At 51.2% G+C, this 57382-nt stretch carries 58 protein-coding genes and 1 tRNA gene (1 of these 59 cut by a window edge); 23 read left to right on the top strand and 36 right to left on the bottom strand.

Annotated features, from left to right (window positions below; translation table 11 throughout):
* Together QLH52_RS17835 and QLH52_RS17830 are read right to left on the bottom strand one after the other, a co-directional pair.
* Positions 1-769, bottom strand: the 5' portion of a protein-coding gene (locus QLH52_RS17835; protein ID WP_319962441.1) for a PA0069 family radical SAM protein. The gene continues 308 nt to the left of window position 1, outside the view; only the first 769 of its 1077 coding nucleotides appear in the window; its start codon is at positions 767-769; its stop codon lies beyond the left edge, outside the window.
* A 451-nt stretch (positions 770-1220) separates the two neighbouring features.
* Positions 1221-1628 carry a flagellar basal body-associated FliL family protein gene (locus QLH52_RS17830; protein WP_033156742.1) on the bottom strand — a complete coding sequence of 136 codons (408 nt, stop codon included), beginning with the start codon at positions 1626-1628 and terminating at the stop codon, positions 1221-1223.
* 62 nt (positions 1629-1690) lie between these two features.
* Here QLH52_RS17830 and nagZ point away from each other — a divergent pair, with 62 nt between their 5' ends.
* From nagZ to QLH52_RS17815, 3 genes are read left to right on the top strand one after another with little or no spacing between them, the layout of a single operon-like run.
* A complete protein-coding gene (gene nagZ, locus QLH52_RS17825; RefSeq protein ID WP_319962439.1) occupies positions 1691-2707 on the top strand; it encodes a beta-N-acetylhexosaminidase in 1017 nt (338 codons plus the stop codon).
* Positions 2700-3245 carry a hypoxanthine-guanine phosphoribosyltransferase gene (locus QLH52_RS17820; RefSeq protein ID WP_319962479.1) on the top strand — a complete coding sequence of 182 codons (546 nt, stop codon included), beginning with the start codon at positions 2700-2702 and terminating at the stop codon, positions 3243-3245. Before nagZ ends, QLH52_RS17820 begins: the two co-directional genes overlap by 8 nt.
* The gene (locus tag QLH52_RS17815; protein WP_319962438.1) at positions 3242-3982 is read left to right on the top strand and encodes an S-methyl-5'-thioinosine phosphorylase; all 741 of its coding nucleotides are present in this window, start codon (positions 3242-3244) and stop codon (positions 3980-3982) included. Before QLH52_RS17820 ends, QLH52_RS17815 begins: the two co-directional genes overlap by 4 nt.
* A 97-nt stretch (positions 3983-4079) precedes the next feature.
* Here the strand turns inward: QLH52_RS17815 and QLH52_RS17810 are convergent, their stop codons facing one another.
* Complete coding sequence (locus tag QLH52_RS17810) at positions 4080-4274, bottom strand: hypothetical protein (RefSeq protein WP_033156590.1); 195 nt, start codon at positions 4272-4274, stop codon at positions 4080-4082.
* 122 nt (positions 4275-4396) lie between these two features.
* Between QLH52_RS17810 and QLH52_RS17805 the strand changes: the two genes are divergently transcribed.
* Together QLH52_RS17805 and soxZ are read left to right on the top strand one after the other, a co-directional pair.
* Entirely contained in the window at positions 4397-4855 is a 459-nt protein-coding gene (locus QLH52_RS17805; protein WP_129871379.1) for a thiosulfate oxidation carrier protein SoxY, read from the top strand.
* Position 4856: 1 nt separating this feature from the next.
* The gene (soxZ, locus tag QLH52_RS17800; protein WP_033156591.1) at positions 4857-5168 is read left to right on the top strand and encodes a thiosulfate oxidation carrier complex protein SoxZ; all 312 of its coding nucleotides are present in this window, start codon (positions 4857-4859) and stop codon (positions 5166-5168) included.
* A gap of 8 nt (positions 5169-5176) precedes the next feature.
* On the opposite strand, the gene QLH52_RS17795 is transcribed toward soxZ, so the two are convergent.
* Genes QLH52_RS17795 through QLH52_RS17780 form a run of 4 tightly spaced genes read right to left on the bottom strand, consistent with a single transcriptional unit; the run spans position 5177 to position 8702 of the window.
* Positions 5177-6115 carry a beta-ribofuranosylaminobenzene 5'-phosphate synthase family protein gene (locus QLH52_RS17795; RefSeq protein ID WP_256438972.1) on the bottom strand — a complete coding sequence of 313 codons (939 nt, stop codon included), beginning with the start codon at positions 6113-6115 and terminating at the stop codon, positions 5177-5179.
* Positions 6116-6170: 55 nt separating this feature from the next.
* The gene (locus QLH52_RS17790; protein ID WP_033156593.1) at positions 6171-6848 is read right to left on the bottom strand and encodes an HAD family hydrolase; all 678 of its coding nucleotides are present in this window, start codon (positions 6846-6848) and stop codon (positions 6171-6173) included.
* On the bottom strand, positions 6845-7771 hold the full coding sequence (locus tag QLH52_RS17785; RefSeq protein WP_033156594.1) for a hypothetical protein: 927 nt from the start codon (positions 7769-7771) through the stop codon (positions 6845-6847). Before QLH52_RS17785 ends, QLH52_RS17790 begins: the two co-directional genes overlap by 4 nt.
* Positions 7772-7775: 4 nt before the next feature.
* Positions 7776-8702: a GGDEF domain-containing response regulator gene (locus QLH52_RS17780; RefSeq protein WP_319962437.1), complete on the bottom strand. Its 927-nt coding sequence runs from the start codon at positions 8700-8702 to the stop codon at positions 7776-7778.
* 158 nt (positions 8703-8860) lie between these two features.
* Here QLH52_RS17780 and QLH52_RS17775 point away from each other — a divergent pair, with 158 nt between their 5' ends.
* A complete protein-coding gene (locus QLH52_RS17775) occupies positions 8861-10417 on the top strand; it encodes a Re/Si-specific NAD(P)(+) transhydrogenase subunit alpha (RefSeq protein ID WP_319962436.1) in 1557 nt (518 codons plus the stop codon).
* A 10-nt stretch (positions 10418-10427) separates the two neighbouring features.
* Positions 10428-11816: a Re/Si-specific NAD(P)(+) transhydrogenase subunit beta gene (gene pntB / locus QLH52_RS17770; protein WP_319962435.1), complete on the top strand. Its 1389-nt coding sequence runs from the start codon at positions 10428-10430 to the stop codon at positions 11814-11816.
* A gap of 81 nt (positions 11817-11897) precedes the next feature.
* Here the strand turns inward: pntB and QLH52_RS17765 are convergent, their stop codons facing one another.
* Complete coding sequence (locus QLH52_RS17765; RefSeq protein ID WP_033156598.1) at positions 11898-12521, bottom strand: hypothetical protein; 624 nt, start codon at positions 12519-12521, stop codon at positions 11898-11900.
* Between the two features lie 176 nt (positions 12522-12697).
* Here QLH52_RS17765 and QLH52_RS17760 point away from each other — a divergent pair, with 176 nt between their 5' ends.
* Both QLH52_RS17760 and QLH52_RS17755 read left to right on the top strand, forming a co-directional pair.
* Positions 12698-13003 carry a hypothetical protein gene (locus tag QLH52_RS17760; RefSeq protein ID WP_033156744.1) on the top strand — a complete coding sequence of 102 codons (306 nt, stop codon included), beginning with the start codon at positions 12698-12700 and terminating at the stop codon, positions 13001-13003.
* Positions 13004-13012: 9 nt separating this feature from the next.
* Complete coding sequence (locus tag QLH52_RS17755) at positions 13013-13435, top strand: hypothetical protein (RefSeq protein WP_319962434.1); 423 nt, start codon at positions 13013-13015, stop codon at positions 13433-13435.
* Positions 13436-13658: 223 nt separating this feature from the next.
* Here QLH52_RS17755 and QLH52_RS17750 read toward each other — a convergent pair whose 3' ends face one another.
* The 11 genes from QLH52_RS17750 to rpoE all read right to left on the bottom strand — a co-directional run bounded on the left by QLH52_RS17750 (position 13659) and on the right by rpoE (position 24661).
* Positions 13659-15311: an ATP-binding protein gene (locus QLH52_RS17750; RefSeq protein WP_319962433.1), complete on the bottom strand. Its 1653-nt coding sequence runs from the start codon at positions 15309-15311 to the stop codon at positions 13659-13661.
* Positions 15308-16579, bottom strand: a complete 1272-nt coding sequence (locus tag QLH52_RS17745) for a cyclic di-GMP phosphodiesterase (RefSeq protein ID WP_319962432.1) — start codon at positions 16577-16579, stop codon at positions 15308-15310. The genes QLH52_RS17750 and QLH52_RS17745 overlap by 4 nt, the downstream gene beginning before the upstream one ends.
* Before the next feature lie 359 nt (positions 16580-16938).
* Positions 16939-17466, bottom strand: a complete 528-nt coding sequence (locus tag QLH52_RS17740; RefSeq protein WP_240617966.1) for a hypothetical protein — start codon at positions 17464-17466, stop codon at positions 16939-16941.
* Between the two features lie 186 nt (positions 17467-17652).
* Complete coding sequence (locus QLH52_RS17735) at positions 17653-18387, bottom strand: hypothetical protein (RefSeq protein WP_319962431.1); 735 nt, start codon at positions 18385-18387, stop codon at positions 17653-17655.
* Complete coding sequence (locus QLH52_RS17730; RefSeq protein ID WP_319962430.1) at positions 18374-19438, bottom strand: hypothetical protein; 1065 nt, start codon at positions 19436-19438, stop codon at positions 18374-18376. Before QLH52_RS17730 ends, QLH52_RS17735 begins: the two co-directional genes overlap by 14 nt.
* Positions 19431-20687 (bottom strand): hypothetical protein, encoded by a 1257-nt coding sequence (locus tag QLH52_RS17725; RefSeq protein ID WP_319962429.1) that lies wholly within the window; start codon positions 20685-20687, stop codon positions 19431-19433. Before QLH52_RS17725 ends, QLH52_RS17730 begins: the two co-directional genes overlap by 8 nt.
* A 316-nt stretch (positions 20688-21003) precedes the next feature.
* Entirely contained in the window at positions 21004-21141 is a 138-nt protein-coding gene (locus tag QLH52_RS17720) for a hypothetical protein (protein ID WP_165385947.1), read from the bottom strand.
* Positions 21142-21154: 13 nt separating this feature from the next.
* Positions 21155-22561, bottom strand: coding sequence for a DegQ family serine endoprotease (locus QLH52_RS17715; RefSeq protein WP_319962428.1), 1407 nt, complete (start codon positions 22559-22561; stop codon positions 21155-21157).
* 43 nt (positions 22562-22604) lie between these two features.
* On the bottom strand, positions 22605-23549 hold the full coding sequence (locus tag QLH52_RS17710; RefSeq protein ID WP_319962427.1) for a MucB/RseB C-terminal domain-containing protein: 945 nt from the start codon (positions 23547-23549) through the stop codon (positions 22605-22607).
* A gap of 4 nt (positions 23550-23553) precedes the next feature.
* A complete protein-coding gene (locus QLH52_RS17705) occupies positions 23554-24060 on the bottom strand; it encodes a sigma-E factor negative regulatory protein (RefSeq protein WP_319962426.1) in 507 nt (168 codons plus the stop codon).
* Positions 24061-24070: 10 nt separating this feature from the next.
* Entirely contained in the window at positions 24071-24661 is a 591-nt protein-coding gene (rpoE, locus tag QLH52_RS17700; protein ID WP_192395959.1) for an RNA polymerase sigma factor RpoE, read from the bottom strand.
* 127 nt (positions 24662-24788) lie between these two features.
* Here rpoE and nadB point away from each other — a divergent pair, with 127 nt between their 5' ends.
* The 4 genes from nadB (at position 24789) to QLH52_RS17680 (ending at position 30142) form a co-directional block, all read left to right on the top strand.
* The gene (gene nadB, locus QLH52_RS17695; RefSeq protein ID WP_319962425.1) at positions 24789-26444 is read left to right on the top strand and encodes an L-aspartate oxidase; all 1656 of its coding nucleotides are present in this window, start codon (positions 24789-24791) and stop codon (positions 26442-26444) included.
* A 179-nt stretch (positions 26445-26623) separates the two neighbouring features.
* The gene (gene olsF / locus QLH52_RS17690) at positions 26624-28345 is read left to right on the top strand and encodes a bifunctional ornithine lipid synthase OlsF (RefSeq protein WP_205450457.1); all 1722 of its coding nucleotides are present in this window, start codon (positions 26624-26626) and stop codon (positions 28343-28345) included.
* A gap of 14 nt (positions 28346-28359) precedes the next feature.
* A complete protein-coding gene (locus tag QLH52_RS17685; RefSeq protein ID WP_319962424.1) occupies positions 28360-29376 on the top strand; it encodes a M14 family zinc carboxypeptidase in 1017 nt (338 codons plus the stop codon).
* Positions 29369-30142: an alpha/beta fold hydrolase gene (locus QLH52_RS17680; protein ID WP_319962423.1), complete on the top strand. Its 774-nt coding sequence runs from the start codon at positions 29369-29371 to the stop codon at positions 30140-30142. Before QLH52_RS17685 ends, QLH52_RS17680 begins: the two co-directional genes overlap by 8 nt.
* A 9-nt stretch (positions 30143-30151) precedes the next feature.
* Here the strand turns inward: QLH52_RS17680 and QLH52_RS17675 are convergent, their stop codons facing one another.
* A complete protein-coding gene (locus QLH52_RS17675; RefSeq protein ID WP_033156614.1) occupies positions 30152-30469 on the bottom strand; it encodes an H-NS histone family protein in 318 nt (105 codons plus the stop codon).
* A 62-nt stretch (positions 30470-30531) separates the two neighbouring features.
* On the bottom strand, positions 30532-31227 hold the full coding sequence (locus tag QLH52_RS17670) for a DUF2914 domain-containing protein (RefSeq protein ID WP_205450460.1): 696 nt from the start codon (positions 31225-31227) through the stop codon (positions 30532-30534).
* 139 nt (positions 31228-31366) lie between these two features.
* Here QLH52_RS17670 and QLH52_RS17665 point away from each other — a divergent pair, with 139 nt between their 5' ends.
* Genes QLH52_RS17665 through QLH52_RS17655 form a run of 3 tightly spaced genes read left to right on the top strand, consistent with a single transcriptional unit; the run spans position 31367 to position 36088 of the window.
* Positions 31367-34210: a 2-oxoglutarate dehydrogenase E1 component gene (locus QLH52_RS17665; protein WP_205450461.1), complete on the top strand. Its 2844-nt coding sequence runs from the start codon at positions 31367-31369 to the stop codon at positions 34208-34210.
* Complete coding sequence (gene odhB, locus QLH52_RS17660) at positions 34200-35390, top strand: 2-oxoglutarate dehydrogenase complex dihydrolipoyllysine-residue succinyltransferase (protein ID WP_319962422.1); 1191 nt, start codon at positions 34200-34202, stop codon at positions 35388-35390. The genes QLH52_RS17665 and odhB overlap by 11 nt, the downstream gene beginning before the upstream one ends.
* A gap of 59 nt (positions 35391-35449) precedes the next feature.
* Positions 35450-36088: an MBL fold metallo-hydrolase gene (locus tag QLH52_RS17655; protein WP_033156618.1), complete on the top strand. Its 639-nt coding sequence runs from the start codon at positions 35450-35452 to the stop codon at positions 36086-36088.
* Between the two features lie 182 nt (positions 36089-36270).
* On the opposite strand, the gene QLH52_RS17650 is transcribed toward QLH52_RS17655, so the two are convergent.
* Positions 36271-36717 (bottom strand): Rrf2 family transcriptional regulator, encoded by a 447-nt coding sequence (locus QLH52_RS17650; protein WP_319962421.1) that lies wholly within the window; start codon positions 36715-36717, stop codon positions 36271-36273.
* Between the two features lie 111 nt (positions 36718-36828).
* On the opposite strand from QLH52_RS17650, the gene QLH52_RS17645 reads away from it, so the two are divergent.
* The 3 genes from QLH52_RS17645 to QLH52_RS17635 are packed head-to-tail and all read left to right on the top strand — an operon-like array spanning position 36829 to position 39271.
* On the top strand, positions 36829-37167 hold the full coding sequence (locus QLH52_RS17645; RefSeq protein ID WP_051669963.1) for a hypothetical protein: 339 nt from the start codon (positions 36829-36831) through the stop codon (positions 37165-37167).
* Entirely contained in the window at positions 37160-37765 is a 606-nt protein-coding gene (locus QLH52_RS17640) for a c-type cytochrome (RefSeq protein ID WP_319962420.1), read from the top strand. Before QLH52_RS17645 ends, QLH52_RS17640 begins: the two co-directional genes overlap by 8 nt.
* Positions 37766-39271 carry a cbb3-type cytochrome c oxidase subunit I gene (locus tag QLH52_RS17635; RefSeq protein ID WP_319962419.1) on the top strand — a complete coding sequence of 502 codons (1506 nt, stop codon included), beginning with the start codon at positions 37766-37768 and terminating at the stop codon, positions 39269-39271. It begins immediately after the preceding gene.
* Positions 39272-39362: 91 nt separating this feature from the next.
* Here the strand turns inward: QLH52_RS17635 and QLH52_RS17630 are convergent, their stop codons facing one another.
* The gene (locus QLH52_RS17630; protein WP_033156621.1) at positions 39363-39557 is read right to left on the bottom strand and encodes a hypothetical protein; all 195 of its coding nucleotides are present in this window, start codon (positions 39555-39557) and stop codon (positions 39363-39365) included.
* A 445-nt stretch (positions 39558-40002) separates the two neighbouring features.
* On the opposite strand from QLH52_RS17630, the gene QLH52_RS17625 reads away from it, so the two are divergent.
* The gene (locus QLH52_RS17625; RefSeq protein ID WP_205450467.1) at positions 40003-41619 is read left to right on the top strand and encodes a methyl-accepting chemotaxis protein; all 1617 of its coding nucleotides are present in this window, start codon (positions 40003-40005) and stop codon (positions 41617-41619) included.
* Positions 41620-41731: 112 nt separating this feature from the next.
* Here the strand turns inward: QLH52_RS17625 and QLH52_RS17620 are convergent, their stop codons facing one another.
* Positions 41732-43315, bottom strand: coding sequence for a GTPase domain-containing protein (locus QLH52_RS17620; RefSeq protein WP_319962418.1), 1584 nt, complete (start codon positions 43313-43315; stop codon positions 41732-41734).
* Positions 43296-45035 carry a GTPase gene (locus tag QLH52_RS17615; RefSeq protein ID WP_033158118.1) on the bottom strand — a complete coding sequence of 580 codons (1740 nt, stop codon included), beginning with the start codon at positions 45033-45035 and terminating at the stop codon, positions 43296-43298. Before QLH52_RS17615 ends, QLH52_RS17620 begins: the two co-directional genes overlap by 20 nt.
* 115 nt (positions 45036-45150) lie before the next feature.
* Here QLH52_RS17615 and QLH52_RS17610 point away from each other — a divergent pair, with 115 nt between their 5' ends.
* On the top strand, positions 45151-45585 hold the full coding sequence (locus tag QLH52_RS17610) for a DUF6694 family lipoprotein (protein ID WP_033158119.1): 435 nt from the start codon (positions 45151-45153) through the stop codon (positions 45583-45585).
* Position 45586: 1 nt separating this feature from the next.
* Here the strand turns inward: QLH52_RS17610 and QLH52_RS17605 are convergent, their stop codons facing one another.
* The 5 genes from QLH52_RS17605 to QLH52_RS17585 form a co-directional block, all read right to left on the bottom strand.
* A complete protein-coding gene (locus tag QLH52_RS17605; RefSeq protein WP_033158120.1) occupies positions 45587-46246 on the bottom strand; it encodes a DUF2959 domain-containing protein in 660 nt (219 codons plus the stop codon).
* On the bottom strand, positions 46239-46805 hold the full coding sequence (locus QLH52_RS17600; RefSeq protein ID WP_033158121.1) for an amino acid kinase family protein: 567 nt from the start codon (positions 46803-46805) through the stop codon (positions 46239-46241). Before QLH52_RS17600 ends, QLH52_RS17605 begins: the two co-directional genes overlap by 8 nt.
* Positions 46802-48175: an aminodeoxychorismate synthase component I gene (gene pabB / locus QLH52_RS17595; RefSeq protein WP_319962417.1), complete on the bottom strand. Its 1374-nt coding sequence runs from the start codon at positions 48173-48175 to the stop codon at positions 46802-46804. The genes QLH52_RS17600 and pabB overlap by 4 nt, the downstream gene beginning before the upstream one ends.
* A 79-nt stretch (positions 48176-48254) precedes the next feature.
* The gene (locus tag QLH52_RS17590) at positions 48255-49301 is read right to left on the bottom strand and encodes a hydantoinase/oxoprolinase family protein (RefSeq protein ID WP_319962416.1); all 1047 of its coding nucleotides are present in this window, start codon (positions 49299-49301) and stop codon (positions 48255-48257) included.
* Positions 49302-49310: 9 nt separating this feature from the next.
* Complete coding sequence (locus QLH52_RS17585) at positions 49311-50306, bottom strand: ATP-grasp domain-containing protein (RefSeq protein WP_319962415.1); 996 nt, start codon at positions 50304-50306, stop codon at positions 49311-49313.
* Between the two features lie 20 nt (positions 50307-50326).
* Between QLH52_RS17585 and QLH52_RS17580 the strand changes: the two genes are divergently transcribed.
* On the top strand, positions 50327-51010 hold the full coding sequence (locus tag QLH52_RS17580) for a HisA/HisF-related TIM barrel protein (protein ID WP_319962414.1): 684 nt from the start codon (positions 50327-50329) through the stop codon (positions 51008-51010).
* Positions 51011-51066: 56 nt separating this feature from the next.
* Here the strand turns inward: QLH52_RS17580 and fae are convergent, their stop codons facing one another.
* The 5 genes from fae to QLH52_RS17555 all read right to left on the bottom strand — a co-directional run bounded on the left by fae (position 51067) and on the right by QLH52_RS17555 (position 55607).
* Entirely contained in the window at positions 51067-51582 is a 516-nt protein-coding gene (gene fae, locus QLH52_RS17575) for a formaldehyde-activating enzyme (RefSeq protein ID WP_033158126.1), read from the bottom strand.
* Positions 51583-51667: 85 nt separating this feature from the next.
* Positions 51668-52534, bottom strand: coding sequence for a triphosphoribosyl-dephospho-CoA synthase (locus QLH52_RS17570; protein WP_319962413.1), 867 nt, complete (start codon positions 52532-52534; stop codon positions 51668-51670).
* Positions 52528-53430 carry an ATP-grasp domain-containing protein gene (locus QLH52_RS17565; RefSeq protein WP_319962412.1) on the bottom strand — a complete coding sequence of 301 codons (903 nt, stop codon included), beginning with the start codon at positions 53428-53430 and terminating at the stop codon, positions 52528-52530. The genes QLH52_RS17570 and QLH52_RS17565 overlap by 7 nt, the downstream gene beginning before the upstream one ends.
* An 87-nt stretch (positions 53431-53517) precedes the next feature.
* Complete coding sequence (gene mch, locus QLH52_RS17560; protein WP_319962411.1) at positions 53518-54501, bottom strand: methenyltetrahydromethanopterin cyclohydrolase; 984 nt, start codon at positions 54499-54501, stop codon at positions 53518-53520.
* A 5-nt stretch (positions 54502-54506) separates the two neighbouring features.
* A complete protein-coding gene (locus QLH52_RS17555; RefSeq protein WP_319962410.1) occupies positions 54507-55607 on the bottom strand; it encodes an ATP-grasp domain-containing protein in 1101 nt (366 codons plus the stop codon).
* 75 nt (positions 55608-55682) lie between these two features.
* Here QLH52_RS17555 and QLH52_RS17550 point away from each other — a divergent pair.
* Positions 55683-55772 (top strand) — tRNA-Ser (locus tag QLH52_RS17550).
* A gap of 120 nt (positions 55773-55892) precedes the next feature.
* Here QLH52_RS17550 and QLH52_RS17545 read toward each other — a convergent pair.
* On the bottom strand, positions 55893-56399 hold the full coding sequence (locus QLH52_RS17545) for a DUF4410 domain-containing protein (RefSeq protein ID WP_033155179.1): 507 nt from the start codon (positions 56397-56399) through the stop codon (positions 55893-55895).
* Positions 56400-57382 lie beyond the last annotated feature (983 nt).

The following is a 57382-nucleotide window of genomic DNA, read 5'->3' as shown; positions in this document are numbered from 1 at the left end:
CGCTTTGCGCGCCGGCTTGATGAGCCGCGCTGACGATGCTTTCCAGTTCGTAATCGGTGAGAACAGGGATTAAAGGCGCCAGCATCACGCCAACCGGAATCCCGGCTTCTCGTAAGCGCGCTACTGCCTCCAAACGGCGCTGCGGCGCGGCGGCTCGCGGCTCCAGCGTCCTGGCAAGCGTTCTGTCCAGCGTCGTAATCGAAAGATAAACCGAGACCAAACCTTGCCCCGCCATCGGCGCTAAAAGATCGATGTCGCGTTCGATCAAGGCCGATTTGGTGACGATACTGACTGGATGCCGGGTCTCTGATAGCACTTCCAAAATCTGCCGCATGATGCGCTGCTGCCGTTCCAGCGGTTGGTAAGGATCGGTGTTGGTTCCCAAGGCCAGCGGCGCGCAGCGATAATTGCGTTTGGCCAGCTCTTCGCGCAACAACCGGGCCGCGTCGGGTTTAACCAGAATTTTGCTCTCGAAATCCAACCCGGCGGAATAGCCCAAGTAGGCATGGGTTGGACGGGCAAAGCAATAAATACAGGCGTGTTCGCAACCGCGATACGGGTTTATCGACCGATCAAACGGAATATCCGGTGAATCGTTATAGGTAATCACCGATTTGCTGCTATCGATAATGACTTCGGTGGGCAACGGCGGCAACGCTGCATCCAAACTGCCCCAGCCGTCGTCTACAGCCTGCCTGTTCAATTTTTCAAACCGACCGGCTGCATTACTGATACTGGCGCGACCTTTGTAAATTAATGGCTTAGGCATAGCATCATCTTCAAGCAATTGATAACTGGGCAAAGGGATTATACCCAGCACGCGCCAATCTCCAGATAGTCGCACAGATTTTGCCACCCGACATTGGCTTTACCAGTTCAGCGTCTAATCTTACATCCGCTCTTGAACACTCACCAGACGAGGGCCAGACAAACGACGAAAAAGCCGCTAACCAAATATACCACCGGGTTTAATTCAAGTTATCTGCTGCCAAATCGACAGTAACGTCGGTTGCTATCAAAACGCCCTCACTAGCACACTCATTCTGGCAGGGAGCTAACTATTGAAAGGGGAGCACCGACCGCGAGAAAAATCCAAGCTTCATAACCGTCAAGAACGTAAAGGCGAACGGTATTTAAACAACGGGAAAATCACAGCGCAAAAAAAAAGCTCGCATCGCTGCAAGCCTTAGTTTTGTTTGGGACAATAATGACCGCGGCGTCTAGTTAATTAAAAACTCCGAGAAAAACACATCGCGAAAACCGTCGCTATTTTGAATTTTGCTCAACAGATCAGTTATCACTTGTTTGGTTTTCAAGCGTAAGGCTTCGCGCTGTTCCATACTTTGCAGGTCGGCACTTTTCATGCCGCTGAGCATCATTATCATTTCATGGCGCAGAACCGGCATATGCTTTTTAATGACTTCCAAATGATCGGCACCTTCCACCAGTAACTGCACGTTCAACATCAGGTATTTTTTGGGCTCGGCCAGATTGACGGTAAACTTGGGTTTCATCTCCAGATACTCAATGACCGGCCCGGCGCTTTCGTCGGCTTTTTTCTCGCCGGAGTTAGCCCAGGTCATCGCCGGCAACAGCATCAAACTGATCAACAAAATAAATGTTCGCACGGATTCCTCATATAATGTAGTGACTACACCAAAAGTATATTCCAATTTCGCCATTTGACACCATGAAACCACAAGCTATCGGCCCGGTCATGATCGACATCGAGGCCCACAGCCTCAGTGCGCTGGACAAAGAAAAAATCGCTCATCCCAATACCGGCGCCTTAATCCTATTTTCCCGAAACTACGACAATCCTCGACAAGTCGCTGACTTAATCAAACAGATCCGCGCTGCACGCAACGGTGACATCCTGATCGCGGTCGATCAGGAAGGTGGCCGCGTGCAACGCTTTCAAAATGGCTTTACCCGCCTGCCGGCGGCGGCTTTTTACGCCGAACAACCTGAGTTGGCAGAAGCTGCCGGCTGGCTGATGGCCAGCGAACTGCTGGCCGTGGATGTGGATTTCAGCTTCGCGCCGGTATTGGATGTGGATTGCGGGGTTAGCGAGATCATCGGTAACCGCTCGTTTTCCCAAGACGCAAAATTAGCCGCAGAACTGGCCGGCGCATTTCGGCAAGGCATGCGCAGCGCCGGCATGGCTGCCACCGGCAAACACTTCCCTGGTCACGGCGCGGTGGCACTGGATTCGCATTTGACGCTACCCGTCGACGAACGCGATCTGGAAACCATCCGCCAACAAGATTTACTGCCGTTCAAACAATTGATAGCGCAAGGCCTGGAGGCCATCATGCCGGCTCATGTGGTTTATCCGCAAGTAGACCGTTACCCGGCCGGCTTTTCCAGCTTCTGGTTACAGACCATTCTGCGCGGCGAACTGGGTTTCGATGGCGCCATATTCAGCGACGATCTGAGTATGGAAGGCGCGGCCAGCATAGGCGATTTCACCGAACGCGCCGGCTTGGCCCAACAGGCCGGCTGCGATATGCTGCTGGTTTGCAATAATTCGACAGCGGCGGAGCAAGTGCTGGATAAACTGCCCATCAGCCAAAACAGCAAACGCGAACAACGCCTGCAAGCGATGCGCGGCAAATGCCAGCTAGACAAAGATGCCTTAGCAAAAAGTGACAAATGGCAAACCATTTCCAAACAAATCAAGGAGTTTTATGAAGCCCATGCTTGAAGAAATCGGCATTGTTAAACAGCAAGCACTGCTGCTCCACAGCGCCGAGGAAGTCGAAGCGGCATTGGATAGCATGGCGGCGGCGATCACCGACAAACTGCAAGACAGTAATCCCTTGGTGTTGTGCGTCATCAACGGCGGCATCATCGCTACCGGCAAGTTACTGCCGCGCCTGGACTTTCCGTTGAATCTGGACAGCGTCCACGCCAGCCGTTACCGCAACGCCACCTCGGGCAGCGACATACATTGGCTGTTCAAACCGACCACGCCATTGGCCGGCCGCACGGTATTGGTAGTGGACGATATTCTCGACGAAGGCCATACCTTACAAGCGATAGTCGAATATTGCCAAGAGCAAGGCGCCAGCGCCGTTTATACCGCCGCACTGTTCGACAAAGACCTGCAAATCACCAAACCTATCAAGCCTGACTTTATCGGCCTCACTGTCGCCAATCATTACTTGTTCGGTTACGGTATGGATTACAAGGGTTATCTTAGAAATGCACCAGGCGTTTATGCCTGCAAGGAAGTGTTATGACATTGGCAATCATCGGCGGCACCGGCCTCACCCAAATCGAAGCACTCACCATCACCGGTGAGGAACGCCTGACCACACCTTTCGGCGAGCCATCCGCGCCTTATTTGCTTGGCGAGCTAAACGGCAAAAAATTGGTGTTCCTGGCCAGACACGGCAATCCGCATCGAATCCCGCCGCACAAGATCAACTACCGAGCTAATATCTGGGGTTTAAAACAACTAGGCGTTACTGAGATAATCGGTGTAGCGGCAGTCGGCGGTATCGGCGCGAAAATGGCGCCGGCCGTTCTTGCCATTCCTGATCAATTGATAGACTACAGCTACGGCCGCGAGCATACGTTTTTTGCCGAAGATCTGGAGCATGTCACGCATATCGATTTCACCGAGCCCTATACGCCTTCATTACGCGCCAGAATTATTCAAGCCGCGCAACAGGCAAACATTTCCCTCACCCCATCAGGCACTTACGGCTGCACCCAAGGGCCAAGGCTGGAAACGGTTGCCGAAATTAAACGCATGGCTAACGACGGTTGCGATTTGGTGGGCATGACCGGCATGCCGGAAGCCGCGTTGGCACGCGAATTGGGTTTGGCTTATGCCAACATCTCGGTGGTTGCAAATTGGGCGGCCGGCGTGGTCGAGGGCGAAATCACCATGGCCGAGATCGAGAAAAACTTGGAAGTTGGCATGACCAATGCCATCGCCTTGCTGAAAGCAACGGTATTGTTCAACGACTAGCAGAAACAGAAACGGATTTTGACGAGGCCCGGATGCCCCGCCAAAATCCGCGAATTTGGGAAACGCAGATTACATTTCCCGAACCTTTGCAAAGCGCTTATCTTTTCGTGCCACCGCTGTGAAGTACATCATTGCGGTAAGCTGAGTTGGCGGAGTCTTCGGCGATATTTTTTGCCGCAGTAGCATATTTATCATGCTCGGCATTTTTTACCATCAGTACGGCGCCAGCCGCCAGTACGACAGCAATGACGATATAGAGCCAGAAATTATCTTTTTCTTGTACTTCACTCATTTTGTACCTTCCTTTTGTTGTTTGTGATGGTGGTGCTGAAAAAATTTCAACGGGGCAAAAGATAACAAACGGAAGCTTATATTTTTTGATATACATCAAACTTTTTATGGTTGTTGAATTTTATGCCTAGTCGCCGCCTATTTCTAAAGCATTCCGGTATTTTGCTGACCGCGGCTTTATTGACCGGCAAATTCGCAAACGTCCTTGCCGAGAGGTTGGCAACGCATTTTGCCGCCGACGACTTCATCACCCTTTACACGCAACTTATCGATAAGCGAACGGTGACAAGCAGCAACCAACTCAATTTGATCCTGCCCGAGATTGCTGAAGATGGCGCGGTGGTACCGGTCAGCATTACCAGCGAGCTGGAAGGCATCGAGAAACTGTATCTATTCGCCGATAAAAATCCCACGCCGCTGCTGGCGGAATTCGAACTCACACCACTCATCGCACCCCAGCTCACGGCGCGGATTAAATTAGCGGAATCTTGCAACGTGATTTTGCTTGCGGAACACAACGGAGCGCTACTGCGCACCAGCCGCTGGGTTAATGTGATGCGCGGCGGCTGCGGAACAGGTTGATATGACCAACAGTATAAAAATCAGAAGCCAACGGCGCGACGGCTATACGGAAGTTAAATTGCTGATCACGCACCCAATGGAAAACGGCCGCAATCGCGACGCCAACGGCGAATTGATTCCGGCGCATTTTATCGAGCGGTTACTGGTTAAATTAAACGATCAACTAATCCTAACCACCAATATGGCCGGCAGCCTATCCAAAAATCCGTTTTTTACGTTTAGATTAAAAGCAGGAAATAGCGGCGATAGACTCAGTGCCGAATGGACTGACAATAGACAAAACCAAGATCACGCCGAGCACGTGCTCGACTGAAGCATAGGCTAGTTAAGAATAATTTCGGCGGTCTGATTTCGGGCGCTAGCCACCAGAAAACTCAACGGCGATGCAGCAAATTGCCGTTCCAACTGCGCCAGCAGTTCCTCAGCCCGTTGCGGGTTGGCAACCGCGCAAAATCCGGTCGGCCCCCACGAAGTTTGACCTATCGCCACCGCGCCGTGCTCAGCCAGACTAGCCATCGCTGCCGCAACATCCGGACTGGTAAACACCCCACCCTGCACCGGCGCGAAGTGTTCGCCCACCGCCTGCTGCAACGCAGTAATCACTTCGCCGAATTTATTAAGATTGCCTTCAGCCAACGCCGGCAAACCCTGCATCAATAGTAAGTAACACAAGCGCTCGGCCTGAGCTTGCGGAAACGGCGGTAATTGCTGAAAAGCATTGACCTCCTGTTCGCCATGCAAACCTTGGCCGCGTTGATCAAACACCAAAATAAATCGCCAGTCCTCCGGCACCGCTATTTGCGCGATCATGGGCGGGGTTTTTGTGTCCGGTCCGCGACCGCCGTCCACCACCAAGCCGCCTGTTTCGAAGATACCAATACCAATACCGGAACGCGCACCGCGATCAGAGAGTTGCGCTATTTCCCGCACCGACAGATCCAAACCGTAAAAAGCATTCAACGCTGCACCAACAGCCAGAGCCATTTGCGTACCCGATCCTAAGCCAATATGTTCAGGAATGGCATGGTCGATAGTGATATTGAGTGCATCGGAAACGTCCAGCAGCTGACAAAATTGCCGGGTACATTTCAGCGCGCGCTCGGCGGACGGACCGCTGACTTGCAAATTATCCGCGGCGGTTATGCTGAGCTGGGTATTGATTTCGTTCAGCGCCAAACCGATGCTACCGAAATGCCGCCCCAAAGCCCCGCTTAAATCGATAAAGCCCATATGCAAGCGAGCCGGTGCTATGACCGTCACTGATTGGTACCGCGCTTTCACCACCTGGATTCCGTCAAATACTAAAGAGCCGGCATTATAGCGGATGATGTTGGCGGACCGAGATAAAATCAGCCACTTGGTGTAGATCGGCCATGAGAAAATCGGCGTGTTCGACAGCCCAGGTGTCCGCCGGCTGTAATGACGGCACGAAGACGCAAGACGCTCCAGCGGCCAGAGCAGCACTGACGCCTGTCGGCGAATCTTCCAGCACCAAACAGTCCTCGACCGGTTGTGCCAGCTCCGCGGCAGCGCGCAAAAAGATATCTGGCGCCGGCTTTGCCGCGGCGACCATATCGCCGGCAACGATATAAGAAAAAACATCCGTCAATCCGGCCCAGGCCAGGCATTGTTGCGCTGCCGCCAGTGCGCTATTCGTTGCCAGACAGAACGGCAAACGATACAGAGACAATACCTCCAACACGGCGAAAAAACCCGGTTTTACGGCGATACCGTGTTGCTGCACATGCGCAAGCCAATAATCGCTACTCAATTGTTGAAACTTGTGCAGATTGAAACCCGGACCACACTGCACCTGCAAACGCTGAGTCACTATTTTTCCGGAACAACCGGACAAGCTATCCCAAAATTCAGCCGGCAGCGCAAAACCAAGCTCATCTGCCCCGGCCTGCCAAGCCTGAACATAAGTCGGTTCGCTATCCAAAACCAGACCGTCCATATCGAAAATGACCGCCCGCCAATGCCGATCTGTCACCGGATGACCTTAATAAACTCGCCTATGGCTTCCCGATTCGAACCGACTACTATGCGCTGAACACCGTCTTGATCGACTTCCAACTGCCCGGCCACGCGAATCCGTTCACCGATTTGTGCCTGACCATTGTAAGTCGCAGTAAAACACACCACGCTATCAACTTGGGGATGTTTGATGGCAAACCGAGCGGGATAATCGAAACTGAATTGGTCTTCACACACTTCGGCGTCGATAGTGATGAAGCCCAGTTTACGATAACTTTTATCCTGTGCTTCCGGATCGGCGACCGCCAGCGACAAATCGAATTTGCGCCCATTGATCATGCCCTTGTTGTACTTGCGCTGCTCGTGCCAGACATATTCGTCAAAGGCAAAATCGCAGGCTCGCCGCTGGTAAGCCTCCAACCAGTCTTCATCGTTTAATGCCTGGCAACGATCTTCGGCAATCAAGGCTTGGACGATATTGCGCGCACGATGAAACTCGCCACGCTCGTAGCACACCAGATCAATATCGGAACTGTGTTTTTGCATAGCCACCAGCAGCGAGCCGGTCACGCCGAAACGGCTAAGGTCCAAGCCATTGGACCGCAACAAGCCGCACAGTTTATGCAAATCGGCCAATACCGGATCGCCGGGCTCCTCAGCCAACAAACGTTGCAATAATTTTTGAGGCTGATAATGCCGAACAATAGCGGCACTGGGCACGGCGTGTAAATGCGCATCAAGCAGTGCCGAATAATGCAGATACTGAGGGCAATATTGCTCAAGATGTTGGTTCGCCAATGCGGTGTCGACCTTGCGCCAAACGCCCTCCAGACAGAGGTAACGCAGAAAACATAGGACCTTCCCATTTTCCTGGCCCTGCACAACGACCGCGAAAATCAATCCTTCCGCAGTTTCTATAAAATCTTTGGCTCGATACACGGTTTTAATTGAACTCCACCCGGTTACGGCCGCTTTGCTTGGCCTTGTACAAAGCGGCGTCTGCCGCCTCCAGCATCTCCAGCGCGGTTCTATATTGGCCGACATAGGTTGCCACGCCCAAACTCAGGCTAACGCACTGAGTCTCGGTGTCGCCGTAAACGATGTTTTTTTCAAAAACTTGCCGGCGAATATTTTCAGCAAGCTTAAGGGCATCTTGCAAAGCCGTATCGGGCAGGATCGCCACGAACTCCTCGCCACCGTAGCGACAAATGAGATCACTGCTACGCTCCAATTGCTCCGTGAGAACTTTCGCCACCGCAATCAAACACCCATCGCCTTGCGGGTGCCCCAAGGTGTCGTTATATTTCTTAAAGTGATCGATATCGCAAATAATCAAAGACAACGGCGCTTTATTGCGGCGAGACAGCGCAAACTGCATGGCAAGATTGCTATCGAAATGGCGGCGATTGCCCAAGCCGGTTAATTGATCGCGCAGTGATAAACGCTCCAATTCCCGATTGGCGGCCTGCAATTCCCGCTGAGTGGTTTGCAGCTTTTGCCGCATCACATAAATCCGCTCCATCGCGATCACTGTCAATCGCAAACGGGTAGGATTCAGCGGCTTAGGCAGATAGGCGTCGCCGCCGGCCAAAATACCGTTAACGAACGACTCATCATCGTCGTGCATCGTAAAAAAAATGATGGGAAACCAATCGGCCTTTTTTAGCTCGCGGATGGCTTTCGTGGCCTCGAAACCGCTCAGCAAGGGCATTTCCACATCCATCAAAATTAAATCCACGTCTTGGTCGCCGACATATTGCAAGGCTTCGGAACCGTTTTCCGCATAGGACACCGCATGCCCCATTTCTTTCAGGCATTCCGCAACCAGCTGCCTGATCACTTTACTATCATCGACCACCAATATTTTCATTGTTCTTTTAGTTGGCTTAAGCAGACTCTAGGATTCTAGCGTAATTAATTGAACTCACAGAAAACAATTGATAAAACCGAGTCAATCCCCTATCCTCGCCCGCTGGCTTTTCAGCCTACCAACAATCCGTTATTCCCCTCCAAACCTTAGGAGAAACCATGAAGATCGGTGTTCCAAAAGAAGTTCACGACGGCGAAAAGCGCGTCGCTACCACGCCCGAGGCCGCTGAAAAAATCATCAAACTAGGTTTTGAAGTACTGGTGGAAAGCGGCGCCGGCGACAATGCCAATATTTCCGATGACGCTTATCGGGCGGCCGGCGTGCAAGTGGTCGCCTCGGCGCAGGAATTATGGCAACAGAGCGATATTGTCATGAAAGTCCGCGCTCCCGAATTTCATCCGCAACTCGCTATCGACGAAGCCGACTTGCTGCGCGAAGGCCAGCAATTGATCAGCTTTATCTGGCCGGCGCAAAACGAAGCACTAATGCAAAAATTGGCCGCCAAAAAAGTCTCTGTGTTGGCCATGGACAGCGTACCGCGTATGTCGCGCGCGCAGAAGATGGACGCCCTCAGCTCCATGGCCAACATCGCCGGCTATCGGGCGATAGTGGAAGCCGCTCAGCATTTCGGCCGCTTCTTCACCGGCCAGATCACCGCTGCCGGCAAAATCCCGCCCGCCAAAGTGTTAGTGATCGGTGCCGGCGTCGCCGGTCTGGCTGCGATTGGTGCTGCCAAAGGTATGGGCGCCATTGTCCGCGCCTTCGATACCCGTCCGGAAGTAAAAGAACAAATCGAAAGTATGGACGCCGAGTTTCTGATGCTGGATTTCCAGGAAGACGGCTCGGGTACCGGCGGTTACGCCAAAACCATGTCCAAAGAATTCATCGAAGCCGAGATGGCTTTGTTTGCCCAGCAAGCGAAGGAAGTGGACATCATCGTCACCACGGCCTTGATCCCCGGTAAACCTGCGCCCGAATTGATTACCGCAGAGATGGTGGCGTCCATGAAACCCGGCAGCGTGATCGTGGATTTGGCCGCCGAACAAGGCGGTAACTGCGCCTTGACCGAGAAAAATCAGGTCGTGGTGAAACACGATGTCACCATCATCGGTTACACCAATTTGCCCAGCCGCTTGGCTAATCAATCCAGCCAGCTTTACGCCACCAATCTGCGGCATCTACTCACCGATCTCACGCCCGGCAAGGACGGCAATACCGTCATTAACATGGAAGACGAGGTGATACGCGGCGCGACAGTGATTAAGGAAGGCAATATCACCTGGCCGCCACCACCGCCCAAACTGTCCGCTGCCCCCAAACAAGCGGCAGCAGCCGAAGCAGCCGCCGCAGTGGAAACCAAATCTTTGATACCGGAACCGATAAAGCAATGGTTGCCGATTGCCTTGGCTGCTCTGGTGTTCTTTGCGGTCGGCGCGACGGCACCTACGTCGTTTTTATCGCACTTCACGGTATTTGTACTGGCTTGTTTCGTCGGTTACCAAGTGATTTGGAATGTCTCACCGTCACTGCACACACCGTTAATGAGTGTGACCAACGCCATCAGCGGCATTATTGTCATCGGTGCACTGGTGCAGGTGTCTTCGACTGACTCGATCATCGGCATTTTGTCGGCGGTGGCGATTCTGATCGCGTCCATCAATATTGCCGGCGGCTTTCTCGTGACGCGCCGCATGCTTGAAATGTTTAGAAAATAAGGAGAGCTACATGTCAAACGGTCTAGTTACGATGGCATACATCGCAGCCTCGATTCTATTCATTCTCAGCCTCAGCGGCCTGAGCAAACAGGACACAGCGCGGCGCGGCAATTATTACGGCATGACCGGGATGGCGATTGCGATTGTCGCCACGGTATTCGGCGGCAGTGTGACCGCCTACGTGATACTGACGATTGCCTTGCTGATCGGTGGTTTCATCGGCACCAAGGCCGCCGCCAAAGTGGAAATGACGCAAATGCCGGAGCTGGTGGCATTGATGCACAGCTTGGTCGGGATGGCGGCGGTATTGGTCGGTTACGCCAACGCCATGGATCACTCCAACAGTTTGGTCGGCGCCGAAAAAACCATCCACGAAGTGGAAACCTACATCGGTATATTTATCGGTGCGGTGACCTTTTCCGGCTCGGTGATCGCCTTCGGCAAGCTCTGCGGTCGCATCAGCGGCAAGCCGGTGTTGTTGCCAGCACGGCATTGGCTAAACCTGGCCATGCTGGTCGTTACCGTGATTTTGGGCGGCAGCTTTCTGAGCGCGGCAGAAAGCGGTGGCGGCATGCTGCCGCTGGCGATTATGACGGTGATTGCTTTGGTATTTGGGGTACACATGGTGATGGCCATCGGCGGCGCCGACATGCCGGTGGTGGTATCGATGCTGAACAGCTATTCCGGTTGGGCGGCAGCGGCTACCGGCTTCATGCTCAGCAATGACTTACTGATCGTCACCGGCGCCTTGGTCGGCTCCAGCGGTGCGATTTTGAGTTACATCATGTGCCGGGCGATGAATCGACACTTTCTCAGCGTGATTGCCGGCGGGTTCGGTAGCGCGGGTGGTGAAGCGGCAGAAGTGGTCGGTGAGGTACAACCCATTGAAGTGGAAGAAACAGCCCAATTATTGCTGGATGCCAAAGACATCGTGATCATTCCCGGCTATGGCATGGCCGTAGCGCAAGCACAGCACACGGTCAACGAAATCACCAAATTGCTGACCGGTCGCGGCAAAAAAGTTCGGTTTGCCATCCATCCAGTGGCTGGCCGTATGCCGGGGCATATGAACGTCTTGTTGGCTGAAGCGAAAGTGCCGTATGACATCGTGTTTGAAATGGATGAAATCAACGAAGACTTTCCACATGTGGATGTCTCCATCGTCATTGGCGCCAACGACATCGTCAACCCCTCTGCTTTGGACGACCCCAACAGCCCGATAGCCGGCATGCCGGTGCTGGAATGCTGGAAAAGTGCTGCCACTATCGTCCTGAAACGTTCGATGGCTTCAGGTTACGCCGGCGTCGGCAATCCCCTGTTCGTGCATGACAACACCCGCATGCTATTCGGAGATGCTAACGATAAATTGCAGGGCTTGTTGAAGGCTTTGCAGGGGTGACCTAAGTAATCCCATCGGTGACCGCCAATTTAGATAATTGGCGGTCACCTCAAACTGGGGAGCCGCAAAGGACAAAGAAGATTAAGCCTGTTTACGTTTCAGGCCCAGGAAACCCAGTAATCCGGTACCCATAAACCAGATCGCACCAGGCACTGGTACAGCGGCTGGCGTAATTGAAGTGACCAAATAAACGGTACTATTATCACTGCCCCATGCTCCTGCGCCATTGGTATTGATACTGTTATAGTACCAGACCCATTGCGCGCTGGAATCGATACCGGAGTGGTAGCCCCAGGGCGATACTCCGTTTGCACCTTCTGCGACAATCGGGGATGCCGGATTCGCCAGCGAATCTACGTACATACTCCAACCGGTACCGCCAGTTGAAATAGTATTTGCGCCATTGCCGAATAAGTATTCGTTATTCGACAGCGTAAAAGTACCCAATGCTGCACCCGGGCCACCTTGATTGGTGACTTTTAAAATCAGATAGGAGACAGACGTGAGAGTTAAGCTGTCTACCGAAGAATACGTGCTGCCCCAATTGTTGCCGCTTAGGATAGCAGCGCTACTAATAGAGTTTGCGCTGGAGCTGACGTACGCTTCAAAGGCGTTATCGGCAGTAAAAGTGCTGGTAAGTAAAGTCGATGCTTGCGCGCCTGATATTGAGCCAGCCAGAATAAGAGCCGAAGTCAGTTTTTTCATTTTTCAGATACCTTTAAGTTATGTGAGTAGCGTAAGGTTATCACTTGGTCGTTATCGATCATATTGCCCAAAAGCATTACGACCAAGCCTCCGGTAGTAATAAGCGCTAGTAGCCTAAACCCTGACTAAATAGAGCAGAGGCTGGTTTTGCCACAAGTTAAAAAGTTGGAGTGAATTTGTTTACCTTACCATCAATCTGGAACCTGATCATTACCACCCTCGTATTCATCTGGGTAGCCAAACGTGCCCAAACTTTGCTGGATAAGCAAGATTTGCCCCGTGGCACGACACGCAGCTTGCTGGTGTTTACCTTGGCCTCGCTGCTATCCTGGGGATCAGGCGAAGCTATCGACTGGACCGAAGCGAAAATCCGGGGCAAGCCACAAATCGCCTCTCGGTCAACGGAAGAAGAGATTGCTCAGCTGTTAGAGGTTTTCAACCAAATGCAAACGGCAACCCAAACTAAATCATCAAGCTATTAACGAGACATTATGAAAAGACTGCTATTGGGATCAACGCTGGCCTTTTGTGCCCCCACCTATGCTGACAACTATTTATCGTTTAAAGCACCGAATAAAGCCGATGCGGAAACTTGGCTGAATGCCTTTACCGATGCTCAAGATATGACCCGAGACGGCATGGTGTTAAAAAGTAATTTAAAGCGAGAAGAACTCTCGGAATTGCTGAAATCGCTGCGGGCAAAAGCCGAAACCTTATTCGGTGATGTGGTATCGCCGTTCGGCGATTGCACCAAATCGGTCGAGTCGGTCAATTGGTACTGGCAAACACAACTATCGCTCATTTCCGATCCAACGAATGATACCGATAGCAAGGCGCTTAGCTTGGTTACCCTGGCCTGGGAAGGCGGCGAATATTATGCGATATGCTCACGCATGATCATGGCTTTGCCGTAACGCTGACCCGAATTCTTCTAGCTTTAGTTAGGACTAGTTGAGACGAAAGCGATAAAGACCTACCTTCCACGACCTTTAGCACCAAGGTCTGTTATTGCTCTGAAAGCGGCCTTGCTTCTGATCTATCACTTAAATCAGTCTGGTAGCATGGGCACCGCTATTTATCGGGGGGAATTGGCAAAAATATTTACGCCCTCATAACGGCAAAATGCTGAAGCGCCTGTCAGCCAGCCCGCGGCAAACATACGCGAAAGCACGTACCCTTCCCCAGTTCGCTCTTCACCTCTATCCGCCCATTGTGCTTTTTAACGATCCCATAGGATAAAGACAGGCCCAGGCCTGTGCCCATGCCGACCGATTTGGTGGTAAAAAACGGATCGAAGATTTTTCCAAGCTGTTCGGGCTTGATGCCCTTGCCGGTGTCCTCCACCTCAACCCAAACATTTTGCTCGTCATACGCGGTGCGAATCGTAATTCGGCCGTGATCCTCAATGGCTTGCACGGCGTTGATCAAAAGGTTCATAAACACTTGGTTGAGCTGGGACGCGATGCAATTAATCTCGGGGATTCCGCCGTATTCCTTGACGACGTCGGCCTTGTACTTGATCTCGTTCCACACCACGTTAAGCGTACTGTCAAGACCAGCCTCAAGATTCGCCGATTGCTGCTCCAGTTCGCCGACGTGAGAGAAATCCTTCAGATCCTTAACGATGCGCCGCACTCGCTGCAGGCCGTCGAGGGATTCCGCGAGAAGATCGCCAATATCTTCGCGCAGATAGCCGATATTGATTTCCTGCTTCAGATGCGTGATATTTTGCAACGCCTCATTTACCAACAACCCTTCAATCCGTTCGTAAGCCGCCAGCAGTGCCAGCATGCCATCGACATACTCTTGCAAGGTGCTCAAATTGGAGTTGACGAAGCCAATGGGATTATTGATTTCGTGAGCCACACCAGCCGCGAGCTGACCAATCGAAGCCATTTTTTCGGATTGCAGCAGTTGCATCTGGGTTTCTTCAAGCTGCCTGATCAGTTCCTCTTGACGCGCCTTCTCGGCCAGCAATTGCGTATTCGCCATTTGCAGGGATTCAGTGCGCTTTCGCACCTGTTCTTCGAGCTCGTCTCGGGAATCGCGCAATGCTTCCTCGGCCCGTTTGCGTTCGGTAATATCGTTAAAGCCGAAGACGCGGCCGATGATGTGCTCGCCTAGATATTGCGGCCGGGATCTGCATTCGAAAATCCGGCCATCATTGAGGCTCAAAATATCTTCGGTTTCGCTGTTGCCGACGAGCTCCTGTAGGCGCATACGAAATATTTCCGGCTCGGCAACCAACCCGGCGATGAACTCGAGAATATCCGCTTCCTCCCCCTCCAGCAGCAACTCGTCGGAAATGCCCCACATGCTGCTGAACTGGCGATTCATGTTGGCGATCTTGCCATGCCAATCGATGACTAGAATGCCATTGCCTGTCGATTCCAACGTCGCCCGCAATTGAGACAATATCTGAGCCAGGGCATCCTCGGCCTTGTGCTCGTTCTGTACATCCCTGGCCTGCACCAGAATCAAAGGGCTTCCTTCGTGATCAATGACTTTGACGGATTTGGTCACCGTCAGCATCGAACCGTCGGCGCATTGGTAAAGTCCGTCCTGGGTCTCGATATCTTGGTATTGGCCGTTACGGACGTCCTCCCAATAAAACACGTCTTGCAATGAACTTTCGATGTTGGTGATCGGCATGGCCAGCAATTCGGCTTCCGAATATCCCAGCATTTTCTCGACAATCTTGTTGGCAACGATGATCCGCAACTCACCGGGTTCAACCAACAACATCATATACCGGCTGTAATCAAGCATCAGATGTTCGAGGCTGATCATCCGGCTCGCTCCTGCCCAGGCGTATTCGGATCGAAATAGTAATTGACCCGTTTGCGCGGACTGAGATAGTTGTATATTTCCCTCGGGACCTGCGCCGGCCTGATCGCCTTTGCGATATTCGCATCCGCTTCGCACGCCGTGTCCACCAGAATCGCCTCATCCCTGGGAATATCCGCGTCGTAAATCAGCACCAGCGGTTTCATCGGCTTGGCGGTATTAACGGTGACGACCATGCCGATCACGCCATTGGAAAACTGCACGATGGTGCCGGGCGGATAAACGCCAAGACAACGGATGAAGACCTGGAGCAGTTTCTGATCGAATTTGTTGCGCAACTTGGCGAACATGGTCGACAGCGCCTCGTGGGGCGTCAGCGCATCGTTAATATTCACCGGATTGCATAATTCATCGTAGTGGTTGGCAATGACAACAATCCGGGAAAGCAAACCGATAGCCTCACCCTTTAGTTTATTAGGGTAGCCAGTCCCATCGAACCATTCGTGGTGTTCGCGGATGATGGTCACCACGGCCGGCGCTAATCCCAGCCGCTGGCCAATATCCGCGCCGTACTGGCAATGCATTTCAAACAAATGCCGCTCAGCCTGATTAAGCGGCTCCTTTTTCATCAGAATTTTTGTCGGAATTTCCTTATGACCAATATCGTGAAACAGCGCGCCTATACCCAGGCTGCCGACCAGCTCTTGCGGCAGCTGGATGTCGCGGGCCATCATCAGGGACAGCATGGTGACGTTCAAAGAGTGGTAATACATTTCCTCCGCACCCGCTTTGCCGATCATGACATGTATAGCAAGTTCCGGTGCGCAAAGCAGCGAGTCGACAATTTGGTCCACCAATTGCCCAGCCTTGCGCACGGTTTCCGCCGGCATGGTAAACAGGCTTTTCTCAATGCCGTGTATCGTTTTAGCGGTATCGATAAAGGCATTTTCAATCCGCGCCGCCACCTCTCGCTGCTGCTGTATCCGCTCGACCAGCGCCAGTTTGGCTGCCAACGCCGGCGAAATATCCGGCTTGGCGGCAACCTGAGGTTGCTCTACCTGCTGTGTTTTTTTAGGCAGCGGATTGACATCGCTGAGGGCCGGATCGTAACGAATCGATTTCAACCCAAGACTCTGAAGGGTCTTGATCTGCGCCTCGTTTTTAATCTTGAAATGGCTGAACGAGAATGGGTGATCAAACCACTTGAGATCGAGGTGGATATACAACCCGACCCGAAGCTGATCCATGGTGATGTTGAGGTCATCTTGCATAGGGATTGGCAGTTCGATCAACTTTTGTCAGATGGAAAAATGTCGAATTCATACCGTCTCTACCCATACGCCGCCCCAGACCACTCCCGGTTTTGCGATCATCTTCATACGGAAGACGCTGCTTCAGTGAGTTTGACCGGAAGCGTAGGGGAAATAAGGAAAATAAGCAAACCAGGAGTCAAATCCAGTTGGACGCCATGCCAATCAAAAGCTTGGGAACTGAATAACAAGTCATTCTCCTCATACCCCCTTAGCAATTGAGCCATGTGTTTCCCTTCTTCTGCATCCGGACGATTATCCATTAGAAGATAGCTAAGAGTGCCGATGCTTGCGTTGGCAATTACCTAAAGGTGTTTAGCTTAGCGAGATCTTTTATCCCGTTCCAGTTCCAAATATTTATGCCGCAAATCGACATAATTGCCGCCTATCCATTGCCAAAATGTCGCCGCCGCTTCCGGGTCAGTGCTGATTAACTTCACGGCTATCGCGCCGTTGCTGCTGATGTCGGTAATCTGTGCGTCAATATCAATGCTGGCTTTGGTTTTGACGACGCGCCTGTCGGTATCGACCCGAAAAGTCACCGGTTCGCCTACTTGAAACAGGATGTCGCGTTTTAAGCCACCCAAAAACTTCAGGCTATACTCCGAAACCGATTGAAACGGCAACACGAACTCTGCATGCCAACGAAACGGCGGACACTGGATAGGCCCGGCGTTCTTGGGAAAGTGCACGGTATAGCCGTCATCGACTTTGGCTTTAACCACCCCGCGGGTATAAATTTCGTGGCAGTTGGTCAGTACCGCATCGCCCGGCTCCAGACCGTATTTTGCAGCGTGTGCAGTCAGGCTATTGAAAGCCAAGACAAATCCCAAAACGATTGTTTTCATGCAGCTCTCCTGATTATTATTGTTTACTTTCATCCCTAAACTTTCGGCTCGGCCAACCGGATACTGGAGATCAAATTCGTCCCCCAGCTTGGCTCGGTGTACCCTCAGTCTGTATCCGCCACCAAGCGTTGTCAATATGTTGCCTACAATGCAGTTCAGCAGCAGGCGGATAACCCAATCCCATCTTTATCGCGGATGCGGTGTGCTGGGTTGATATGGACCCAGCAGACTACGTACCAAGGTATTGGTTTCGTCTATATCCACAGTGATCATATGCCCGGTGTTAGTGCCTAGATAGGGCTGCATTGCTGCTGCCATATACGGGAACACCAGACGTAAGTCGTTACTGGAACCGTTACTTTGCACGCTGGTTTTCCATAACTGTTTGCGTTGCTGCTGTTGCAAATAGGCTTCTTTATCGCAGGCTTCCAACACCAGATAGCGCCGGAAAGTCGTGTAGGATTCGGTGCGTTGCGAATAGCCGCCGTAACCCCAACCAAAACCGGGATAATAGCCATTGTAAAATCGGGACATGCGGTACGGATAGTAATAACCCATGTCGTTCCACAATGGTACTTCGTAGCTATACTGGTGGACTTCCGGCGCACCGACCCCGTAACTCAAGAACATCACCAAGTTGCTGTCCTGCAGACTGTTGGCCTTGCTGTAGCCGCGGTTAGCCAGGACTTTTTCGATATAGGTTTTAAACTCGATAAACTGCAAATCCTGTTCGTTTGCACCGGCATTGCCCGGCAATACCACGAATCGCATATTGCTTTGCGGAGCGCTAACGGCGACTAGCGAATCGATTTCCGTGCGGAATTGCAGCGGACGCGGTGTGGTGCTACAAGCCGCCAATAATGCGGTCATTAACAAAATCAACAGCCGATAACTTAAACCTATGAATTTATTGCTGTGCATGGTCACTCCCTGTTTCGTTCGTTGAAGCATTCTCTTGCCATAAGCTTTGCGTGCGTTGCTGCAAGCGAATATCGGCAAGTACCTTTTTATCGTGCAATTCCGCCTGGTGGGTCAATTGTTCCGAGAGCTGCTGACTTTCCGCAAGCCTTTGCCTGGCCTGCTGGGTTTCCTGGGCCAGCAACTCCGCTTCCAGACGCATCGCCTTTAACTCGTTTTCGTGGCGTAGCTGTTCGGCATACAAACGCTTCTCAAGTTCCAGTTGCTGTCTAAGCTGCTCTTGTTTGTCTTCCAGCAAGCGTCGCTGTTTTTCCGCTTCCTGAGCCTGCATCAGTAATTCCAGCTCGGAAATACGGCGCAAATGTTCCAGTTGCAGGCGTTTTTCGTGTATTTCCTCTTCCTCCTGCAACCGCTGCTGCCGGGAGAGTTCGCGGGTGCGCTCCTCATTCAATTCAAAAGTCTTTTTCAACACGTTCAGATAAACGCTGTCTCGCCCCAACTGCACATTCGGAAATTCGTTAAAGCTGGCGGTAAGGCTACATAGGGCTTGCGATTGAATATGCTGTTGCATTAACACTTGGTTAATAGCCAGCGCAATGCGTTTCTCGGTGTCAATTAGACCGGTTTGAATCCAGTTGCCATCAGCCAGCGTTTGCAACTCAAGATTGATCACATCATCGATAATATCGGTATACAACTGCTTGATGTGTTGGTTAATTGTGGGCAGCATTTCGCTGTTTTTCAGCACATAAGCCAGGGTGGCCTGAAAGCGTAAATCCAGCGCCAAATCCACGGTGCAAAAATCGTCGAACATACTCAACTGCCGCCGGTATTGCCAGCTTTCTATCGTCAGTGGGTGAATATGGTGATAAAAGCGTTTGACGAATTTTTTCGGCCGTAAGAAGAGTTTTTTATACGGCCCAAGTTTTAACTGCACCACTTGCCGGTCGGCGTCAAAACCAGCGATCCATTGCTCCGCTGAATCGGCCAGCGACTCTTCGAATAAATCGCCGCCGGCCAGCCAGACTTCTAATTCGGTGCCGGGGCTATTCATGGCTAACAACGCTAGACGCGGCGGCAGCTTTTTGTTTAAGCGCGGCGATTTTGTCGGACATTTTTTCGGCAATCAGCGGGTAAAGATTCGGCGCAAACTCCACGGTTCTATCGTCTACTTTACGCAAGAAACCGCGGCTGAGCAGCAAGCCGACCACGAACATTCGCGACCAATCCGAGTAACGGCGGGCTTTTTCCAAGTCGGATTTTTCGATGACCATTTCCAGTTCATCGTTCTCGTTGATCCGAAACTCGGTGAATTGTCGCAGGCATTCAAACACCAGTTCTTCTTCCTGGATCGTCAACGGTCCCGGTGCTGTAAATTCCAAGCGATAAGACAGTAACACGGTGAAAAAATCCACCATCGCCGCGCAGGCAAATGCAAACCAGGAAAACCCGCGCCACATCGCAAACGAGGGTTTAACTTCCTCAACAAACTGTTTATAGGTCATCAGCAAGGGTGCATCGGGTAAAGACATACCCATGCTGCTGGCAAGTTGGTTCACCCCAAGCTGTATATCCTGATAATTTTTTAAGAATTGTGTATAGGTGGCTTCCTTGTCGTTAGTCACATCCAATTGGTTCAGGTTGCTTTGCAACAGTCGGATATTACTGTCCAAGGTCTGAAAAGCTTGTTCCTGCTGTTGCAAGGCCTGCTTCTTTTCTTGGTAAATTTGGTTGTAATGGCGCCAGAACGGTCCCTCGCCTACCTGATTTTTATAGCCGGGGCCGATTTCATTATGCGTGCCGAAATAGGCTTGGCGGGCATCCAGCGAAGCTTTTTCCAGATCCTGTTTTTGTTGGTGCAGCATCTGGCTTTTAACTTGCAGAATACTGTCCAGATAATTTTTGGTCTGCTGTCTTAACTCGTTCAGCCTATTAATATGCAGCGTTTCCTGCTCGGATATTTCGTAAAATTTGAAATAGGAAAAAGTCACTGAAGCCGCAATTGCCACCGCCAAAGACGCCACCACGGTAAAGTAGCGCATCCTGTTGGCCTTCCAATGAATGCCGGCCATTTCCAAAGAACAGATAACGATGATGGATTGAATGGCGACGGTAATCACCAACGCAATCCAGGGCGTGATGAAATGCGATAAACCGTAATAGGTCGTAAAGCCGGAGGACAGGCTGAGCATTAGGACGATGGGTATCGTCCAGATACGCAACATGCTGACGAACAGGGTCTGAATGCGGTTAATAAAATAACCGAGTCCGGTAGAACGGATTTTGATGCTGGGATTTGTCATTATTATTTTTTTGCTCCAGCAGAATGCGGGATAAAACGGCGTCATCTCATACTTAAAAGCGCTCGCCGGTGTCATGAACAATGGCCACCACGGTTTTCTCCACGCCCATCAATGCGGTGCGCGCACCGCCCGAGATGACCGAAGTTTCGACTAGCTCCACCGCCAAATCAAAATCCGAAGCTTACGGTTTTTGATCATATCGGCAACCCTGGACATAGCGCCCAGGACTGCCTGACGATTTGCTGGACCTTGACAAAAGCGCCCTATTTAGCAAGCGCCCCGCTTTCTCCGCGACTTGAATTATAGCCAGACCGATTCAGTCCATAACCGAGCCGCTGGGGTTTTGCGATGCCACCTTTGCCAGCACAGTCGCGGAGTTTTCCAACACGACTTTATGTAATTTCACTACCGGCGTATTGCCGATCAATTGCATTACATCGCTGGCGATAGGCATTGAGTTACCCCTATTATTTCTCGATTTTAAACGCTAAAAACACCGGGCTGCCATTACGTTGTACCAAAAGTGCTATCGATTTTTCAACCGGTAATTTCGCGACGATAGAGTTAAACTCGGCGGCATCACGCACCACATTATTTTGAATGCGCAAAATAATATCGCCTGGCTGAATGCCGGCGTCCATTGCTATGCCTTTGTTAACTTTTTGTACTATTACGCCGTTTTTCTCAACCTGCGATTGCTGGCGTTGCTCGGTGGTTAAATCGGCAACGGCCAACCCCAGCCGATTTACAGCGACTTCAGGCGCAGCGGCGGGCGCGTTTGCCAAAGAGGACGGTTGCGCAGGCAACAAGCCAATTTTCACGCTAAGATCCTGCTTATCACCCTGGCGAATAATTTTAACCTTGGCTTTTTCGTCGATAGGCGTCATACCCACTCTAGGCGGCAATTCACCGGAGGTTTCGATGACTTGGCCGTTAAACTCAACAATAATGTCGCCAATTTGAATCCCGGCTTTTTCGGCCGGTCCGCCTGGTATCACTTTAGAAACCAAGGCGCCGTGCGGCCGGTCCATACCAAACGACTCCGCCAACTGCCGGGTTACGTCCTGAATTTGTACACCCAACCAGCCCCGCGAGACTTTACCTTTACTTTTAATTTGGTCGACTACGTTCATCGCCACATCGATAGGTATGGCAAACGATAAGCCCATATAGCCGCCGGAACGGCTGTAGATTTGCGAGTTAATTCCGACCACCTTGCCTTGCATATTGAATAAGGGGCCGCCTGAATTGCCCGGATTGATGGCCACGTCGGTTTGGATGAACGGCACATAGTTACCGTCCGGCAGACTGCGCCCTTTAGCACTGACGATACCGGCGGTGACCGATTGATCGAAACCGAACGGCGTACCGATAGCCAGCACCCACTCGCCCACTTGCAATTGCTCCGGCGAACCGACTTCCACTACCGGCAGGTCCTTAGCTTCTACTTTTAATAGGGCCACGTCGGTGCTTTCGTCGGAGCCGATCAATTTGGCGATCAATTCCCGGCGGTCTTTCAATTTGACGACAATCTCGGACGCATTGTTGACCACATGGTGGTTAGTCAAGACGTATCCGTCTTTGGAAATCACAAACCCTGAGCCCAAGGAGTTGGTTTCTCGTGGTGAATTACCTCCACGCCCAGGGCCCTGGAAAAACCGCCGAAAAAACTCTTCCATTTCCGGCGGCATATCCTCAGGCATTTGCTGTTGATCGACGCCCGCTTGCGAATCTGCAGCCTTTTGGGTCGTGCTGATGTTGACCACCGCATCCCCATTGGTTTTAACCATTTCGGTAAAATCGGGCAATTGCGCATAGCTTGCATCAATCGCCGTTAAAAATATCAAAACTCCATAAAACAGCTTATTAAGCATGTAATCTCCACTCATACATTTGATTTGTTACAAAAATGACACGCTAACGTAGCGCTATGCCGTCAGCAATTAGCTCGACTGTTTTGGCGGGTACTTCACCCAATACGGTGAATTGGGTATCGCCAATCACCTTACTGAACGAATTGACAGAACCCAGGCTATGCAAACCATTCATACCTTGCGATTCTTTGGCTTCCAGATACACCGACACGGTAGAGAAACCGTCGCTAATCAATAAGTGATCTACGGCTTTCTGGGATTGCTGGATGGAATTGCGAATAAAAAATACCGGCTCAAACCCAGACGGCCAATTCTTCAATACGAATGTAGCGTTTTCAAACGGTTCGGCTTGAGCGGAGTGGATATGTTTGACATGAAAGCTGTTGTCGTCGACATTGCCGACGTGGGGCTCGGCTAAGGAATCGGTCATTAAATCGGTGAACACTACTTGCTCCAGGATACTACCGTCCAAATTGTACACTTCGACTTTCAGCGGCAAAAAATGCTGGGTATCCACCCAGATTTTTCTCGGGTAGCGCAGCGCATCGGTAGGCTCGACACTGACGATTTGCGTAGGCAACATCGCGATGGATTCCTGACCCGACAAAACTAATTGATAATTTTTTTCCAGGTTAGCGGTGTTCTGCGGCAAATTGACGATAAACGAACTATCCAACGGATGATGATTCACCACTTTTTGACTGGTTTCCTTGAACGTGCAGGTCACTTCGTTGGATTTACGCATTACTTCCCGCATCGGCGAATTCAAAGACGCCAAACGCTCCTGTTCGACGCCGTTTTCAACACTATGCTGATATTTCATCGTATCGAGCTGACCGTTTTTCATGAAGATCACGGTACCCCGGTAGTTGAGGGTTTTCATCGCCCGGTTCATATTATCCAGCCATTGTCGGGCCGTCACTTGATCCTTATCGGCAAAAGCGCTTTGACAAACAACGCACAGCAAAAAAGCTTTTAAAACTCTCACGCGCTTATTCCTGCCGATAGCCCACCACCCGTGCGTAGGGTTGTCCCGCTTGCACGCTATTGACATACATCGCGTTGTCATGGGCTTCCAGATAATCCTTGAATCGAGCATGCATATCCTCGGCTGATACGTCTTTACCCTGAGCCACCATCTCGACCGAACCGAGCGGGTTGTGCATTTGTTTATCCACTTTACTGCTGACCCACACGACGGCCAGTGCCACCGACGCGGCAATCGCCAACGCCGCTTTTTGCCAATTTACCGCCGACTTTTTTTGGGGCAAAAAGTAGGTAGGTTCCTGCCTAATCTGTTCGTGAATCTTGTCTACAAAATCGCTGGTAACGTGAGAATATTCACCAGTCTTCATGACTTGACTGGCAATTTGATAGCGGCGCAACTTGTCTTTCAGCAAGCCGTCGTTCTGCAAAGTCTGCAATAGCGACAGCGCCTGTTGGCTATCCAGTTCGTCGTCTATCAGTTGAGAAAGTTTTTCGTTAAGTTGTTCTTGCATCGATACACCTTTAGTCGAGCAATGGGTTTAATTTTTGGTCTATGGCTTCGCGAGCCCTAAAAATCCGCGAGCGTACCGTCCCGATGGGGCAATCCATTGCTTCCGCAATTTCTTCGTAACTCATCCCTTCAAACTCCCTGAGCGTAATTGCAATCCGCATCTCTTCTGGTAACCTCTCGATAGCTGATTTAATGACCGCCACAATTTGTTCGTTCATCAACAAATTTTCCGGCGTTTCTATATCTTTTAGTTGTGGCGCGTTTTCTACTTGTTCGGCATCTTGAACATCGATCTCGTAATCAAAATGACGGCGCGAACGCGACAACAAATAGTTTTTGGCGGTGTTAATCGCTATACGATACAACCAAGTGTAAAAGGCGCTGTCACCGCGAAAATCTCCCAAAGCCCGGTAAGCCTTGATAAAGGTATCCTGCGCCACATCTTGAGCTTCGCTCGGATCCTTGACGTACCGGTTCACCAAGTGGACGATCTTGTGCTGGTATTTGATCACCAAAAGATCGAAGGCGGATTTATCGCCTTGCTGCACACGGCGTACCAGCTCTTGATCCAGATCTTCGGTATTCGTTTCTTGTTCGTTCACTGCGCTATTTTGGTATTGAAGTGGACAGAATTAAACCTCATTAGTTCTGGCAACACAAAAAAAATTACCGCAGGATTAAAACCAGATATTATTCAAAAACGCTAAAACTATTCATCCGGCCGCAAAGTTGACCACACTGACAGCAAACCAACCCAACCATACCGCTGATTCCCATTACGACATCCTTATCGCCGGCAGTGGCGGCGCCGGGCTGAGTCTTGCGCTTCATCTTGCCGACACCTATAAGGTGGCAGTGCTCGCCAAATTCGCATTGACCGAATGCAGCACTTATTACGCCCAAGGCGGCATCTCTGCGGTATTTGACGAAGAATACGATTCGATAGAATCGCATATCGAAGACACCTTGATCGCCGGCGCCGGCTTATGCGATCCGGAGATCGTCAGACTCACCGTCGCTCAGGGCCGGCAAAGCATCGAATGGCTGCGTCAACAAGGTGTGAACTTTACCGAAGAGCGTAACGCCGACGGAGCCAAACAATTGCATTTAAACCGTGAAGGCGGCCATTCGCATCGGCGAATTGTGCATACTGACGACGCCACCGGCAAAGCGGTCTCGCTGTCGTTGATCGAGCGCGCCCAGGCGCACCCGAATATCACCCTCCTGGAATACCACAATGTCGTCGAACTGATCACCGCTACCAAGTTGGGGGCAAGCGAACAACGCATATGCGGCGCCTATGTATTGGACAGTAAATCCGGCAGCATCAAATCGATAGCCGCGAAAGTAGTCGTGCTGGCGACCGGCGGTGCCAACAAGGTTTATCTGTATTCAACGAATCCACACATTTCCAGCGGCGACGGGATTGCGTTGGCCTGGCGGGCCGGCTGCCGGATCAGCAATATGGAATTCATGCAATTTCATCCTACCTGCCTGTACCACCCCACTGCGCGTTCGTTTTTAATCAGCGAAGCGGTGCGCGGCGAAGGCGCACATTTGATCCTGCCCGACGGCGAGCGTTTCATGCGCCGTTACGACGAGCGCATGGAATTGGCGCCGCGCGACATTGTGGCCCGCGCCATCGATAGCGAAATCAAGAAACACGGTATCGAATGCGTGTATTTGGACATCAGCCACAAATCGCGGGAGTTCATCCAAAAACACTTCCCCACTATTTATACGCAATGCTTGGAACTGGATATCGATATCAGCCAGCAACCGATTCCCGTGGTTCCGGCCGCGCATTACACTTGCGGCGGCGTATTGACCGATGCCAACGCCCGCACCGACATCCCCGGCTTGTACGCCATCGGCGAAGTTGCCTGCACCGGATTGCACGGGGCTAACCGCATGGCCAGCAATTCGCTGCTGGAGTGTTTAGTGTTCGCGGAACAAGCCAATCAGGACATTCGCCGCAGATTCGCGCAATTGCCGGAACAGCTGCCACTACCGGATTGGGACGAATCCAAAGTCGGCGACTCTGATGAGGAAGTGGTGATCGCGCACAATTGGGACGAATTGCGCCGTTTCATGTGGGATTACGTAGGCATCGTCCGCACCAACAAACGTTTGGAACGGGCGATGAACCGGCTAGTCTTGTTGAAGGAAGAAATTGCCGAGTACTACGGCCAGTTCCGCATTACCAGCGACCTGTTGGAGCTGCGCAATTTGGTCATCGTGGCCGAGCTGATCATCCGCTGCGCGCAGCAGCGCAAGGAAAGCCGGGGCTTGCATTACACCAAGGATTATCCGGATCTGGACAACAGTCAGCCGCCGCAAAACACCGTATTGACACCGGAGAAACCCGCTCAAAAAGTTCACTGATTGTCGCCATCGAAAGCCCCTCTCTCGCTCGGGAAGGGGTTTTTACAGCCTGCCAAGATTACTTCATCACTCATAATCCACCATTGCCTGTCATTCTTCTTCAGTCTGCGGACTGACATATTTCTGACATATTCGCTCACTAGAATCCCGCCATACTCCTTTTTCCAGGACACTGAGCGATGATCGATGCTGAACGCATTCTGCAAGAAACCTATCCCGACTTTAAATTTGGCAAAGACAATAAGCTGGTCGTACAAGCTTTAAAAAAACTGATCCACGAAGACGATTTCAACGACGTTATCCGTAAAAACCAACATCTACGCGGCTTCGCCTTCCTCGACAAATTATTGAATTATTTCAAGTTCAATTATCAAGTCAGCAACGATTGTTACAACAATATCCCCTCCGAAGGTCGCTTGCTGATCGTCGCCAATCACCCGATCGGCACATTGGATGGCTTAGCCCTGGTGAAACTGATTCGATCAGTACGACCCGACGTGCGCATCGTCGCCAACCGGGTTTTATCGCACATGGAGCCCTTGCAATCGATCTTCTTACCGGTCGATGTGTTATCCGACAAGAAAAAACTGAAAGACGTTTATAAAGTCATGCTGGATGCACTGGAGCATGAAGAAGCGATCATTTTCTTTCCGGCCGGCGAAGTGTCGCGCATCACCCCTAAAGGCATTCGCGACGGTGCCTGGCAATCCGGTTTTATCAAGCTGGCCCGCAGGGCGCAGTGCCCTATCCTGCCGATCTTTATCAAAGCCAAAAACTCCGCCTTGTTTTATAGCGCCTCGACGCTATACAAACCGCTGGGCACGATGCTGCTAGTCAAGGAGATGTTCAACAAAAAGGGCCAGGAAATTAAATTCATGGTCGGCGCTCCGGTACCTTACCAAGTTATTGCCGATAGCGAGGAAAGCAACAAACAGCTGAGTCAGCGCTTTCGTAAGCACGTACAAAACCTGGGCAAGAAAAACAAACCGGCGCTATTTGAGACCGTCGCCACCGTAGTGCATCCTTCTGACACCAAAGCGGTGAAGAAGGCCTTGTACCAATCGCGTCTGCTTGGCGAAACTCGCGACGGCAAAAAGATCTTTTTATACCAGTTTCAAGACGATTGCCCGGTGATGCGGGAGATCGCCCGCTTGCGCGAGCTGACCTTCAGAACGGTCGAGGAAGGCACGGGCCTGGCTTTGGATCTGGACAAATTCGATATTTACTACAGCCATATCGTGCTGTGGGACGACAACGATCTGGAAATCGTCGGCGCCTACCGAGTCGGCGAAGGCTCGGCTATTATGGCCAGCCACGGCGTGGACGGCTTTTATACGCAAACGCTGTTCGATTTGCGTAGCGAATTTGAAACTTATCTGCCCTACAGCATTGAATTGGGCCGCAGCTTTGTCCAACCGCGTTATTGGGGACAGCACAGCCTGGATTACCTTTGGTACGGTATAGGCGCGTATTTGCGCGAACGCCCGGACATCAAATACCTATTCGGCCCCGTTAGTATCAGCAATGCCTATCCGCAGGCCGCCAAAGAACTGATTATCGGTTTTTACCAACAGCAGTTTGCCTCCGATTTACAGCACACCAAAGCCAGAACACCGTTCGTGATTTCGCAACAAGGCAAGGCATTTGCCGCCACCGAATTCAGCGCCGACTACTCCACCAGTTTCAAAATACTGAATAGCGAACTGAAAAAACTGGGCGTCAAGGTGCCTACGCTTTATAAACAATACGTGGAATTATGCGTGGATAAAGGCTGCCATTTCGTCGCCTTCAATATCGACCCGGACTTTAACAATTGTATCGACGGCCTGATCATGGTGGAGGTCGATAAAATCGCACCCAAAAAAAGACAGCGCTACATCGAAAAATCACTGGCGGGGTAGATTGGCGCGAATTCATGGAAAATCGTTCATTCCCGGAGTTGGATCAGCTGGAAGCACTGATCCGGCAATTCGGCGACCGCGCCCATTGCGAGATCGTCGAGCAAATAAGCTACAAAGACACGCAATTTCCCATCCATTGCCTCAGCCTGGGTTCAAACAGCCCGGACGTCCCAGTATTGGCTTTTTTCGGCGGCGTGCATGGCCTGGAGAAAATCGGCTCGGAAGTCATACTGGCTTACTTACAAACCATCCTGCAATTATTGGATTGGGATCAAGAATTTAACGCTCGTTTGCAGCATTCGCGACTGGTATTTGTGCCCATCGTCAACCCGGTAGGCGTCTATCGAGGCACGCGCTGCAACGGCTATGGCGTGGATTTGATGCGCAATTCGCCCATCGAAAGTATCGGCAATACCCGGCTATACAGCGGCCAGCGTTTCAGCGCCAAACTGCCCTGGTATCGCGGCGATGAATCGAAAATGGAAAAGGAAGCCCAAGCCCTATGCCGGGTGGTGCATAAACATCTGTTCAATGCACCGTTATCGATTGCTATCGATCTGCATTCGGGGTTTGGGATACACGATAGGTTATGGTTTCCCTATGCGTCCTGCCAGACGCCGTTTCCAGGCATCGCCGAAGCATACGGCTTAAAACAACTGTTTGATCGCTGCTACCCGCATCATTTTTATAAAATAGAGCCTATGAGCCAGGAATACGTCATCAGCGGCGATTTATGGGATTATCTATATGACGACTTTATCGACCGGCACGGTAGACAGCGCGTGTTTCTGCCGTTGACGCTGGAGATGGGCTCTTGGCTGTGGCTGCGTAAAAGCCCGACGCATTTGTTTCAACGTCACGGCTTGTTTCACCCCTTGTTACCGCATCGCCAACAGCGCATCATGCGTCGGCATCTGACCTTATTCGATTTCCTGTATCGCAGCCTGCTCTATCCGCAAAAATGGGCGACATTGACCAGCCAACAGCAAGAACATAATCGGCAACAAGCGATGGATTTCTGGTATGCCTGAAGCAGCCGGGCAACATTGGTTATTACTGCGTGGGCTGTGCCGAGAGGCTGCACATTGGGGAAATTTTCCGGATTTGTTGCAACAGGCTTTTCCGCGATCAACCGTCAGTACTATCGATTTGCCAGGCACCGGCCGGTATTACCAAGAACCTAGCCCGGACAGCATCGAAGCGATAACGGCACAAGTCCGCGGCCAGGCTTTAGACTATGGCTTGCTGGCAAAGCCGGTAACGTTACTCGCACTATCGCTCGGCGGCATGGTAGCCTGGGAGTGGTTACAGCGCTATCCGCACGACATCGCCGCTGCCGCCCTGGTCAATACCAGCTTTGCAGGCTTAAGCCCGTTTTATCGGCGCATGCGTTGGCAGAGTTATCCGCAGTTTTTTCAGTTATTACTGGAAAGGGATTTGTATCACAGAGAACTGGCAATCCTTCAGCTGGTTAGTAACCGGCAAAATCTCTACGCGGAAACGGCCAAGGCCTGGACCGCCATACAGCAAGTTCGGCCTATCAGCCTTGCTAATGGAATCAGACAGCTAAAAGCAGCGGCACGCTATCGGCCTAGTCAGAAAAAACCCGAGACACCGTTGCTGATATTGAACGGCCGGGGCGACCGATTAGTCGCACCGGCTTGTTCCGACGCCATTCATAATAAATGGCAAATCGACATCTTCAAGCACCCGTGGGCGGGCCATGATCTATGTTTGGACGATGGAGCCTGGGTAGCAAACCGTTTAAAAGACTGGATAAACCAGACTACGGTTTGAATCCGAAGATTATTTAATTTCGAACTCGGCTTTATTGCGACCTGAGGCCAGTAGTTCCTGCATCCATTTCGGCGCCAATCCACGGCCAGACCAAGTTAAGGACGCATCGTTAGGACTACGGTATCTAGCCGCAACTTTGCCGGTTTTTCTTTCGGATTTTTTTTCGCCGTCTTGAATATCGACCGTTACACCGATAGAAGCCGCTAATTCCTTAATTTGCGCAATAACTTCCTTACGTTTACTGGATTGTCTTTCTTTTAATGCTTTTTCGGCATTATCAATAACAGCCTGTAATTCGGCTTCGGATAGTTTATTAAAGTCAGTCATATTTTCCTCGTTAATCAAAAAACGCAAGCAATTCTATCACCCGGCGTTTATAAATAAAACTATTATTCAGGGTTAACTGAAAAATTGACCTCGGAATATACCTTACCTTTCTTATCCGTCAACTGTACTTGCCATTCGCCTTTATCTTTGGCAGACAAGATTTTACTAGACCATACCTTGGTTATTTTATCTTTCATATCCAATTGTTTTTGATGCACGATTTGACCGTTACGCGACCATCGATGAAACAAAGATCTACCCTTCATGTTTTTTATCTCACTAAAATAAAAAACTTCCCGTGATTGGTTAGGAATAACTCTCAGCGGCGACTTAATCGGTTCGCCGGGCTCATCATCCTTCGGCTCGGTATTTAAAGAGGCTCTGATAACCTTGCGGTCCAATATAATCGCCGCCGGCTTTTTAACACTGTCTATTTTTTTAACACTTTCTGAGTTAGCTGATGCCTGCCGCACTATCGCCGGCACTGGCTTTTCCAATAGCGCAGGCTCCTGCCGTTCAACCATTTCAACATCCGGTGTATTTAATTTTTGAACTTTTTCCGTGGTATCGATCTGAGTATCGGTATCTTCATCGCCGCCACCAAACCATGAAAATAATACTATTAGCATCAAAACTAACACCAGAACCGCAACCAGTATCCTGCGAATATGCCAAACCGTTACCGTTTGCGGCTCCGCGTTTATGCTTGGGTGTTTCCTATCATAATTAATTTTGATAACTACTTTATTATCAGCCATGTTTTTTCCCGATATTGAATCAACCAAATGAAACTGGAATCACTTGATGCACTAGCCCGTTACAACACATTGTCCTTGGTAATATAACATTTTAGTTCTAACATAATCGGCTGAACTTGCCGAAAACCTGGATGTTTGCATGAGTAGCCTGCTTAAACAATTTGAAGAGTCCTCCTCATTGTACGGAGGCAACGCCCATTTCATCGAGTACTTGTACGAACAGTACTTGAGCAATCCGGAATCCATCAGCCCGAGCTGGCGACAGCGCTTCGACCACATTCGCAGTGGTGCCACCGAGGATACGCCGCACAGTGTAATTGTGGAACGCTTTGAAAAGTTGGCGATTGCGGAACCAGGCAGACTGGCCAGAATGCAGGGTTTTACCGAGCAAAGCGTCAAGAAGCAATCGGCGGTAGCCCGTTTGATCAATCATTACCGGGTCAAAGGCCATCAGATAGCCTCTAACAACCCGCTTGGCCAATCGCAAAGCATTCCAGCCGACTTAGAACCCATATATTATGGTTTGACGGATGCGGACATGAGCACACTGTTCGACACCGGCGGTTTGTGCGGCGTTGATCGCTTGCCCTTAAAAGCCATTATTCAAACGCTTAACGAGATTTACTGCGGCAGCATCGGCAGCGAATACATGCACATCGTCGATGACGAGAAGAAGCGTTGGATCAAGGATAAACTGGAAGGCGCAAAACCGGATTTCAGCAGCCACCCGGAAAAACGCCAATGGCTTTTAAAGTTGCTGATCGCGGCCGAAGGCTTGGAGCGCTTCCTGCACCGCAAATATGTCGGCCAAAAACGCTTTTCGCTGGAAGGTGGTGAGTCTTTGATTCCGATACTGGACGAATTAATCCAACGCGCCGGCGAACACAAAGGCAAGGAAATCGTCATCGGCATGGCCCACCGCGGCCGGTTGAACGTACTCATTAATATATTGGGTAAAAGCCCGGCGGTATTGTTCGGCGAATTCGAGGGCACTCACACGTCCTCGCCCGGCGTATTGACCGGCGACGTCAAATACCACCAAGGCTTTTCGTCCAATATCGCCACACCGGGTGGCCCGATTCATTTGACGCTGGCCTTCAACCCCTCGCATTTGGAAATCATCAATCCGGTGGTGGAAGGTTCAGTAAAAGCCCGCCAAGATCGCCATGGCCCGGATGGTTTTGACGCAATTTTGCCGATATTAATTCACGGCGACGCCGCGTTTGCCGGCCAGGGTATTGTGATGGAAACCTTGAATATGTCGGAAACGCGGGCGTTTTCAACGGGCGGAACGGTACATATCGTCATTAATAACCAAATCGGCTTTACCACCAGCAACCCGTTCGACGCGCGCTCCACCCTGTATTGCACCGACGTTGCCAACATGATTCAGGCGCCGGTATTTCACGTCAACGGCGACGATCCGGAAGCGGTGATTTTCATCACGCAATTGGCATTGGATTACCGCAATACCTTTCATAAAGATGTGGTTATCGACTTGATTTGCTATCGCCGCCACGGCCACAACGAAGCCGACGAACCGGCGGCTACCCAGCCGATGATGTACAAATCCATCCGCGACCACCAAACGCCGCCGCAAATCTATGCTCAAAAATTAATGGCGGAAGGTGTCGTCACCGAAGACATGGTGCAGAAAATGGAGCAGGATTACCAACAACTGCTCAACGAGGGGCAACCGGTATCACGGCCGATTATCGAAAACAATGTTTACTCATACTCAGCGCGCTGGGTGCCCTATCAAAACAAACATTGGGACACGCCAGCTGATACCTCGATAAGCTTGGAGTATCTCCAATTCTGCAACCAACGCTTGCAAAGCTTGCCGGAGGGTTTTGAGTTGCACCCCAGAGTCGCCAAAGTCATGGATGACCGCAATAAAATGGCGGCCGGCGAAATCCCGATGGATTGGGGTTTCGCGGAAAATTTGGCTTATGCGTCGCTGCTACTGGAAAAATATGACATGCGATTGACCGGCCAGGACATAGGCCGCGGTACTTTCTCGCATCGCCATGCCATTTTGCTGAATCAGGCCAACGGTGAAAACTACATCCCGCTCAAACATTTGAGCGAAAACCAGGGCCGCGCCCAAATCTTTAACTCCCTGCTCTCGGAAGCCGGCGTCTTGGGTTTCGAATACGGCTACAGTTCCACCGAACCGAATAAATTGGTGATCTGGGAAGCGCAATTCGGCGATTTCGCCAACGGCGCGCAAGTGGTCATCGACCAATTCATTTCCTCCGGTGAAACCAAATGGGGCAAGCTCAGCGGTTTGGTCATGCTGCTGCCGCACGGTTTTGAAGGCCAAGGCCCGGAACATTCCTCGGCTCGCCTGGAGCGCTATTTACAGTTGTGTGCCGACCACAATATCCAAGTCTGCGTCCCCACCACCCCGGCGCAAATTTTTCATTTGCTGCGCCGGCAAATGTTACGCCAATATCGTAAGCCGCTGATCGTCATGAGCCCGAAAAGCCTGCTACGACACAAGCTGGCGGTATCGACACTCAGCGATTTAACCGACGGCGAATTTTTGAACGTGATAGGCGAACAAGACGATATCGATCCCTACCATGTCACACGCATAGTATTGTGCGCCGGCAAAGTCTATTTCGATTTGTTGGAGGCCCGCCGCCTGGATCAGGAGCAACTGCGCCATGTCGCGATTATTCGTATCGAGCAGCTCTACCCGTTTCCGAACGAACAATTCAAACGCGAAATCGACAAATATCCCAATGTCGAACATATTGTCTGGTGTCAGGAAGAGCCTAAAAACCAAGGCGCCTGGTACCAAAGCAAGCACCATTTTTTCGATTTGCTAGACAAGAATATCCCGATCAGTTATGCCGGCCGGGTCGCGTCGGCTTCTCCGGCGGTCGGCAATTACAAAACCCATCTCAATGAACAACGCGCCGTGGTAAACGCCGCGCTCTATGGCAGCAACGAAGGAAATACACATGAGCTTTGAAATACTGGTCCCCAGCCTTCCCGAATCCGTATCCGATGCCACCTTAGTCGCATGGCACAAACAGGCGGGCGAATGGGTAAACGAAGGCGACAATCTGGCTGATCTCGAAACCGACAAAGTCATCCTGGAAGTACCGGCCCCCAAATCCGGAACTCTTCTGGAACTGGTGGTACAAGACGGCGAAACCGTGGTTGGCGGCCAACTACTCGCCAAACTGGACGCCCAGCAAACCAAACCAGCCCAGGCAGCCGAAAAAACCGAAGAAGCCGTGCTTAGCCCTTCCGTTCGCAAACTGGTTGCCGAAAAGGATCTTGATCCGCAAGCCATCGCCGGCTCCGGCAAACATGGCAGGATTCTGAAAACCGACGTCTTGGATTTCTTGAACACGCAAACGAAAGATGCGCCACCTGCGCCTACTCCCGCGCCCGCGCCGGCTACGGAAACCCACTCGCCGTTGTCCGCCACAGCCGTTGCCAGCCTGAGGCCGGAACAGCGAGTGCCGATGACTCGCTTACGTGCCAAAGTAGCCGAACGCTTGCTGCAAGCCCAGCAAAATGCGGCGATGCTGACTACCTTTAACGAAGTCAATCTAAGCGCCGTCATCGATCTGCGCAATCACTACAAAGATCGTTTCGAAACCAAGCACAGCATCAAGCTGGGTTTCATGTCCTTCTTCGTCAAGGCATCCATCGAAGGCTTAAAACGCTTCCCGGCCATTAACGCATCCATCGACGGCAGCGATATTATCTACCACGGTTATTACGACATCGGTATCGCCGTGACTACACCGCGCGGCCTAATCGTGCCGATTTTGCGCGACGCCGACCAACTGGATTTCGCCGGCATCGAAAAAGGCATACACGATTTCGGCAATAAAGCCCGCAACGGCTCGATCAGCGTCGAAGACCTCAGCGGCGGCACCTTTACCATCACCAACGGCGGCATCTTCGGTTCCATGTTGTCCACGCCCATCCTGAATCCACCGCAATGCGCGATTTTAGGCATGCACGCCATCAAGGACCGGCCGGTCGTGGAAAACGGCGAAATCGTGATCAGGCCTATCATGTACCTGGCCTTGTCCTACGACCATCGTTTGGTGGACGGCAAGGAAGCGGTGCAATTTTTGGGTATCATCAAAGAGTGTCTGGAAGCGCCGGCACATTTATTACTAAATATCTAAGATACTGATCTATCACTCCCGCGCGAGCGGGAGTCCAACCTCCAGCCAACATCAATTTCATGCGCTACACCATTATTCCGGTCACCGCCTATCAACAAAACTGCACCTTACTGGTCTGCGAACAAACCAATAAAGCCGCTCTGGTCGACCCTGGCGGCGACCTTGATGTATTGCTGAAGGAAGTCAAAAAGCGAGGCGTGGAGCTGGAATCGATTCTGGTCACCCACGGCCATCTCGACCATGTTGGCGGCGTGGCGGAGTTGGCGGAAAAACTCTCGTTGCCGATCATCGGCCCGCAAATTGAAGATAACTTCTGGATCGAGGCCTTGGCGCAGCAATGCCGGATGTTCGGTTTTCCTGAATCGGTGAGTTTTACCCCACAGCGTTGGCTGAACGACGGCGATACGGTTAAGGTGGGTAATGAAGTGTTACTGGTAATTCATTGCCCCGGACACACACCTGGCCATGTGGTGTATTTCAGCGAGGACGAGCGCCTGGCGCTGGTCGGCGATGTACTATTCAAGGGCTCGATCGGTCGCACCGACTTTCCAAAAGGCGACCATCAAACTTTAATCAACTCGATTGAATTAAAACTCTGGCCCTTAGGAGAGGACGTGAAATTCATCCCCGGTCACGGCCCTATGTCTACTTTTGGCGCGGAAATGCGCAGCAATCCCTTTGTTGGAGCCTACCGCTAACCGAAAAAAACCAGCCCAAGGACAGGTTAAAACGGAGGAACTAGCATTCTGGATAAATAGCTGCCAGCGGATTTTATTGACAATGGTGGATGGGTAGGGGCGATAGCCGAAACCCATCGCATCAGTTTGAGGACACTTGATGGGTTTCGCTTCGCTCTACCCATCCTAAACATTGCAATGCCTCAACCCTGTTTTAGCGGTACGCAATCCAAGCCACTCGGCCGGGGCCCTGGTACCAAATCGCTCAAAACCGCCTTGTCCAAAGTCTGTAAAAACTGCTCGACAGCGCCGCCTAACAATCCTATCAGCCCGCACCCCTTCTCCAGGGCACAATGACCCTGCTTTTTGGGATTAAAACATTCTGCCATCTGAAAGTGCCCCTCCACTTCCCTTACCACATTGCCGACACTGATCTCCCGCGCCGGCCGCGACAAACAAATGCCGCCCCCTTTGCCGCGTACCGTCAGCACAAAACCTTTTACGCCCAGTTTGTGTACCACCTTGACCAAGTGGTTTCTGGAGATGCCGAAAAAATCGGCTAATTCAGTAATTGTTACCCGTTTTTCAGTGTTGATAGCCAGATAAATCAGTACGCGCAGCGCGTAATCGGTATGTGCAGTCAATTGCATGTCGGTGAATTTGGTAAAAGCCGTATTTGAAATAAATGTTAATGACGCTTACACTTGCCCGAAAGTTGCATTTTAAACGCATGTTATAAAACTGTCCGGCGGTAAAATTTAATGTTGATCGAACCCGTTGCCCTATCCGATTTTTTCCTGAGCTTTTTCAGTGCGGCGTTGATCATCTTGCTGGCTACCGTGTATGCGGCGTTGTATGCCTGGTCCAAGATCAGCGGCCGCCGCAAATTCGAGCTCGCCGCCTGGTTAATCTACGCTGCTTTGTTGATTTGCGTCGGGGTGTTCAGCTACGTCAATCATTTTAACGATTATTGGCTGCTGCTGTCCTTGTTAATGGTACTCGGCTACGGCTGGATGCCGCGTTTTATCTGGAAGTTGTGCGCCGCGACGCACGATGCAGATACTCACCACTCTCATCAATCTGGAGATCATCATGACTGAGCAAAGTCCGCCCCGCTGGGCGTCGGAAACATTCTGGAAAAAAACCGCGATCTGGGTGACCGGCGGGTCTTTTGTGCTGCTGGTTATTTTAAGCTTCGATTCGATGAAACAAATCAGTGCCGGCGGCCCGCGCGTGCCGGCTTATAGCGTGATAAACAAAGACATCAGCTATCGCTTCGACAAAGCCAAGCAGCGCTACCAACCCACCATAGGCGAGGACGCACCGTTGTTCGGCAAAACTTTGAGCGAAGAAGACGCCGAAAAACTGATCGACCACGGCAAAAAAACCGTACAAGCCAAGAACTGCATGAACTGCCACACCCTGCTCGGCAACGGCGCCTACTATGCGCCGGACTTGACCAAAGCCTGGCTGGACCAAGGCTGGGGGGCCAAGGAATCGCGCGAGCAAATGATGGTGAATTTCCTGCTCGATCCGGAAAAAAATGCCCGCACCTACGGCTCCAACCGCAAGATGCCCAATCTGGACATCACGCCACAAGAAGCTGAAGCCATCGTTGCTTTCCTGAAATGGATGTCGTCTATCGACACCAACGGCTTCCCGCATAATTTCATCGCGCTGGGCGAAGAGGAACAATAAATGACCTTACAAGCTTATCAAGAAAAAGCGGCGAACTGCTGGGCCGGTTGCAAGCAACGCCATACCGAGCTCATGACCAACCCCCATCTGAGCGGCGGCCAAAAACTGGCGGTACATTACTTTACCGTGGCCATGGTACTGTTCATGGCGCAATTGCTGTTTGGCCTGCTGGCCGGTCTACAATTCATCTTCCCCAGCTTTCTCTACGAAATCCTGGATTTCAACGTCAACCGCATGGTGCACATCAACGCCATGGTGGTATGGATGCTGTATGGCTTTCTTGGCTCGGTGTACTGGTTTCTGGAAGACGAGAGCGGCGTCGAGATCGTCGGCCTGAAATGGGGACAACTGGCGTTCTGGGTATTGACCGGCGCCGTCACCGTCGTGGTCTTGGTGTACTTGCTGATTCAAATCGGCAGCGGTACCGACACCTCACTCTGGTTGATCAACGAAGGCCGCGAGTATATCGAAGCACCACGCTGGGCCGACATTGGCATCGTCGTGGTGGTATTGACCTTTTTCTATAATGTGGCCGCCACCTTTGCCAAGGGCAAATGGTCCGGCATCGCCGGCGTGTTGACTTTGGACCTGGTCGCGCTGGCCGGTTTGTATTTAGCCGGCATGTTTTATGTGACCAATATTTCCGTCGATCAATACTGGTGGTGGTGGGTGATTCACTTGTGGGTGGAAGCCACCTGGGAAGTATTGGTCGGCTGCATCATGGCCTGGAGTTTGATGAAATTGCTGGGCGTGCGTCGCAATGTCGTACAAACCTGGCTATATATCGAAGTGGCCTTGATGTTCGGCTCCGGCATCTTGGGCCTGGGCCATCACTACTTCTGGATAGGCACACCGGAATACTGGTTTACCATCGGCGGCTTCTTCTCCGCGCTGGAACCGATTCCGCTGGTAGCAATGGTGGTGCATTCCATCTACGACGCCGGCGCGCATCGCTTCAAAAACAGCAACCACCCTGCTTTGGCCTGGATCATAGCCCATGCTTTCGGTAACTTTCTCGGTGCGGGCGTTTGGGGCTTCATGCACACTCTGCCACAAATCAATCTGTATACTCATGGTACCCAATGGTCGGCTTCGCACGGCCATTTAGCTTTCTTCGGCGCTTATGCCACCATCAACATCGCCTTCTTCTATCTGGCGGCACAGCAAGCGCGCGGTAAGGTCTGGATGGGCGGCGAGCTTGCCAATGGCTGGCGCTGGAAAACCGCAGCGGTACTATTAAACCTGGGCGTGATGGGCATGACGGTGGCTTTATTGATCGCCGGCTACGAACAATCGTTTATCGAACGCGCGGTGGAAGGCTCAACTTGGGCCGGCTATTTTGCCGCACAAAATCATCCCTGGTTCATGCAAGCAATGGTCTGGCGCATGGTATTTGGTTTGATGACGGCGGCGGGCGGCGGTTTGTTGTTTTGGGATTTATTGGAAATCGGCAAGGGCGAGCAACGGCCCGCGGCAGTGATTGACAGCGAAGCAGTAGCCGAATAAACCAACGGTGTGCTTACCGCTTGGGCATCCACCGATTTTTCAAACGCTTAAGGCGAATACGCTGCCGTATTCGCCTTATAAAGGCTCTACCTCAAACCGGAGAACATTGCGAACAAGCGGTTGGCTTGGCAAATCTCTCACTAGCCTTCTTCGCCGCACTGACCACGTTGCTGATTGAACCCAGATAATAAATCGCCTCTTTAGCCGGCAGCAAAGAGCAGCTGGATTTATGAATCAGGTGGTCACCATTTTCCTGCGCGCTTATCTCAATAAAAAACTCTGCCATTGTCTATTCCTCTTGATATAGGTTTTATAAATACAGGTCGAACCGCGTGAATGATCGAACCTCTGTAGGCCATCGAACATTCGGCCTGAGCGATGTTATGAAAACGACATGAATAACAGTTAATTCAGGCCATTTTGCGGCTCAGCTAACTGACAGCAAGAAATAAACCAGAACCACCGGTAGATTAGCCCTGCTCATTCCGCGTTAAGCAACACCTTGTTTGGGCATTTGTTAAACAACACAAACCCGACAAATAATAAGCTCGCTTACCGTCAACGCCACTCAATCCTAGGTAATCCAAGCATCTGTCGATATTCGCTCACTCGCAGACTGACCCACCGCCTTTGCTATATTTCAGCTCTATCTAAGTGACTGATTGTTGCATTGAAAATTTCTTCTACAATTTCTACTCAGCTTTCACGTTATTAATATAGGGGGAATGCGTATGCTGAATCGTTTTTCGATAGCCGCCAAACTTCAACTGATGTCTTGGTTTGCGTCGCTACTGCTGGCCGGCCTGGCTTTACTTGGCTATCACGCCTTAGATTATGTCGGCGATGCAGCTCACCGCATGGGGAAAAGTAAAGACATCCTCGCCGACATTCTACCGCCCCCCTTATTTCTGGTTGAAGCTCAGTTGATGGCCGAGCAGCTATACCACGACAAAGATAAAGACCCTAAGTATGCGCGGTTAAAAGAATTGAAAATCGAGTACGACACCCGCAATCGCTATTGGGAGTCCGCACAGGAGATTCCAGCCCAACTAAAACAAGCCATATTGGGCACGCAACGCGAACAAGCCGATCAGTGGTGGAAAGAATTGGAGGGACGCTATATTCCAGCAATCAAGGAAGGTGACGTAAAAACAATGGACCTGGCTATGGAACGCCTGGATGAACAGTACGAACGGCATCGCGAAGCATTGGCAGAAACCGTCAAAATTTCCAACGGATATTCCAATGAGACCTTGGCAAACCTTAACCAAACCGTCGGTAGCACAACCTGGTATCTGGTTGGAGTGGCCTTGCTGGGGGCAATCGCATTCGTGATAATGGCCTACGTGATTATCCAACAAATCCGCTACAGCCTTGATCAAGCGGAAAAAGTCACGGGGGCTATCGCCGCCGGCGACCTGACGGTAGTGATCCCCGATGCAGGCGACGATGAAATCGGACAACTTCTCAGAAAGTTAGCGCAGATGCGCAAGAACTTACACAATCTAATCTCCGATATGCACAACGGCGTATTCCAGCTTAATCGATATTCGGCGGACCTGTTGGAGGCCGCCGCGCAAGAATCGATTATCGCCAATAACGGTTACGACGCAGCTTGCAGTATGGCGGCCACTATCGAACAACTATCGGTATCGCTCGAACAAGTCAACGGTAATGCGCTGGACGCCAAGCAGGTTGCATTCGAATCAGGACAGCGCGCGGAGTTATCCACCAAGGTAATTAGCTCCACCGCCATAGAGATGCAAAAAATTTCAGCCATTGTCGTGAATGCGGCTGACTACATTCGCAATCTGGAATCAATCAGCTCGGAAATAACCAGTATTGTCGACGTAATTCACGGTGTCGCCGAACAAACCAATCTGCTTGCTCTAAACGCCGCGATTGAGGCCGCCCGCGCCGGCGAGTACGGCCGAGGTTTTGCGGTGGTTGCAGACGAAGTCAGAACGCTTGCCGAACGCACCAGCACGTCCAGCGGTGAAATTAAATTGATGGTGGAAAAAATTCGTCAAGCCTCCAAAGCCGCTGTGCAGGCTATGGAAAGCGGGGTAACCGGCGTTGAATCCGGCGTAGCGCTGTCCAGCCAGGCTGGCCAATCGGTCAACGAAATTCTCGACGCCCAATACCGCGTGACTCTGTCGGTAGACGGGATTAGCGGCGCACTGGGCCAGCAATCGGCTGCTACACGCGATATGGCTAATCGGGTGGAACAGATCTCGCAAAATGCCAACTCGCTGGCTAAAACCGTAGAGAAAACCAAGCAGAGCGCAGAACAATTGGCACAACAGGCCGCTAGCCTCGATAAGTTGGCTGCACGCTTCAAATTATAAGCATTCAGCGCAGAATGCGGCTGCGTTACTTAGGCACAAACTTAACGATTTCCAGGCTTGGATCACCTGAGTTTACGGTAATGTCAGCACTCAAACCTTAAGCTGAATAATCTCACTTAGCCAATAATACCCGACCCAGAAGGCTGCCATTTTCGACAACCATCGCTGATTCAGCACCGCAACGCTCGATCAACCGCGTCAACTGCTGACCCAGCATTTCGTTCCGTTGCTGCTCGCTCAACAACACCTGCTTGATCTCCGCCATCACCGCCGCCAAGGCCTGCTGCAAACCTTTCTGTAAACCTTTCAATGCTGCTTTCTGCAAAGACGGCTGAATTTTTTTGTGCAGGAAAAACGGAATCAGCCAGCTCAAACCGATCAATAACACACTGTGAATTGCAAAATCGGCACCCAAGTAAGCAGTAGCATCGGCGGCGCTGTGGTAATAGCCGGAGAATACCTGATAACCGACGGCGCCCATCGCCGCCAGCGGTAAGACCGTTTCGCAAATCGCCGTCAATGTCAGCAGAAAACGCTGAGCACCGTTGCCGGGCTGCAATAAAGCCTGTCGACCGGCCAATTCGGTTTGAGCAGTCAGGTTTTTCTCGGTGTTATCGCGGATCCCTTGCAACGCAACTTTCAAGGGTTTGCTGGGGATGTTGGCTTGTGCGGCTTGCAGAACCAGTTCGTCCAGCAAATCGTTCAGACGGTTCTGCGCCCAGTCGTCCCACAGCTTGATGTCGGCTGGTTGGCCCAGGTTCTCAGCCCAGAATTGCGCGAGCTGTTTAATCGGCCAGGCCAAACCTTGCTGTAAGCCGGCTTCGGTATGCAGCCAAAGCGTCTCAAAATTTTGCTGACATTGTGCATAGTCTCGGCCGGAAAAATCGTCAGCCAGTTGCTGCAAGGTCTGCTTTAAATGTTGGCGGCGCAATTGCTGGCTGCGCTGTTCCAGTTGCGCAACGCTATGCTGTCCGGACAGTTGCCGCAACTGCTCCAGCAACCCGGCAAACTCATCGCCGTCCGGTTCGCTGCAACTGGTGCGAAAAATCAAAGGATCGGTAAAACCGGCCTTACCCAGCTGCTGTTTAAAATCGTCGTATTGCACCGGCTGACCACGATCCCACTGATTCATCACAAACAGCCAGGCGTGTTTCGCGCCTTCCGCCAGCAGCAATTGCCAGGCTTTGTTGTCGCGGTAGCGTTCCGGACTGACTACATACAGTAAAACGTCAATATGCGGCAGCCACTCCAATACCAAACGCTTGTTGCCGAGTTCGACGCTGTCGAAATCCGGCATATCAATCCAGACGATATGGCTATTGGCCGCATCGTTGTGCTGGCTGATCTTGATGCTGTCCAGCGGCAAACCTGCCGGCAGTTTGTTAATCGCCAGGCTTTGGTGGTGATACAGAGTCACTTCCCGAGAGGTGGGCCGCTCGATGCCGGCCCGGGCAATCGCCTGCCCCGCCAAACGATTCAATAAGCTGCTTTTGCCGACGCCGGTACCACCCATGAACGCCACAATCAAAGGTCTGGTCTGCGGGTCGGTTTGACTCGCCGCAAATAGAGCTTCCGTACTGCGCGCATCTATTGTGGTCAATAATTGCGCCCGCTCCGCGCTCAATCGGCCTTCGGCTTGCGCGGCTGCAGCCCATTGCTGGGCTTGGGTCAGCAATTCAGAGTAATCGTAAGCCATGTTTCTTCTCTTTCAGCGCCTGCTCCGCGGCGTGGCATTGTTGTTCGGAGATATTAAAACGGGTGGGCGACAGCACGCCTTGCGGCAACAAATACAGCCGCTGTTTCAGGCAGGTCTCAAACAATGCCGTCTTCACGGTATTGAGCTGATGCTGCTTTAATTCGGCTTCGACCTTATGCATATAGCTACCGATGGCGCTTTCCGCCAACAAGGAAGTCATGGTCAGCATCAAGGGCGTGAGCACCAAATCGTGGACGCCGATGCCACCGGCCTGAATAGCCAGCAATAAGGCACCGGCATCGGTGGTAACCCGGGTGGCGCGCAGGCTATTCAGAATCATCGGCTGTTCTTGCAGCTTTACGTATAAACGTTGCGCCGAGGCTTCCACATCTTGTTGAAAATCGCTGTGATAGTCCATCACTGCTTGTCTGTAAATCTGTAATAAATCGCCGCGTTTTTGTCTCAGCGCCATCGCGGTTTCTTTCCACCAGCGACTATCGGCCGGCTCGGTTTCGGTCTTTTCCAGCAAGCGGTCGGCGATCTGGATCAAGAGATGTTCGCCCAACTGATTCAACACCCCGAGTTCCTGATTGGGATTGATAGGCGTGCCGCCGCCCCACGCGAATAATTTACGAAACGGCCAGGTCATGGCCCGCCGGGTCTTGCCTAGCGCTTTGGCGATGCCGGGGATTTCCAGCAAGGTGAGCAAATTTAATAAAGCGTTTTGGAAGGTTTCGTAATGATGCGGATGGTTGAGATAATCGCGCTGGTACTCCTTAACCGCTTGCGCCAACGCTTGATCGACCAGGGTTTGCCAATGATGCTGGGCATGGTGTTCGGCAAACACCGGTTCTAGCCAGTCCAGCCAATAGCGGCTGATTAATTGCTGCTGGCGAGCAACATGTTTGTGACGGGTGACTTTTTTCGCCAGTTCGTTAAAGGCATGCGAGGCCGATTGCGGCCAGTTAGGCACCGCTGGGGCTTTTTGGAATAACAAGGGCACCAGAGTAGGTAAAGGATCGTGACGGGTCTGCAGCCACTTTTGCCGCAACGAATCCAAAATCACCTGCTCGCTGCCCTCATTGAGTTTATTGACGCAAATCAGGGTTGGCTGCTGGAAAACCTCGATGGCTTTCATCATTTCCCACACCGATTGATCGGCGTATTTTTCTTTACTCACCACCAGAACCACGATATCGGCCAAGGCAATCGTGCGGATCACGCCTTCCCGATAGTCGGCGGCGTCTATCGAATCGAAATCAGGCGTATCCCAGCAGACGCAAGCCGGTAACAAGGCCGAGGCGCCGGGGCTTGGACTCAAGGAATAGCAATCGTATCTTCCCGGCCGCAGCTCTGTTTGCTCCAAACGTTGAAAGCGGCCGAAATAATGTTGCATGCCATCGCAGTCGTCGGGCGTCAGGCCGTGGCAAAAGCCTTGGGCCTGTACCGTGTAACCGGCCAGCGGACTCACACCGGCGGCGTTGGCATCTAACAGCAGATTAACGACGGAACTTTTACCGGCCTGCGTTGGCCCGATGACGGCGATTTGCAGCGGAAAACCGGGATTGTTGTCGAGCAGCTCGCCTTTGCGAATAAAGGCTTCGCCGTGTAACAATTGTTCTATACGCTGCTGATAATCCAGGTACTGGGGATTTTTTTTATCCAGCTGCTGTAGCACAGTTTGGTAACGCTGTTTGAGAAGTTGGATAAATTCCAGCATGTGGTAAGCTTGTGTTTTTAATTACCGAGTAATTTGGTTTGTTTGGTAACCCGCGTTGCAACCATTATAAATACAAAATTCGGGTTTGTTTATTTAGCCACTGGGGGGCTACATCATGAAAAAAGCGTCTACTGTTTTGGTTTTTTTAATCTGCGCATTTTTAGCCGGTTGCAATAAAAGCAACCAAATCAACGGCAGCAGTTTAAAAACGGTCAATCGATCAATCAGTCAAATCAAGGAAAAATTGCCGCTGGACCAACGCATTGAGTTTGAAGTGTCTTTCTGGACCTTACGCGATGAAATCCGCAATAACAAGGAGTTTTTGGACGCTATCGATGGCAAGACACCGGAACAATTGGTAGAAGCCGGTAAAGAACTGTTTGCCAAACGCAAAGCGGCCGGCAGCAAAGACTATGAGAAATACGACAACTGGGACCAAATGATTTCCCAATACTCACAAGAACGTATCGACCAAAACCGCAAGAAAACCCCTGACCAACGTGACAAAAACCCACCGGCAAGAGTCGATTACAAAATGCACGCCATGTAAGTTACTTGCGCACTGGGGCCGGCAGTTGTTTCTGTTCCACTAGAACCGCGACAAACTGACTGGCCTCGCTGATGGTTTTTTCCATCACCTCGATCAACCGCGAAATATCCACACCAATTTCCATGAACTCGTGCCGCAATGCCGCGATAGCATGGGCATTCAAGTTATGCTTTAAAAACAGCACCTGATCCTGAAACGCCGCCAACACCGGATGCATCCGGGTTTCTGCGTTCTGTAAGGCTTTTAACAAACGGGCATATTGCTGCCGGGATTTTTTAAGTTGTTGCTGGCTGCGCGCCTTCAAGGCCCGGTTGCTGTATAAGGCCAGCTCGGCTTCCCATTCGTTGAACAAGGCTTCGCTAATGTCTTCCACCGCCTGAATTCTTTGACTGACTTGCTCAGCCTTACCCTTGCATAGGTCATAGCGGCGTTTGAGTTGCTGATAGCGCTGTTCCAGTGAACTATCCTTCACGTTGACGATGCTTTTGAATTTATCCAGAGCATCAACGAACTGATCGCGGCTGTCCTTTAAACTCTCGCAAGCCTTCCCGACGTGCATAACGACAATGTCACGTTTTTGATGGCCCAGTAAGGATTCCCGGCTTTGATAATAAGCCTTGCGCAAACGCTTGTTCAGTATGGCTTTAATAAAATTAATCATGGTGGGACAGGAAGCGGTCTTTATTCATTACGGTAATTTTGTAACTAGCCTGGGCGGTGAAATGTTGAAAAGCGGCATCCAGGATGCCTTGCTGCTGTAAGTCTGGCAAACTCAGGCGCTCAGGAATCGGCGCCGATTTCACGACAATTAGCTCATCAGCTTCTATAACGCCAGCCAACCAGGCCGCCAAACTATCCGAAGTAACGTCCCAACTGGCGGCGATATTGGCGTTATCCAATTGCTCAACTTGCGGCGACCAGATCACTATAGAATTGGCTTGCTCTGCGCAAGCTAATCTTGCCGCGTCAGCGATTACAGCAAATTCGGGCATCAGGCTATTCATCAACCAGGCCATTTGCTGCATCGCCAGAATTGCCATCCGGTGCGCCGCAACATCATCAAAACCCCACTGACTTTGCGCGATGCGCACTTGCTCGGCAAACGGCCCGCCGCCGGGCACAATAACAATCGGGCCGGCGCGATTGGCGATTGCCGCCAGGCAAGCGGGCAAGGCGGCTGTTTCCAGCAAGCTGCCGCCCAGCTTGATTACGCACGTCATACGCCAAACTGTTGGAGTAACTGCAATAAGGCGGCGGCCTTATCGAAACATTCCTGATATTCCTCGTCCAGCACCGAGTCATTGACGATGCCGCCGCCCGCCCAAAAACGTATCGAGCCGTGATTGTGTACCAGCGTACGAATCGCGATATTGGTGTCCATATTGCCGTCGAAACCGATATACCCTATCGCTCCGCAATAAATGCCACGCCGATGCGGTTCCAGTTCCTCGATGATTTCCATCGCCCGGATTTTCGGCGCGCCGGTAATCGAGCCGCCTGGAAAGCAACTGCGCAATAAATCGATGGCATGCTGGCCTTCCGCTAGCCCCCCCGTCACGGTACTGACTAAGTGATGTACGGTGGTATAGCTTTCTACAGAGAATAAGCTCGGCACCCACACCGAACCTTTTTTGCAACTCTTGCCCAAATCATTGCGGAGTAGATCGACGATCATCACATTCTCGGCCCGGTCCTTGGTGCTGGAAACCAAGTCTTCGATCTGTGCCTGATCGGCTTCCCAATCATTCCGGCGCGGTCGGGTACCTTTGATGGGTTTGGTTTCCACGGCGCCGTCGGTGACTTTTAAAAACCGCTCCGGCGACGAACTTAAGACCTGCACATCTGGAAAATTCAGATAAGCGCTGAATGGCGCGGCGTTGATCTGCCGCAACACCTGATAGGCTTGCCATGGCTGGCCTTGGCAAGGGCTTTCGAAGCGCTGGGTCAAATTGATTTGATAGCAATCACCCTCTTTCAAATAATGTTTGATGCGTTGAAAAGCCGCGGCGTAAGCTTGTTTGTCCATATTGGCGCACGGCGCTTGCAGCACTTTAAATTCTGTAGTTTCCGTCGGTGTAGAAATCGCACTGAATTCCGCGATTAGTCTTTGCTGCTCGCTTTCCGGTAAATCCACACTGACCAACCAGCTTTGCCGATGCTGATGATCGACAATCACCGCCCAGCGGTAAATGCCCACCGCCATCTCAGGCAGATTTTCCGCATCGTCGGCCATCGCCGGTAAACGCTCGATGCGCCTGGCCAAATCATACGCAAAATACCCGATTGCCCCGCCGTTGAACGGCAGTCCGTCAACACTAGCTAAGGACGCACCTAACTGTTGTTTCAACAACTCAAAAGGATCCTCGGTACTTTCGCTAATCACGCCATCGCGTTCGATAAACGTCATATCACCGCGTGTTTGCAGGGTTACGACTGGGGCATAGGCGATAATATCGAACCTATCCTGGTGGCTGTGCGGCTGCGCGCTATCCAGAAATACCGCCCAAGGCTGCTGCGCCCGCGGGGCAAATAATGCTGCACTGTCTTGAAAATAAGGCAGCGGTTGTTTGATGGGTTTGGCTAAAGGCATTAAGAAGTGCTGTTAAGCGGCCGGAATGTGCCGCAAGGACATGATTTGCAATATACCGATTTTACCCCAGCCGCAGGCTTTAACCAAACCCGCCGGCAAGATAAGCCACGGCGGCGGCCGGCGCACAGTCGCCAGCATTAATATCATTGGTTTTAGCGGTTAATGGTAGCAAATCGGTAAAGTCCAGATACTCCAAGCCCAAATCCGCAGCCATGTCCCGCGCCAGGAAGCGGCCAACACCGGCACCGACTAATTTAATCGCAGAGCCGGCTGCCGCCCTTTGCAATTGTCTGACACAAGACTGGCTGATTTTCTGTATTTGCTTGGTTTTGAGGTGCTCGGCAAATGCCAACCAGAGTGCGTGATCGCTCTCGCTGAATTCGTAACCGGTCAGCCGCGACAAGCGGCGGGCGCTAGCCGAAACTGATTTTTCCGCGCCGTCCGCCGTGTCAGTTTGATCATGGACTTCATTCAAGTCACCAGTCAAGCGATACACATCGGCCATTGTCGCGAAATACTCGGCCATCAAACCCATTGATTGGCCGTTGAATTCGGCTTCCTGGGCAATCGCCATCACCGCCGTGCGGACAATACCGGTATACACCAACTCGCCGGATACCAAGCGCTGATAGTCGGTGAAGCCTTGTACCTTTAGCTGGTGATTTTCGACCAACAAAATATCGGTCGTGGTACTGCCTATATCCACAAACAAGGCATTTGGCTGGCGTTTTGCCACCCATAGCAAGCTAGCCAACCAGTTAGCAGAAGCGATGTCCATGCAATCTGCCGGCTGAATGTGTGCTGCCGACAAAAAGCCGCGTAGGCCGGCAAATACCGATACCTGCTCGGCGTTGAATTGTTCACAAACAGCCCGGACGATGGCGTTGACACCTTGCTCGCGACTGGTAAAGCAATCCACCAGTTCACCGGTCATCGTCACGGCATGCCGGCAATTTTGCAAATCGAATTGGCCGGCCAAATCGGCCAAAGTGCCATGCAGATACTCTATCCCCTTCCATAATGGACAAGCCTGCTGAGCAAGGGCCTGGATATATCCGGACTGATCCAGCAACGCCAACTTGACGTGCGCACCCCCGATGTCCCAACCTGCAATCTGTTTGTTCATTTTGCCTTTTTAATTGATATGGATTTGAACTGTTTCATTTCTATACGGCTGTAACACCGGTTCGGCATGGCGCAGGCGCAAAACCTGTTCGGCCACGTTGATCCCGGTCGCTTGGCGGATGCCGACGTAAGAACTGGTCAGACGCGGATTAATTTCCAACACCAGCGGACCTAGTTTGGCGTTCTCGATAACATCGATACCTACGTAGCCCCACAATCCGGGCAGCGCGTCGGCTATTTCGATTACCAAATTTCGATAAAAGCTCAGCTTATCGGTTTGTAAATTCACTAAACAGCCTTGCAAACTAAATCGGCCTTGCTGCAAAGCAATTTGCTGGTGGTTATAGCAGATAAGCCAGGCTTGGCCATGCTTAAACAAACAAGACAAACTCGCAGCCTGTCCGTGAATATAAGGCTGTAACACATAGCGATACGGATCGGTTAATTCGGCAATAGCGGGCGGCACCTGCTCGGCATCGACTTGCAAACTATCAAGGCACCCGACGCCGTCCGCAATCTTGACGACAAGCTTATCCGCTAAACCGATACCCTCCTCCACTTCGCTAAGCAGATAAGTTGCCACCGCCGGAATATTCCGTTTCTTCAACGCTTGATAAGTTGAATACTTATTGGCGCATACGCTCAAGGCCGCCGGATTGGATAATAAGACTTCGACATTCGCGGCAAGAGCCAGCTCGGCCAAGCTCTGCAACATTCCGTCGCTTTCCGGTGCGATGGGCCAAAACAGATCAGCTTGTGTCAGTAAATCCCCCAACAGATCAAAGAGGTCGCAAGCGGCGCTTACCGTCACAATTTCGCCTGGCAACAGCATATCCGGTCTGGCGCAGCGCTCATCCAAGGGCACACATAGCTGAAGATCGTCCAGACACTTCAGTTCGGCGATTAAAGCCTGTAACATCAAGCTGCCTTCCGTCGCCAGCGAAGCAGGCAATGCCTGCCCGACCAAACCGCCGCCGGTAATAAATTCAAATACCAGAACTCTCAATTCTAAAACTCGCTTGGCTTATGCAGATTATTCCCGTCATTGATTTGAAAGACGGTCTGGTGGTCCACGCTGCAGGCGGAGACCGCAGCCGTTATCAACCCGTACATCTCAACTCGTCAATATGCGACAGCAGCGAAATAAGCCAAGTCGTGACGAGTTTATTAACGCTGTATCCATTTCCAAAGTTTTATATCGCAGACTTAGACGCAATCACCGGCCAAGGTAACCACGACGAGGCTATCGACAACTTGTTTAGCCAATCTCCAAACAAGGAATTTTGGCTGGATAAGGGCAGTAGCTACCAAGCACTTGCTGCAACGAATCGCGGAATAAACTGTAAGCCGGTTATCGGTACCGAATCGCAACGACTACCCGTATCGTTAAAAAATACCGATCTCATCCTATCGCTGGATTTTAAATATAACCAGGTTTTGGGACATCCGGGGTGGCTGGAAAGTCCGGAACTGTGGCCAAAAACCATAGTGGTGATGACCTTGGATTTAGTCGGCAGCAACAAAGGTCCGGACTTTGCAAAACTCAGCCGGCTTTGCAAGGATCATCCCGATAAACATTTTGTTGCGGCTGGCGGCGTTCGGGATGTGAACGATCTCATGCGCCTGAAAACTATCGGCATTACCGCTGTGCTACTGGCCAGCGCCCTGCATAACGGCAGTATCGACGCCGCTATGCTAGAAAAATTTTAGGCAAAAAAATACCCCGGCAAGCCGGGGTATCTTCGACAGCCTTTGAAACTAAAAACTTAAACGTTGTTAGTAGCAAATGGGTGTTTTGCACCAGATTTAGCAGCAACAACTTCTTTAGCAGTTGGAGTGCCGGCAACCGCGCGAGCGATAGCTTCTTTGGTGGCTTTGTAGTTGAATTCTTCAATTTTTGCATCGTCTTCAGCCAACCAGTGGATGAAAACACCAACAGAAATGAACAAATCGTCAGCTTCGTCAGCAGGGATAGTGCCGTCTTCAACGGAATCAGCAACAGCCATAGCAACAGCGCGTTGAGCTGGTCCAAACATTTGAACAGCTTGTTTTGCACCTTTGATGGTTACTTTGTTGAACAGGATGGTTGCAGGTTTAACCAACAGGTTAGGAGCAACAACAGCCAACAGAGTAGAGAAACCGTCTTTGTTGTTTGTCAAAGCATTTGCGAAAGCAGTTTCAGCTGCTGAGCCGCGTGGGCCGATGATCAAATCGATGTGAGCAATTTCGTTGCCTTCACCAACCAAAGATTCGCCAACGCGCAAGTTATTGATTTTTGCCATTTTAAATTTATCCCCTAAAGATAAGATTGAACCAAAAAAATAGACACTTTCGTGTCTCAAGATTGTAGTTTCTGCTTAGTTCCCTCTATAACCCACCGGTTCCTTCACCGATAAGTTGTTCCAGACGCACCACCAGTACTGTCGCTACAGTTATGTCAGCTGTTGTACCCGGATTGATCCTTTGTGCCTTAAAAGCTTTGTCCAGATCGTACAAAACTGGCAAAAGCTCTTCAGGCTCACAAGCTGTTTGCATTGCTCTATCGAGTTTATGCATCTCAGCCTTGATCCACTCTGAATACCGCTCTCCATGCTTCCGCTCAATATGACTATCGGGATATTGAGCCAGCATTGCGGTAAAAACCGCTAACGCCGCCCAAGCACAATCGCCAGACAAAACGAAAGCACGATTATATCTTAAAACGCCAAAATCAAAAACGTCTTTAAAAATTGTTGCGTATTGCAACGCAATTCGGTCCTTGTCAGCGGCAAAAACCATGGCCTCGGTCAGCGTCACATCCGCCGGTTTTTGTACGTCGTGCTGTGCAGATTCGCCCAAACCTGCCGGCGCAGCTAAGGTGACAGCCTTGAAAACCCAATCTGCATCCTCACGGGTCGTATTTTCCAGCAATAGCCGTAAACCATCGCGCAAGTTTTCGCCCTTTTTTAAACCGGCAACCACTTGCAACAATGGCGCGCAAAGCAAAATAATACCGAGATTGGTATTGCAAGCCACCGCCTCGCGGGTTGCCTTGACTGCGTAATAAATCTTTTCACCCAAACTATATTGCGGATTGGTAATCGGCTCGCTGCTAACCCGAGCGCTGACACGAAAATCGTCAACGGTCATATCGTCGGCAGCACTATGAACACTAACATTTCCAGGCTTGAACGCTTGCAACTCGATTTCGCAAGCTTGTAGGTAAGCGTCCATCAATTGCTGCCTGTTCAACATACTTTTTCTGGCAGGCAATATCGATCAAGTAAATCAGCAACCAAACATTCGGCGATGTTAATATCGCAAACACTTTGCAAGCCTTTCCAGGCCGGCACACTGTTCACTTCGATAATCCGGTAACCACCATCGGCGTCCTGAATTAGATCCACCCCGGCATAATCCATGTTTAGCACAACAACGGCGGCAATCGCCAATCCTGCTAAAGCCGGTTCCAGTTCGATACATTCACAAGACGCGCCTCTAGCCACATTATTCAGCCAGGAAATGCCGCGCCGCCGCATGGCTGCAACGGCCCTACCGTTAATCACAAACACCCGCACATCGGAATAGCCATCACCGGCGCATTCGACAAAGCGCTGCAAATAATAAATACCGTGACTACTGGTTAGCCAGAGCAAATCGGTAGATTTTTCGATACGCCGAATGCCCTCGCCTTGCGAACCGAACAATGGCTTGCTGATTAGATAATAGCCGGCGCGCAACTGCTGTTCGGCAATCGCCAATGCTGCATCGCGATCCCGCAATACCCAAGTCATTGCCGTCGGCAAACCGCCATGTTGCAACAAAAAACTGGTCATGCCTTTATCGACGCTACGCTCGATAGCGCCGGCATCGTTATAAACCGGTATGCCCAGTATTTTTAAGCCGTGCAAAACATCCAGATAAAACACCACCTCTTCCAGCGAACCGCCGGGCACGCCGCGCACGAAAACCGCCGCCGGTAATTCTTGCTCAAAACCGGGAATAACAATCGGCAAATCCGAGACCGTTAACTGCAATTTGCAGGCAGTCAGCGAGACATATTCGGCGGCATAACCGCGCTCGGCAAAAGCCAAGCACAACTGCTTGCCGTGCCAACCCGGATCATCGGTAATTATTGCAATTCGGCGCAAGGGAATGTATGTCGAAAAAGTTAGCGATACAAGCTAACTGACCTTGCCCTGCAAGGCCTGTTAGCTGTCGAAGAGATTTAGAGCGAATTAAGCGCCGAACGAAAGATCGAGCAAGGCATTATCCAATTTGCCACCCCGGAAACTTTTGCCGGATTCGACTGCGGTGACGATGACGCTGGCCGGGCTAAACAACATCGCATCGACCTTGAAAAAATCGTATTCGTAGGCTTTGAAAATATCGGCAAATGGTTTGCCGTAATCTTTAGAGGTGGAGCTTGGCAATTCCTTCGCCAATTTTTCCGCCGCTTCATCGCTGCCTTTGACGAACAAATGCACTTGGCCGGCGAATAAAATCGCGTCGTTGGTTCTACCCATCGCTTTTACGAAATTCGGATGCGGCGGGCAAATCGGCGCGCTGCCGGAACCATCAACGATGTTTTCCAACGGAAAGTGCAACGCATGGGCTTTGTGCATAGCCACTTCCAATACTCGCCCGACGACTTGCACCCCGCCGGCCAGACTGCTGGTGGGCGTGACGATGATGGTCAAATTGGCCGGCGACACGCCGCATGCCGCCGCGACTTTTTCGACGATTTCGATTGGCGGCAAGGCGTCGTTTTCTATGACCAGCGCGGTTTGCTCTGCACTATCGCGGTATTCCAGTTCTTTATAAAGCTCTTCCACCGGCTCTACTGCACCGTCTTTCAACTTAGTTGCCAGTGCCCGCGCGGGTCCGGAACCTAGGGCATAATATTTACCGTGCGACAAACTCCAACCCGCATATTGGCTACCCAGGCAAGACAACACCGGATTGCTCGCATGTACATTAATGGTCAGCGGCCAATTACTGGTGTACGGGCTTTGCGAGATCGTCGCGGTACCCAAGCCGCCCATGCAGATTTCGGTGATAATTCGGCCGGCTTCCAGACCGCCCGGCACCTTAATACCCGCATCGATAATGGTGCAGCCGTTTTCCAGCTTTTCGATACCCAACCGTAATTTATCCGCGTTATCCAACAGTTGTTGAACCAAGGGCTGGGAAAATTTATTGACGCTTGCCTGGTATTGCATGATGTTTAAAGACCTGTTTCCAAAAGATTTGCAAGGATGCGTTGTTGGCGATGCAGATTATCCAGCACCTGCCCCGAGTTTTTTCCGGTGGCAATAATACTGCATATCGGCTCGCCTGTGGCAACAATTGCGCCGGGATTCGGCCTATCCGCAGTCCATGACGGCCATATCAGCCGCTCGAGGATCGTTACTGTTTTTTGCGCATAAACAATCTGATAAGCACTCGGCTCCGCCGATAATTCGACACTATTATCCCGGCTGTTTTGACAAGCCTGTAGATGTTTCAAGAGCAGTGATTTACCGTAAAGCTGGGCACTAGCGGAAATCCGCGCATTGATTTCCAACACGTAACATCTGCCGTCACACAGCATAAAATCCATGCTGTTTAAACCGCGCAATTCATAGGCATTGACAAGCTTATCCAACCAGTCGGCAATTTCAGTCTGAATCAACCTAGAAACCTTGGCATGACTGACAATCCCCGCAAACAGAAACGATTGCCCGCCCTCCGACTTTACCGTCCATTGCTCGTTAAAACCGATCAACTCAACCCCATCGCGACTCGCTGCAAACAATACAGACATCGAACGACCTTCGATATAACGCTGCCAATAGCCGTCAACAAACTCGTCATTATGACAGCGCCTAATCCCCAAGCCGCCCTCGCCACGCCAAGGCTTTAACAACCAGTCAAAAACATCCTCAGGCTTCGTAAACACCACCGGCGGGTGCGGAATTGACAACGTATCGAGTCGGGCAAAAAAATCACGCTTGTCCTGGACCCATTGAAAAATAGCCGCCGAGTTCCCGATAATCCGCCAATGCTTTTCCAGACAGCTCAAGGTTTCCGGGTAAGTTTCCAAACCACTGCCATATACCAATTCGGTCAAGCCATGAACCTCACGAACCGCAGCCACAGTAGCTTGAATATCATCCCAGGCCAATGACGGCACCTGATATGCCTGCTTTGCCATTTGCCGAGTATCGCTATCGGCAAAGTAATCGATAGCCACCACCTCGCATCCGGAATCGACACACATTTGCACCAACATCCTTGCCGATTTGGCAATCACTAACAAACACTTAGGTATTAAAGCAGATTGCATTCGGTTGCAGCATGAAAGTGGACCCGCAAAAAACGCTGGATTTTAAAATATTTTCTGTAATAATACGCGGCTGTTGGAGAGCTGGCTGAGCGGTCGAAAGCGGCGGTCTTGAAAACCGTTGAAGGTTTATCCCTTCCTGGGGTTCGAATCCCTAGCTCTCCGCCATATTCTAAAAGGCCTTGTTAATCAAGGCCTTTTTTGTTTTAGAGGCTAAGACAAGCAAAATTTGCTGCAAAAGCGCCCTGCGTGGATACAAAACCCTATCAACTAACCAAGCGGAAATGTTTATTTCCCGTCGATTGTAGCCTGCTCAACAATATGCTTTGACGCTTCTTCCAGCAAAATTAGCGTCGACGTTTCCTCGCCGCCTAAATTTCTGAAAGCCTCGTATTGGGTGCCGGGCGCAAATTCCAATCCGGTAAAACGCTCGGCACCATCGTAATCGACCAACAGTTTGCCGTTTTTTGTATATTTGGCGTTGTAGACCAACGATCCCCTGCCCGCGCCGAAACCTACCGTCAATCGTAATGCGGCATTACCCGGATCAAATGCCGAAATCGCCACATCCAGCTGCGTAGCATTCTCGTCGGTGACAAGATTAAATCCCGCAGTTAATAAAGAAGCCTGAATATAACGCTTGAGTTTATCGACAATCTCCGCGTTCTCGCCACTTACATCAAGCTTAATGTCCTTCCCGTAACTCGAAACACTTTCCGACGATAGTGTTTTCAGTTGGTGAGTCGAACACGCGGTTAAGATCAATAGCGATAGAATCAAAGACAGTAATTGCACATTTACCTCAGTTTTTAAAATCCGTATTGCGTTGGCTCGATACAAAAATACATTTTAATAAAGCATGCGTCGATCAAGCGACCGATGCGCTTCACTTTGTGAAGCACATCCTAAGGCCCTGGATTGCATGCCAACATTGACACATTGCCCCCTGAATGCATTTCCAAAGGATGCGAAGGCACTCCCCATGAAGTCGGATGGATATAAAAATGTCAGGGATGCACCCACCCAGCTTTCGAACATACCCTCGCGACTCTCGAAGGCACATCCAGCAACCTTGACCGCACCTCCAACACATTTGTCCATGTCCCCGCAGCCTGCGGCCACACCTTCCGGATATTTTTATATGCGTCCGGGAAGTTGTTATACCTATCCCAAGTCATTGAGAGCGCATTCGCGGGATTATTAGATACGCCGGGAACATCAGGATACGCATCATTTACCACAAACGATGCAGTTCACGTTGATCAGCACATCCCCAAAGGAGAAAAGTTTCCTTATCCACGCTGAGTATCTGCGGATAGCGCATGGGAACGAGGAATTCTTCAAAGAGTTGGTTTGTCCCGTATGCCGCACCGAGCACCGGAGGTTTTGCCGAGAATAGCCCGCAGGGGAGCGGCAGGGATGCCGCTCGTTTTCGGAGGGGCAGGATGCCCCTTCCGAAAACCCTCGGCAAAAGCGAGGAGCGCAGGATTAAAGCGGCATTCGGGTCGCCTTTTCTTTGGATACTTTCTTTTGGCGACGCAAAAGAAAGTATCGCGGTTGCCGGTCCGCGAACCGCCGTTAAATCAGGCTTCGCGGTAGCGACACATTAAAATTTCAATTAAAAACATTCGTCCGATTACGCTAAAGCTAATCGTACCTTGTATTATCCACCCGTGTTTTTCAGGAGATAATAAAATCTCGAAAAACATGCCTGAGGGGCACCTCAGGTTTGGGTCACTGGATGCCGTATCGGACCTTGGACTATTGAAGCCCGAGAC

It is taken from the genome of Methylomonas defluvii (genome assembly GCF_033949435.1).
GTDB classification, from domain to species: Bacteria; Pseudomonadota; Gammaproteobacteria; order Methylococcales; family Methylomonadaceae; genus Methylomonas; species Methylomonas defluvii.
Note: the sequence above shows the minus strand (reverse complement) of the source record. Positions and strands in the feature narration are given on the sequence as shown.

Bases quoted from the DNA above. Each gene is read 5' to 3' on its own strand.
- QLH52_RS17605 (WP_033158120.1), bottom strand. From the start codon at position 46,246: ATGATTAATTTTATTAAAGCCATACTGAACAAGCGTTTGCGCAAGGCT.
- QLH52_RS17610 (WP_033158119.1), top strand. From the start codon at position 45,151: ATGAAAAAAGCGTCTACTGTTTTGGTTTTTTTAATCTGCGCATTTTTA.
- QLH52_RS17645 (WP_051669963.1), top strand. From the start codon at position 36,829: ATGTTGATCGAACCCGTTGCCCTATCCGATTTTTTCCTGAGCTTTTTC.
- QLH52_RS17615 (WP_033158118.1), bottom strand. From the start codon at position 45,035: ATGCTGGAATTTATCCAACTTCTCAAACAGCGTTACCAAACTGTGCTA.
- QLH52_RS17715 (WP_319962428.1), bottom strand. From the start codon at position 22,561: ATGCTTAATAAGCTGTTTTATGGAGTTTTGATATTTTTAACGGCGATT.
- QLH52_RS17580 (WP_319962414.1), top strand. From the start codon at position 50,327: ATGCAGATTATTCCCGTCATTGATTTGAAAGACGGTCTGGTGGTCCAC.
- olsF (WP_205450457.1), top strand. From the start codon at position 26,624: ATGATCGATGCTGAACGCATTCTGCAAGAAACCTATCCCGACTTTAAA.
- QLH52_RS17705 (WP_319962426.1), bottom strand. From the start codon at position 24,060: ATGCAAGAACAACTTAACGAAAAACTTTCTCAACTGATAGACGACGAA.
- QLH52_RS17675 (WP_033156614.1), bottom strand. From the start codon at position 30,469: ATGACTGACTTTAATAAACTATCCGAAGCCGAATTACAGGCTGTTATT.
- QLH52_RS17680 (WP_319962423.1), top strand. From the start codon at position 29,369: ATGCCTGAAGCAGCCGGGCAACATTGGTTATTACTGCGTGGGCTGTGC.
- QLH52_RS17755 (WP_319962434.1), top strand. From the start codon at position 13,013: ATGAAAAGACTGCTATTGGGATCAACGCTGGCCTTTTGTGCCCCCACC.
- QLH52_RS17820 (WP_319962479.1), top strand. From the start codon at position 2,700: ATGCTTGAAGAAATCGGCATTGTTAAACAGCAAGCACTGCTGCTCCAC.
- QLH52_RS17725 (WP_319962429.1), bottom strand. From the start codon at position 20,687: ATGACAAATCCCAGCATCAAAATCCGTTCTACCGGACTCGGTTATTTT.
- QLH52_RS17780 (WP_319962437.1), bottom strand. From the start codon at position 8,702: ATGAAAATATTGGTGGTCGATGATAGTAAAGTGATCAGGCAGCTGGTT.
- QLH52_RS17815 (WP_319962438.1), top strand. From the start codon at position 3,242: ATGACATTGGCAATCATCGGCGGCACCGGCCTCACCCAAATCGAAGCA.
- QLH52_RS17640 (WP_319962420.1), top strand. From the start codon at position 37,160: ATGACTGAGCAAAGTCCGCCCCGCTGGGCGTCGGAAACATTCTGGAAA.
- QLH52_RS17665 (WP_205450461.1), top strand. From the start codon at position 31,367: ATGAGTAGCCTGCTTAAACAATTTGAAGAGTCCTCCTCATTGTACGGA.
- QLH52_RS17635 (WP_319962419.1), top strand. From the start codon at position 37,766: ATGACCTTACAAGCTTATCAAGAAAAAGCGGCGAACTGCTGGGCCGGT.
- QLH52_RS17765 (WP_033156598.1), bottom strand. From the start codon at position 12,521: ATGAAAAAACTGACTTCGGCTCTTATTCTGGCTGGCTCAATATCAGGC.
- mch (WP_319962411.1), bottom strand. From the start codon at position 54,501: ATGCAATACCAGGCAAGCGTCAATAAATTTTCCCAGCCCTTGGTTCAA.
- QLH52_RS17740 (WP_240617966.1), bottom strand. From the start codon at position 17,466: ATGAAAACAATCGTTTTGGGATTTGTCTTGGCTTTCAATAGCCTGACT.
- QLH52_RS17750 (WP_319962433.1), bottom strand. From the start codon at position 15,311: ATGATCAGCCTCGAACATCTGATGCTTGATTACAGCCGGTATATGATG.
- QLH52_RS17600 (WP_033158121.1), bottom strand. From the start codon at position 46,805: ATGACGTGCGTAATCAAGCTGGGCGGCAGCTTGCTGGAAACAGCCGCC.
- QLH52_RS17555 (WP_319962410.1), bottom strand. From the start codon at position 55,607: ATGCAATCTGCTTTAATACCTAAGTGTTTGTTAGTGATTGCCAAATCG.
- QLH52_RS17735 (WP_319962431.1), bottom strand. From the start codon at position 18,387: ATGCACAGCAATAAATTCATAGGTTTAAGTTATCGGCTGTTGATTTTG.
- QLH52_RS17810 (WP_033156590.1), bottom strand. From the start codon at position 4,274: ATGAGTGAAGTACAAGAAAAAGATAATTTCTGGCTCTATATCGTCATT.
- fae (WP_033158126.1), bottom strand. From the start codon at position 51,582: ATGGCAAAAATCAATAACTTGCGCGTTGGCGAATCTTTGGTTGGTGAA.
- QLH52_RS17620 (WP_319962418.1), bottom strand. From the start codon at position 43,315: ATGGCTTACGATTACTCTGAATTGCTGACCCAAGCCCAGCAATGGGCT.
- QLH52_RS17685 (WP_319962424.1), top strand. From the start codon at position 28,360: ATGGAAAATCGTTCATTCCCGGAGTTGGATCAGCTGGAAGCACTGATC.
- QLH52_RS17805 (WP_129871379.1), top strand. From the start codon at position 4,397: ATGCCTAGTCGCCGCCTATTTCTAAAGCATTCCGGTATTTTGCTGACC.
- nagZ (WP_319962439.1), top strand. From the start codon at position 1,691: ATGAAACCACAAGCTATCGGCCCGGTCATGATCGACATCGAGGCCCAC.
- QLH52_RS17745 (WP_319962432.1), bottom strand. From the start codon at position 16,579: ATGCAAGATGACCTCAACATCACCATGGATCAGCTTCGGGTCGGGTTG.
- pabB (WP_319962417.1), bottom strand. From the start codon at position 48,175: ATGCCTTTAGCCAAACCCATCAAACAACCGCTGCCTTATTTTCAAGAC.
- QLH52_RS17655 (WP_033156618.1), top strand. From the start codon at position 35,450: ATGCGCTACACCATTATTCCGGTCACCGCCTATCAACAAAACTGCACC.
- QLH52_RS17590 (WP_319962416.1), bottom strand. From the start codon at position 49,301: ATGAACAAACAGATTGCAGGTTGGGACATCGGGGGTGCGCACGTCAAG.
- odhB (WP_319962422.1), top strand. From the start codon at position 34,200: ATGAGCTTTGAAATACTGGTCCCCAGCCTTCCCGAATCCGTATCCGAT.
- QLH52_RS17670 (WP_205450460.1), bottom strand. From the start codon at position 31,227: ATGGCTGATAATAAAGTAGTTATCAAAATTAATTATGATAGGAAACAC.
- pntB (WP_319962435.1), top strand. From the start codon at position 10,428: ATGTCAAACGGTCTAGTTACGATGGCATACATCGCAGCCTCGATTCTA.
- QLH52_RS17720 (WP_165385947.1), bottom strand. From the start codon at position 21,141: ATGCCTATCGCCAGCGATGTAATGCAATTGATCGGCAATACGCCGGTA.
- soxZ (WP_033156591.1), top strand. From the start codon at position 4,857: ATGACCAACAGTATAAAAATCAGAAGCCAACGGCGCGACGGCTATACG.
- QLH52_RS17775 (WP_319962436.1), top strand. From the start codon at position 8,861: ATGAAGATCGGTGTTCCAAAAGAAGTTCACGACGGCGAAAAGCGCGTC.
- QLH52_RS17570 (WP_319962413.1), bottom strand. From the start codon at position 52,534: ATGTTGAACAGGCAGCAATTGATGGACGCTTACCTACAAGCTTGCGAA.
- QLH52_RS17650 (WP_319962421.1), bottom strand. From the start codon at position 36,717: ATGCAATTGACTGCACATACCGATTACGCGCTGCGCGTACTGATTTAT.
- QLH52_RS17730 (WP_319962430.1), bottom strand. From the start codon at position 19,438: ATGAATAGCCCCGGCACCGAATTAGAAGTCTGGCTGGCCGGCGGCGAT.
- QLH52_RS17630 (WP_033156621.1), bottom strand. From the start codon at position 39,557: ATGGCAGAGTTTTTTATTGAGATAAGCGCGCAGGAAAATGGTGACCAC.
- QLH52_RS17625 (WP_205450467.1), top strand. From the start codon at position 40,003: ATGCTGAATCGTTTTTCGATAGCCGCCAAACTTCAACTGATGTCTTGG.